This window comes from Alitabrizicola rongguiensis (assembly GCF_021491355.1).
GTDB classification, from domain to species: Bacteria; Pseudomonadota; Alphaproteobacteria; order Rhodobacterales; family Rhodobacteraceae; genus Aliitabrizicola; species Aliitabrizicola rongguiensis.
The window spans coordinates 1-57671 of the sequence record NZ_JAKENF010000004.1; the positions used below are offsets into that span (position 1 = coordinate 1).

The window sequence follows — 57671 nt, forward strand, 5'->3', positions numbered from 1 at the left end:
GTTCAACGACACGCTAACCGGCAACTCCGGTGCAAACCGGCTGAGCGGCGGCTTGGGCCACGATATGCTTGATGGCGGTGCCGGGAACGACACGATGACTGGGGATGCAGGGAACGACCTGCTCAAGGGCGGCACGGGCAACGACAGCCTGTCGGGCGGAACCGGCAACGATACTCTTGTGGGTGGCACAGGGCAGGACAGCTTTGTCTTCGACACAGCTTCGTTCGGCAATGACACCATCACCGACTTCGTCGCAGATGAGGGTTCCGGGCACGAGATCATCGATCTCAGGGGGCTGGGTCTGTCGTTAGCAGATCTCGAGGTCACTTCGGAGGTCGGCGGGACACTGCTCGCAATCGGCGATCATGGCTCGATCCACCTCGCCGGCGTCGCGGCCAGCGCCGTCACGGCAGATGACTTCCTCTTCGTCTGAAGGCCTCGACACGGTGGAGCACGGAGTGGCCGGTCGGTCAGCCTGAGACCCGTGCGACCCTCCCCAGCACGTCCTTCACGTTCGACACTTGCCACTTGCCTCCGCGCCTTGTCCTGATCCCCCGCGTCGCGAGTTCCGCTGCAATCGCCCTGAGAGATTGATGCCCCTGCGTGCGAATATCGGCGATCACCGGCGCCAGGTCCTCGGCGAAGGCCTCCGCGTTGGCGCTGACGGCCGCCCTCAGAGCCGCACCGCCCTTGCCAGCCCGCCGGAGCGCCGCCGCTCCATTGGGGTTCCCCAGCCTGACTCCGCGCGCCTTGGCCGCCGCCAGCGCCTCCTTGGTCCGCCGGGAGATCGCCTCCCGCTCGACCTGGGCGACGAGCGCCATTATCCCGACGGTCAGATCATTGGCCTCGGGCAGATCGCAGGCGATAAGGATGCCCGCTCTTCCGCATCCTCGAAAATACGTCGAAAGCCGAAAAACCTTGTAGGTTGCCGGACGCATTACGATAGACACTTTCGATCGCGACGTCAGGCCGGCTGTCCGCGAGCCAGCGACGCAGCGCGAGGGGATCGGTGCTCTCGATCGGAACGGCATTCTCCCAACGACCGTCTGACGCGAGTTGGATGCTTGAGCGGACCAGGCTTTCGTGATCGAGCCATTTCATTCGTTGACGCTGGCCGGTGGTCAGGCCCCCGTCAAGCATTATGGTGACTTCAGGCCGCAGCAAACGGACCACCTTCCAAGGGTCCGTTCTGTCCGCAGAGCGGACCTTCGTGGCCGTCACAGCAAACGACGGCTCTCCGCCTTTTGCTGACATTTGAGACCTAGATGGAGGGCCACCCCATCGTGGCAAAAGTTCGATTTCTGTTCCGTCGGTTGACATGCCCCTGACCTCGAAGTGTTCGGATACACCGAAGAAAAAGTCCTTCGTTTCATTGGTTTGCAAGCCAAGCACCGAATTTGGGCAGTCATGAGTTCTGGAGAATATTAGCCCCGAGAGACCGCTTTCTGGCCTCCCGGCCCAGGGGTGGTGTTCAGCCCCTCCCGCATAACCCTTGAAAACAACGAAAAAATCCGGCCGGAGCCGGATCGGAAGAACGCCTTTGCGAGGGCGAGTGGCGGTGGTGTCAGACCAATGCGAACTCGTCTCCACAAGGGCAGTGACGCTGTCTTTTAGGCGGCGTAGAGATTACGCCACTCGGCGAGAGCGGCGGCGCGGGCGGCCTTGTAGTTCTCGCGGGTTGAGAGCGCTCGCTCCTGGTTGAAATGGTTGCAAACCGAGGCGTGGACGGAGGCGAACATCTGCAGACTTCGCATCCGCCGGAACCGCTGCATTTCTCGTTCGCGTCGGCGGAACGGCAGGTGGGAGTTCTCCGCGCGATTGTTGGCCCATCTCCCCGTGTCCCGGTTGTCGCCGCGGCCGAGGTCCTTCAGGGCCGCCCCGTGGGCGCGAAGCCGGTCCGTCACAAAGGTCTCGGGCCTACCATGCCGCTTCAGCGATTTCCTGAGGAATTTCAGGGCCGCATTGCGGTCTCGCGTCTTGGTCACGAGGCTCTCCAGCACTTCGCCTTCATGATCGACCGCCCGCCAGAGATAGTGCATCTCGCCGTTGATCTTCACGTACATCTCGTCCAGGTGCCAGCGCCAGTGGCGGCATCCCCGCATCCCGTCGACGCGCTTGCGCCGGGTCTCTGCCGCGAACATCGGCCCGAACCTCAGCCCCCAGAAGCGGACATAGAGCATCACGGCCAGGCGGATGATCTCCGGCCCGGTCTTGAAATACCTGAAGGGGGGAGGGCCCGAGCATCGCGGCAGGCTTTCGGCCCGGCCGGCCGCCTTCAACCGAAGTTCTTCTGACACCGCCAGCAGACGCTCAGCAACGTGGCTTTTGTTGAATTCCTCGCTTCGGGGCGAGGCCTTGTGATTGCCAATATGAACGCAGAGCCGAGGTTGTCTGAAGGCACCGCCGATCCATACGCCCCTCAGGCCCGAGGCGGTATCAGAACGAAATTGCCGACATGCGATTTCTTCAAGAATTCCTGCTGCGCGGCTGCAATCTCATCAAGCGGGAATGTTCTGGCCAGAAGCGGGCGGATCTCGCCACGCTCGATGTAGGTGATCAGGTTGGGAAACACCGGCTCGTCCCAGCCGGTGCAGCCGATCAGTGTCAAGTCCTTCAAGTAGAACACCCGCATGTCGAGCTCAACGACCGGCCCGCCTATCGCACCGGATGAGACATATTTTCCGCCGCGCCGAAGGACATCCAGCATAGCGCCGAATCCGGTCCCGGCGACGTTGTCCACCACAACATCCACCGAATCCTTGCCCAACGCCTCGACCGGATTTGCGCCCCGATCGATCACCTCGTCCGCCCCGGCCGCGCGCACATCCGCCATCTTTGCAGGTGTGGTGATGCCAATGACATGCGCGCCGCGTCGTTTGGATAGTTGGACGGCGGCAGAGCCGACCCCGCCCGAGGCCCCGGCCACCAAGACGCGCGTGCCGGGGCCAACCCCCGTCCGGTGCATCATGTTTTCCGCAGTGCCATAGGCGCAGGGAAGGGTTGCGAGTTCGGCATCGCTCCAGTCGCAGATTACCGGGAAGGCTTCGGTTTCTGGAACCTTTACGAACTGGGCAAAGGCGCCGTCGAAATCCGACGCCATCCAGATGTTCTCGGGCGAGGCAAAGCCGTCAGGGCGCATGCAGGCGCGGACAAGGACGCGCTGGCCCAGAAGGCGGGGGTCGGCGGCCGAACCAACCTCGACCACGATCCCGCAGCAATCGGTGCCTTGGATGAAGGGAAACGGCGTCGCCGCATTCCAGCCGCCGTCGGCCCTTTGTGTCGGGGCGGCCTGCGCGGTGTCTGCCGTGCTCTCGCGGACCGATGCGGAATACCACCCCAGCCGGGTGTTGATCTCGGTATTGTTCATGCCGGCGGCGCGCACTTCGATCAGCACGTCGGCAGGCCCCGGGACAGGGCGTGCGACATCGCAATAGACCAGTTGGTCGTAGCCGCCGTTGCCCATCGTCACCACAGCCTTCATGGTCGGCTGGCCGGGACGGGGCGCAAGCCGGCCTAGGGCTGTATCGGTCATCTCGTTCTCCTCGACGGGCGGGTCACGCCCTTTGCCGTCCATTCATCGGATCCCAGGCGGGGGCATCAAGTAGCGTCAAGGCGTGGCGTTCGCCAAGGATGACCACCTCAAGGTCCGTGTCGGCGCCGGGGGTGACATAGGCGAAAGTCAGGCTTTTGCCCGTTGCATGGCCGAACCCGCCCGAGGTGCAGACTCCGACCACGCGATCCCCCTGCATCACCGCCTCGCCGCCCCAGATGTCGCAATCGGTGGCGGCAACTTCGCCGTAAACCAGCGTTGTGGTGACGGCTGCCGCCTCGGTCGCGTCGCGGCCTCGGAAATCGCCCTTGTCGGGGGCGTAAAAGCGGGTGCAGTCGGCTTCGATCAGGGTGATCTCGTTGGTCAGTTCTGAACCGTACCCGCGATAGCCTTTCTCCATCCGTAGCGAATTCACCGCCTGAACGCCGAAATCGACGATTCCGTGCGGCTGACCGGCTGTCCATATGGTGGCGTAAAGCCGGGCAAGGTCTGCCATGGGGGCGTGGATTTCCCAACCCAGTTCGCCCACATAGGTGACTCGCAGGGCGCGGACGGGAATACCGGCCAACGTGATTTCCTGTGCCGAAAGCCAGCGGAAGGCGTCGTTTGACAGATCGGCATTGGTCAGCCCGGCAAGCACCTCGCGTGATTTCGGACCGGCCACAACCAGGATACCGAAATCATCGGTGACGTTGTCGATCGTGACATCCGGCCCGGCAGAGAAGGCGAGATCGTCGCGCGCCTGCTCCTCGGCGCCCGCGCCGGTAAGGACGTAGAAGCGATCCGGCCCAAGGCGCGTGATCGTCCATTCGCCCAATATACGGCCATTGTCCGACAGCACCTGCGTCAACCCGATGCCCCCCTGCTTTTTTGGCAGGCGGTTGGCGGTGAGCCGGTCCAGAAGCGCCTCGGCGCCCGGGCCGGTCACGTCGAACTTAGCAAAGCTCGACAGGTCCATGATGCCCACCCGTTCGCGCACGGCGCTGCATTCGGAGGCGACCAGGTCGAATGTGTTGGTGCGGCGGAACTGCAGCTTCTCGGCGAACCCCGCGGGGGCGAAATACTTCGGACGCTCCCAGCCGTGCACTTCGGTCATCACCGCGCCCTTAGCCTTCAGCACCTCATAAAGCGGCGTCACCCGGGCCGGGCGCCCAGCCTGAACCTCCCGTCCCGGCAGCGGCGTCTCGAACATGTGTTCGTAGTCGTCAAAGCTCTTGGCGCGGGTGTAGGCCTGATCGGCATAGGCGCCAAAGCGGCGGGGATCGACGCTGCCCATGTTGATCTCGGCGTCACCGTGGATCATCCACTGCGCCAGATACTTGCCGCACCCCGCACCCTGTGCGATGCCAATGGAGGAGCCGCAGCACTGCCATGCGTTTGGCACCCCCGGCATCGGCCCAACCAGAGGATTGCCGTCGGGTGTGTGCGGTATGGCACCGTTGATTATGCGCTTGATCCCGGCATTTGCAAAGATTGGCATCCGCTCCAGCGCCTTTTCCAGCCAGGGGGCGATCCGGTCGAGATCGCCTTCGAAGAGCTCATTCTCGCTCGACCATTCCGGCCAGCCGCCCCGGCCCACCCAGGCTTCGCGTGCGCCGTTGTGTTCATAGATGCCTACCAGGCCCGCCTTCTGTTCCTGCCGGTAATAACCCGCCGTCGCTGGGTCGCGCATGACGGGCAACTCCGCCGGGCTGTCCTTGAACTCAGCCAGAGGTTCGGTCACCAGATACTGGTGTTCCATGTTGGTGATCGGCACCTCTACGCCCAGCCACTTGCCCACCTCGCGCGCATAGCAGCCGGCAGCATTGACCACATGTTCGCATTTGACCACGCCCTGTTCCGTTTCCACCCGGAATTCGCCCGAGGACAGGCGGGTAACCCCGGTCACGCGGTTCCGTCGTACGATGGTCGCCCCCATCGCCCGCGCGCCCGCCGCCATGGAATTGCAGGCGCTGGCCGGGTCCACATGGCCATCCAGCGTCGTATGCGCACCCGCAAGGATGCCATCGGTCTTCAGCCAAGGGTTCAATTGTCGGATGCGGTCGGGGCCGATGATCTCCATCTCGAAGCCCACATTTGCGGCGAATCCGGCTACGTAACGGAACCAGTCCACCTCCTCTGGCGTGGTGGCGATGCGGATCCCGCCGCAGCCGTGCCAGCCGGTCGGATGACCGGTCAGCGCCTCCAGCCTGGGGTACAGCGTGTTGCCGTAGTGGTGAATCTTGGCCATGTTGTAGTTGCCGATGAAGGACGGGCACTGCCCTGCGGCATGCCAGGTTGAACCGCTGGTCAACTCGGCCTTCTCGATCAGCAGGACGTCCGTCCAGCCAGCCTCGGCAAGATGGTAGGCCAGACCCACCCCCATCATGCCGCCGCCGATGATCACCACCCTTGCCTGCGATTGCATGACGGTCCCCCTTACCAGATGCCGTTTCCGGCCCGCATCCGTTCGCGCGGCAGAATGATGTTGTATCCGGCGCGGATCGCCGTATCGACATCCTCGCCAATGTGGCGCGGGTAATGGTCAGCGAGGATCTTGCGCACCCGGTCGCGCGCCGCATCCCGCGCGTCGCGCGCGCCGGCGTCCTGCCATTCGCTGATGCTGCGGCGGTCGGCGATTTCGGGATAGACGTAGTCGGTCTTCATCCGGGCAAAGGTCTGGGCATGGCCAAGGTAGTGGCCGACGCCCATCACCGTGTCGCGGATCACCTCGAAGTTGACCGTATCGGCGCTGACCTCGATCCCCTTCACCGTGCGCAGGATCGCGCCCAGCAGGTCATTGTCGATGACATAGCCCTCGAACGTGGTGCCCATCAGCGAGCCCTGCATCCCCGCGCATTCGTGGATCATCGTGGCGCCCGCCTGTGCGGCAAGCGACACGGTATAGCCCTTCTCGCCCCCGCTTTGCGCATCGGGCAGCTTGCTGTCGGTCATGCCAGCGGGGACCGAGTTCGGCAGATCGTAGAAGTTCGCCATCTGTGCGCAGGCGGCTGACAGAAGCGCCTGCTCGCCCGATCCGCCCGACATCGCCCCCGTGCGCAGGTCGGACACGAAGGGCCAAGCGGCAAAGATGCCGCGACAGTCCGGATCGATGATGTTGCAAAGGATCAGCCCCGCCAACACCTCGGCGCAGGCCTGCGCCACCGCCCCGGCCAGCGCGGCGGGCGCCGTCGCTCCGGCCTGGCCAGCCGACACCAAGAGGATCGGCATTCCGGCCAAAACGGCGGCTTCCAGGGCGTCGCAGCTTTCGGTCGCAAATCGCATCGGTGGCACGACGTGGCAGCAGACGGCGGTGCAGAACGGGCGTTCGCGGTGCTTCCCCTCGCCCCCGGCGACAGCATCGAGCATGGGCTGCACCGCGCGCACCGAGGCACCGTCGGTATAGCTGACGGCGATGGATTTCGTGGTGCCCGACAGGCAGGCGTAGGTGGTGTTCATGTCCAGATCGAGGATGGTTTTGGCATCGCGCGCCACGATCGAGCGGTGATACCAGTGGATGTTGTCCAGTCGATCCACCAGCCGCGCGATGTCGTAGAGATCTGCCACCGTACTTTCGCGGTAGCGGCCGGTCTCGAAATCCATGATCGTGGGTGCGGCCCCCCCAGTGCCGGTATGGACCCGCCGACCTCCGATCTCGATATCATGCAAGGGGTCGATGCCGTGCAGAGTGAACTTGCGGCGGGTGCGGGCGATTACATCCTCGACCAGCGCACGGGGAAAGCGCAGGCGGCCATGTTCATCCACCCGGCAACCCGCAGCCACGGCCCGCGCCTCAAGGCCGGAGGTGATCTGCGACAGGCCAAGGTCCGCCAGAAGCTGCAAGACCAGCTCGTGGATCTGTAGGATTTCGGCATCGGTCAGGGGCGTGTAGCGACCGCCGACCATACCGGCCGGTACCGTCGAGGGCGGCGGGGCGCCTTCGACGCGGATGCGCCGGCCTGTGCGGCGTGGGGAAAGTTGGGTCAAGGCGGGGCCCCGGAGTTGAACTGGCTCCAGCTAGCACCCGGTTCCGGTGTCGCTCAAACTATCATTTCGCATGGGTCGCATTCCCGGAAATCATGCAAGAACCGTCGTGACCAGCGGCCTCTGCCTTGATCCAATCAAGAAAAGACCTGATCCCCGGCGCGCCACCAGCCTCGTCGGATGTGCATAGGTAATAGCCATCCCGGGTTTCCAGCACCCGATCCACCGGACAGACCAGCCGGCCCGCGGCCAGGATCGGATCAGTGACATAGCTCCAGCCAAGCGCCACGCCTTGTCCGCCCTCAGCCGCCTGCAACACCAGCGGATAGGCGTTGAAACGCAGTCCCCGCCGCACTGGCTGGCCATTGACCCCCTGCCGCAGCAACCATGACCGCCAATCGACGCCGCCGAAGGAGGACTTGCCATATTCCAGATGCAACAGCGTCTGGTCCAGCAGATCCTCGGGCCGCAGCAGCGCCGGATGGTCGCGCAGATAGGCTGGGCTGCAAACCGGATAGACCCGCTCGCCAAAAAGCAGGCTGGCCTCCAGCCCCTCCCACTGGCCCGCACCGAACAGGATCGCCACGTCGACCTCGCCCGATCCCGGCGTGATCGGCTGATCGGTCGCCAGCACGCGAAGGTCGATCTCGGGTTGCAGGGCGCCGAAGTGTTCCAGGCGGGGCATCAGCCAGAACCAGGCAAAGGCGACAGAAGCCGAGACAGTGATCTGCGGCGCGCGCGCCGCTGCACCCAGCGCCGTCAGGCAGGTGCCGATTTCGTCCATCCCGCGTGTTACCGCCTCGAACAGTCTCTGCCCTGAAGGGGTCAGTTCGATGGCGCGATGCAGCCGGTGGAACAGCCGCAGGCCCAACGACTCCTCCAGCGTCCGAATTTGCCGGCTGACCGCGCTTTGCGTCAGGCACAATTCCCCTGCCGCCAGCGTAAAGCTGCGATGGCGTGCCACCGCCTCAAAACTGTGGAACAGGTCGAGGGAAGGTAGCTGGTATTTCTTCACGATCATCCTCCCTTTGCCCGCGCCGATACCGACCCTGCAGGCGGAGGCAGGCGAAGAAAAGAGGCTTTGCTTCCATCGAGCGGCTATTTAGGGGTGAAGTTGCGACAACCCGTTTCTACGCTGCCGTGATCGAATGTCTGTATCCCCTTAAGTCGTCACCACCCGTGCAGCACTGCGTCTGTCCGCTTTCCGCCCTTTGCCGACAGCGCCACGCTCTCGGACCGGACGTCACAGTTCAGTTCGCTCACGGTCCCGTTCGCGCAGATGCCACTGAAATCGAGGGCAATTTCTGGCCCTGAGCTTAACGCACCAAATTCAATAACTTACGACCCATTCACCATATCGGCTCGGTCGTCAGGTCCAGAGAAGACCAGCTCTTAGAGACCGCTTCGGGGTCTCGTGATGCAAGGGTCAGTGCTGAGCTGCTCCCGCATAACCCCCGAGTGCAACGGATAATCCGGCCGCAGCCGGATCGGGAGAACGCTTTCGCGAGGGCAGGTGGCGGAGGGGGCGGGTCTATCGTCGAACCTTCTCCATCGGATAAATAATTGAAATCATTATGATTGTCGTGATTCTATGCTGTAAGCAATGCAGGGGCTACTTTAATCCAATCGGCGAGGTATGCGCTGGTGCGAGCTTGCTTCGCAGCCGGGAGGATCGGCCCGAGCCTATTCGACAAGTAGCGCAAGGTGTCGTGGCGGATCTCGATTCCACGCTCATCCAGAAGATCCTTGATGTTGGGGAGCGACCGAGGGAACCGAATGTACAACATTACCGCCAAGCAGATGATCCCGGGCTTATCTTGACTAGCAGAACGGGGATCACTGGGACATGCCAGCAGGCTATGGGACGGCTTGGCTTGTCTCAAGTGACGTTCGTCCGACACTGCTCCGACAGCGGCGGCCCGCTGCTGCTGTAGCGGGCCGCAGTCTGGTTCAACTGAGGTGATAGACTTGCTGCAACCCGTAGACCTGCGTTGGAATTCCTTCCATCCGGGCCTTGATCTGGAGGGCGAGGAACTGCGAGTAGTGGCGCGACTGGTGCAGGTTGCCGCCATGCATCCACAGCGCCTCGACTTGCGTGGGTTTCCACATGTTGCGCTGTTCGCCTTCCCACGGACCGGGATCCTTCGTGGTATCCGAGCCAAGCCCCCAGCATTTTCCCAGCTTGTCGGCCGTTTCCTGCCCCATGAGATCAGCGACCCAGCCGTTCATTGAGTTGTAGCCGGTCGCATAGACCACCAGATCGGCGTCAAGATGCGTGCCATCGTCAAGATTGACACCCGTCTCGTCCAGGCTCGCCACCTGGCCACGCTTGAGCTTGATCTGACCGTCGATAATGAGTTGGCTGGCGCCCACGTCGATGTAGTAGCCCGAGCCGCGCCGCAGATACTTCATGAACAGCCCCGACCCGTCATCGCCCCAGTCGAGCCAGAAGCCGGCCTTCTCGAGCCCATCGTAGAACGCGGCGTCGCGCTTCTTCATCTCGGCATAGGCCGGGATCTGGAACTGGTGCAGGATGCGATACGGCAGCGACGCGAAGATCAGGTCCGCCTTCTCGGTCGTGACGCCGTTGCGCACGGCTTCTTCCGAATAAAGCGCGCCCAACCCCACCTCCATCAGCGTGTCCGATTTTACGATATGGGTGGAGGACCGCTGCACCATGGTAACGTCGGCATCGTGCTCCCACAGCGCGGCGCAAATGTCGTGCGCCGAGTTGTTCGATCCGATGACAACAACCTTCTTGCCCGCCCACTTGTCCGGGCCGTCATGTTCCGAGGAATGCTGCTGCACGCCCTTGAACTTGTTCATGCCCGGGAAGTTCGGCATCCGCTTCTTTCCCGACATGCCCGTCGCCATGACCAGCTGACGGGGCTTCAGCACCACCTCCTCACCGTCGCGGTCCACGACGACGGTCCATTCCTTGGTCTTCTCGTCATAAGTCGCGGACTTGGCGGTGGTTTTCGCCCAGTAGTTCAGCTCCATTACCTTGGTATACATCTCGAGCCAGTCGCCGATCTTGTCCTTGGGCGCAAAGACCGGCCAGTTCTCGGGAAACTTGATGTAGGGCAGATGGTCGTACCAGACCGGGTCGTGCAGGCAGAGCGACTTGTAGCGTTTGCGCCAGCTGTCGCCGGGGCGGTCGTTTTTCTCGATGATGATGGTCGGCACGCCAAGCTGGCGCAGCCGTGCGCCAAGCGCGATGCCGCCTTGCCCGCCGCCGATGATGACGCAGTAGGGCTGTACCTTGTAGCCAAGCTCCGCCGCCTCGGTTTCGCGTTCCTCCTTCCAGGTCGGTCGGTTCTTGCCGGCGCCATGCTTCGCGCCAAGCGGCCGGGCGAAGCCTTTCTTTTCCTCATGGCCCTTCAGCTCGGCCATCGTTGTCAGGAGGGTCCAGATCTTGCCCTCCTTCAGGCGGATCAGCCCGTAGCCCCGTGCCACGTCGGTCTCGAAGCTGATCCAGGTGGTCGCGACGCCACCATCTTCGGTCGGCACCTCACCTTCCGCGATCCGCCAGTTGCGTGGCTTCGTGGTGGCAAGCTGGTGCTCCAGCATGTCCCCGACGCCCCCCGGCCCCTCCACCGTCTTGATGTTCCAGGTGAAGGTAACGAGGTCGCGCCAGTAGCTGTCGTCAAGGAACATTGCCTTGGCCGCGGCGATGTCGCCGCGTTCAAGTGCTGCGCCAAACTCGTCGAGAATGGCCTGTGTCTGATCGGATATCGTTGAATCGAGCATCGTCTTCCTCCCTGGATCCCGTTCACGACGAGGCTGTCAGAGAGGGGATCACGGAGATACGCCCTTGAGATAGAGGCCGGTCGAAAATCGCAGCGGCCGCAGCGCTACGTTGCGCACGCAACCGTTACGCAACGCAGGATTCACCGCGGCGGCAACAATCCCGCCTTTCGGACCCGCCGCAGTATGGTCGAGCGGTTGAGGCCAAGCCGGCGCGCCGCCTGGGCCATGTTCCAGCCCGCTGCTGCCAGAACCGCCTCTAGCTGCTCATCTGGGTTATTCTGCGTTTTGGCTTGGATGCCTGGCGGCGGGAGATCCACAAGGTCAATCACCGAGGTCTCGGCCAAGGCTGTCGCCACGTCGAGCGTGCGCTCGAGTTCACGGATGTTGCCGGGCCACGCGCGCGCCTGGAGTTCGGCGCGGGCGGCGGGCGTCAATGTATGTTCGGGGTGCGGCCGCATCAGGCGATCCAGCAGCCATCCGAAGTCGGCCCTGAACCGCAGGGGCGGAAGCTCGACTGTCGTTCCCACGAGGCGATAAAGCAGGTCATCACGGATCACTGCGGAAAGCGCCGAGAGTGTTCGGCGGCTGGACGAAATCACGCGCAAGTCGGAGCGCCTGTCGAGAAGGTCGAGAAGGGCGGCCTGGACGTCAGGTCCAAGATCCTCAATGCCACGCAGGAACAGTGTGCCAGACGAAATCGTCGTCAGGATGTCCATCGATGTCATCGTCGCGCAGCGCATGGCATGGAAAGGTCGCCCTTGCGGACCGCAAACATGGATGGCGCGCGCTAGACGCAGTTTCCCCGTGCCGGTTTCCCCGATCAGAATCATCGGCACGGAGGTCGTGGCCAAACGGGCAACTTGCGCGAGGAGGAGGTGAAGCACCGGATCCGGCCCCGCGAGACCTGCGAGCGGGGCGGGCAGATCATTGATCCCCGCCCGCGACAACACAGGTCGGGTCTGCGGGGCAATCGCATGGCCAAACAGCTTTCTTCCATCCCTGAGATGAACCACTCGATCTTCAGTGGGTTGCCCCCGCATGAGATTGGGAAGATCGTCCATCGACAGGTCGAGCACTTCGTCAAGGCGTCGCCCGACCAGTTGGCCTTGGCCATTGGGCAGAAGCGCCCGAACTGCGGCGCGCGTCGTTCCGATGATGTTGCCCGTCGCGTCGAGGGCCACGGCTGCTTCGGGATCAACCTCCAGAAATTCGGGGGATGATGACATCCTCAACACCCAGTCGCGTCGTGTCATCGCCATCAGGTTTGCCATTTCGACTCGCCTTGCAGAGGCGGTGACGAGACTCATTGCCAGGTTCTGCGAGGCCTTGGGCGAAGGTGAACGCAAGAGAGAGATATCGAGCACTGCAGTGAGTTGCCCTTGCGTGTCGTAGATCGGCGCCGAGGTACAGGACAGGGGTGTATGGGCAAGCCCGAAATGGTCGGACTGGTGAATGGTGATTGCCTCGCCGGTCACGATGCAGGACCCAACGCCACAGGTCCCCGCTAGATTTTCCGTCCAGTCCGACCCCAGATAAAGGCCGGCCTGCCGCAATTCATCCTCGAAACGCGGATCGCCGAAAAAGTCGACACAGACACCCTGCGCATCGGCGAGCAGGAGCACATAGTTCTGCCCAGCGACTTGCCGGAACAGGGCCTGCAAACCAGACCGGGCCGTTGCGATCAGGCGTTCAGCCTGCTCCCGATGCTCCCGAAGTTTGGCCTCGGTCACGATATGCGCCGGATCTGGGCGTGACGGGTCCATGCCATATGCCTCGACGCAGCGCCGCCAACTGTCGGTGACGATCGCATCCCGCCCAGTGATCTGGCCGCGCAACGCACGCTCGATTTCAGTAACGTGTTCTCGGTCGCCCATACCGTCCTCCCACGGCATCGCCACAATGACGCTACAACGGCTAGGTCGATGTGGCGAGGGCGACGATGGGCGCTATCAGACAAATGCGAACTCGTCTCAATAGCGCGGAGTGAGCCTGATATCAGGGAGCAATGAGATTGCGCCACACAACTAGAGCGGCGGTGCGGGCTGCCTTGTAGTTTTCCTAAGGCAGCTGGGCGTGCTCCCGTTCCTGACCCGCAGTTCCAATCTCAGACTGAGTCCAGACAGATCTCAGTGTGAACCGTGCGAATTGAACTATCTCGCTTCTACTTCTCAACTCCCGTTTCGCCTGTAGAAGGGTGCTCAGTCTCTGCCGGTTTCATGACGTCTGGCTTGTCTGGATCGATCAGACTCCAATCATCCCAGTCGTCCAGACGGCGCGGCGAGGCCGGTCGAATTCCGATCGTGATGTTTCCCGATGGGGGTTTCTGAGTAGGCTGTTTTGCGCGAGCTGTGTAAACCTTTGAGGCACGTGCGTAGGCAGTTGCAAGGATTGCGTCAAGTCTTGGTCCCAAGACCGCGAGCAAGGCTGAATCGGTTGCGCGGAGCGCGTTGCCCCGCGCGACAAGTGCAGTGATCGCTTCGGAGAGGTGAAATACCTGTTGAGCATTGCCTTCTAATTTCGTCAGGCCGTATTCGACCGAAGAGATGTCGGTGGCCACCTTTCTTGCAATGATCGCAACCTCAGCATTGGGGTCACGACGATCGACACCCGCTTCGTCCATCGCCTTGTCCCATTCACTTTTCATGTCTGGGACGGTCATCAAGTCCTTGGAACTGGTCACGCGCGCAAGCGCCCAAAGAGATTGACTAAAATTGCGCGCTTCCGGAACTGCCGACTCGACTTCCAGGTTATGCACAACCGAAAGGCGGATCGCGTCCAGCAGTTGTCGCAAATCTTCCCAGTCGGAGGTCTTGACATTATTGGACCCGATTTGTGCCACGCCATCCTTCAGAGCCTTGAGCAGCAACTGCGCAGCTTTTTCCTTAATGTCCTGCGTTTTCGCTGAAGCCAGCATATCGGAGCTGTTGAGGGCGCCGGCGAAAGCGGCATCCACCCAATCCGCCGATCTTCCAGGCGCCGACAGGCGCTGCTTGAGTTGACTCAATGCATAATCAAGTCGTGACTTCATTGTTTGAGTTGTTAGACCGGACAACGGCAAGCCGTCGAGTGAGCCAAGCGCGGGATATGCTGAAAACAGGTACTTTGCCTGGTTCGACACGAAGGGGAAACTATTCAGACTGCCCAAGAGCCGTACCTCCAGGATTTGTTTGCATGGTGAGCAAGCGCGCTCCAAGCCTGCGACCAAGCCAACTGTCTCAGTCGACCGAGCCGAAATCTATATCCGCATCCACGATGGCGGGTACACTCTGGAACTGCTTCTCGACGTGGAAATCAACGAACCGGTAGGTCTTTTCTACCCAGCAGCATTGAAGCTCCATGGTGACGAACAGGCGCCGTTTCCCGGCGAAGCCGGTTCGCGTCTCGAACAGGACCTGAGACGCCAGATCCATGCTGCTGATCGCGCGATCCGGCAACTTGAAGAGCGCGCCGGGCGCCTTGCCGTCGAAGACACCACTGAACGCACCACTTGCTGACCGATCCACAAGATCCTCGGGCTCCTCATATGGCCCACCCTTCGAAGCGTGGAGCTTGTAGACATGCTTAACTTTGTTGTTAGCAGTGAGATTTCTGACCGCGAAATCTTCTAGGCTCACAGTCCAGCTGTTACTGATGCTGCCCCCGACAGATGCGTTTGTCGTGGGTGTGCCGCCGAAAGTGCCCGCACCGATATTGAAGTCAATTGAAGATGTGACGGAAGAAGCGCCCTGCTGCGCCGTCGTGTCAGGGCCCGTCGCTTTGATCCAGACCTCATCCTCGGTTGCCTTCTCCCACTCCATCTCGATGATGACACCGTGGTTGTACCATCCTCGCCGGTCGTCCCTGTTCCACATTAGCCCGCCACTCGCTAAAGGATTGGCCGTTGAGCCCTGCAGCGACACAAGAAGAAACTTCTTGGCGGGATCCCCGAGCTTTTGACGCCAGGAATAGAGCTGGAACTCGACCTCTAATCTGACTTCTGCCTGCTGCCCGCCATCGCCAAGAATCTCGCGTCGTACTTGCTGCCTGGTCCAATCAAGTACTGGTGATACGACTTCTTGAGAGTCCTGAGGTGACTGCATGGTTGGAACGTCCTCGCCTAGGCCAAAGATGAAGTCAGGGTAATTGCTGGGCGCGTTTTGCTGCAAACGAAAATGCTTTGATGCAGACTTACGTAACGCGGCCGATGAAGGCAGTCCCGACCGTGGAAACCCGATACCGCCGGGACCATCGCCCGCAACGACGTCCTGCGCACATCAAAGCGCGTCGGGCGGACCATCTGGCGACGATGGAGCGGCTATCACCGCCGAACCCGTGCTGAGATCAATATGCACTGTGTCAAACAGCTGGGCCAACGCCTGAGCGCACGGGATTTCGACCGTCAGGTCGCAGAGTTCCAGGTCCGTGTCGCCGTGCTCAACCGCTTCACCACGCTCGGCATCCCCGTCACGGAAGCCGTGGGATGAGTCTGTCTCGGGAAAGGGGAGCTCAGACCCTCAGCCGATTTGTGCAGCAGGGTCCGTTTCATGGCTCAATCCGCCCAATCAGGCATTTGGGGTCTGAACGCCCTCAGACATCATCCTAAAACGTTCTTCGCGCAGGTCGTAGAGCACCCGGCCGAAGACTCCGGCCATAACGATCGCCCCGCCGATCAGGGTCGTTGCGGCCGGAACTTCGCCGACCCCGATCCAAGCCCAAAGCGCTCCCATCGGCGCCTCCATGGTTCCGATCAATGCCGAGAGCGTCGCCGGGATCAAGGCAGAACCAATGACGTAGAGCATCATGCCGAGTGTCATCGGAACCAGCCCAAACCCGGCTGCCACCAGATACTCGCGGGCGGACAGGTCAAACAAATGACCCGCGAGCGGCAATGCGATGATCGGGTGGTGTCAGACGAATGCGAACCAGTCTCTATTTGCCCTACCCAGCGCGGGTATCAGGCCACGAGAAGGCCGCGCCACTCGGCAAGCGCGGCGGCACGATTGGCCTTGAAACTGTCCCGGCTGGTGAGGGCGCGCTCTCCGTTGAAGTGGTTGTGGATTGAGGAATGGACCGCGACGAACTTCTGGAGCGATCGCATCCGGCGAAAGCGGAGCATGGCACGTTCCCGTCGTCGAAAAGGCTGATGTGAATTTTCCGCGCGATTATTGAGCCAGCGACCGGTCTCGCGATCGTCTGGCAGTCCCAGGTCCTTCAGCGCCGCGCCGTAGGACCTGAGCTTGTCAGTGACGAAAACATTCGGGCGACCATGCCGCCTTATGGTTTTCCTGAGGAATTTCAGTGCGGCCTTGCGATCTCGCCTCTTGGATACGAATCCTTCCAGGACTTCGCCTTCGTGATCGACTGCCCGCCAGAGGTAATGGGTGACGCCGTTGATCTTCACGAAAACCTCGTCCAAGTGCCACCGCCAATGAGGAAGGGACCGCATTCGATCCGCCCGCTTACGGCGAATCTCGGCGGCGAACATCGGACCAAATCTGTTCCACCAGAACCGCACGGTCTCATGGCTGATCTCGATACCGCGCTCATGCAGGAGATCCTCGACGTTGCGCAGCGAGAGCGGGTAGCGGACATAGAGCATCACCGTCAGGCGGATCACTTCGGGGCTCGTCTTGAAGTACCGGAAGGGGGAGCGCTGGATCATCACACGAGGCTAGGCGACGGCCCCACCCTGCTCAAGGAATTTGCTCTGACATTGCCGTGGGGTCTCCTCAAGATCGAACCCAGAGGACAGGAGAATGTCGTTCAGCGTCCCGATCCTGGCCTGCTCCTCCTGATAGCTTGGAAACCGCTTCAGGGTCGAGTTCGGTATCCTCCTTGGGCGAAGCCGCTTCCCGGCAGTGTCGTACCTCTCATCGCGGACAGTGACGGGTGGAGTCTTGCCATATTCGCGACGGAAGTTCCTTTTTATCGTCTCAGGCACAATGCCATAGCTGGCCGCTAACTTGATCAGATCGGTGGTGGGACGAAACCTTCGCGCTTTTGCGTAGAAGCTGATGTCTAAGGTCTCTCCTTCAAACGTCTCTTTGACCTGAATCGAGCCCGTGACCTCAATCAGCCCCATAGCTCGCCACCAGGGCACGAGCTTATCGAAGGAAACAGAGCTCACCAGAGTGTCACCCAACGCAGTTCGCTCGCTGGGACGGTAGCAGAAGCCCTGTGATTGCATATTCAGGGAATGGTGCAGAAGGTCCGCAGCAAAGGCGGCTAGGGAGGTCGCTACCCCGTCTCAAGGCCAATTGCTCTGACAGGACCGGCCGGACACATGACCGCACCCCCGCAAGATCAACAGACGCTCAAATCAATCCTTGCACCAACGGAGCCGTCCACACATGACAGTACCGGCTCAGTCACTTCCAAGACCAGAGGTTCGCACGGGAACCGAATTTGCAAAGCTGCCGGCGATGTATTCTTCGAGCCTCTGCAGTGCTTCGGAATTGCTTCCCGGTGCCCGGTGCAACCGTAGTTCCAGTTCGCCCAAATTGGGCAAGCCGTCCCGTTCGGAGAAGATCTTGCTGTCGGGTGGGATCGCGCTGCCCGCCATGACGGTTATGCCGATACCGGCCCGTACAGCCGCGGAAATGCCGTTATAGCTGGAGCTAAGATAGACGATCCGGCATGCCCGTTGAGCCTGGTTAAGGCTTTGCAGGATGCGGTTTCGATAGATGCAGGGCGGGGGGGCCAGGACTAGCGGCAGGGGCGTCTGCAGATGGCTTGCATGATCCATGCTTCCCACCCAGACGAGCGGCTCTGTGTAGACGAGGCGACCGCCAGCAGAAACCGAATCCTCGTGAAGTGCGATGACCAGATCAAACTCGCCAGCCTGCTGGCGGCGCAGCAGATTCTTGCTGAGGTCACTTGTCACCTCAAGCATGACGTTCGGATGTGCCTGTGCGAACTTGCCCAGGAACTCCGGCAGGAGCGAGGCCGTGTATTCGTGCGGTGCCCCCAAACGCACCCGGCCCGTGACCGAAGGCTGTCGCAGGTTGGACAGAAGTTCGTCGTTGAGGGCAAGAATGCGCCGAGCAAACTGAGCAACGGTCCTGCCGTCTGCAGTCAGTTGCAACTTGTGGGCATCCCTTTGAAAAAGCGTCGCATCTGCGATTTCTTCTAGCCGCTTAATTTGAAGACTGATGGCCGAGGGGGTGCGGCCGACAAGCTCGCCGGCGCGAGTGAAGCTGCCGCTGTCGATGGCCTTGATAAAGGTGCGCAGCAGCTCCATCGGGACGTTTTGCATGGCAGACCTAGTGTTAGCCAAACTCAATCTACGATTAGAAAGATGAAATTCTCAAAAGTCAATAAAGGTCTATAGAGCGTGTGTCCGCCCCAATCTTGCGACTCAGGCTCTCATTCGACCGATGGTTCCGGCCCCATGACGCCGAACTGCACGTCCCATGACAACCACCGCAAGCGGCAAGCGGATCGTCGAGGAGGACGGCCACAAACCCAACATACACCTTGGTGCGAGCCCTGTGTGGTTCGGCAAGCATTTGCATGTCGGGGACAGGGGAAATTTGGATTGAAGAGGAGAAGGTCTGAAGATGACGACAACAAGTAAGACGCGGAATCCCGCCCCGCCCACTGCAGATAGCACCCATCTTGAGCGCAATCTGACCAACCGTCACATCCAGCTGATATCGATCGGCGGTGCCATCGGAACCGGTTTGTTCATGGGGTCGGGCAAGACCATTTCGCTTGCCGGTCCGTCGGTGATCTTTGTCTATGCCATCATCGGGTTCTTCCTGTATTTCATGATGCGCGCGATGGGCGAGATCCTTCTTTCGAACCTGCACTACAAGTCCTTTGCTGATTTCGCAGCCGACCTTATCGGACCCTGGGCCGGATTCATGGTTGGCTGGACCTATTGGTTGTGCTGGATCGTGACCGGGGTCGCCGACATCGTGGCGATCACGGGATACATCTCGTTCTGGTGGCCCGCCCTTGCCCTGTGGATCCCGGCATTGCTGACCATCGGGCTTTTGCTCGTGTTGAACTTGCCTTCCGTGAAGTCCTTCGGCGAACTGGAGTTCTGGTTCGCGATCATCAAGATCATCGCCATCGCGGCACTCATCGTGACCGGCCTGGTGATGGTAGTGCGCGGCTTCGTGGCGCCGAACGGTTCGGTCGCGGCCGTGTCGAACCTCTGGAATGATGGCGGCATGTTCCCGACGGGCTTCATGGGCTTCGTTGCCGGCTTCCAGATCGCGGTGTTCGCCTTTGTCGGCATCGAACTTGTGGGCACCACCGCCGCCGAGGCGCGCGATCCCGAGACGACGCTGCCCCGTGCCATCCGCGCCATTCCGATCCGCGTAATGCTGTTCTACGTCGGTGCCCTGATCGCCATCATGATGGTGACGCCCTGGCGCGAAATGGTCGCTGGACAAAGCCCCTTTGTCGCAATGTTCTCGCTGGCGGGGCTGGGGGTTGCGGCTTCGGTCGTGAACTTCGTCGTGCTCACGTCGGCCACGTCTTCGGCAAACTCCGGCATCTACTCCACCTCGCGCATGGTCTTCGGTCTGGCGCAGGAAGGCGATGCCCCGGCGGCCTTTGCCAAGCTGAGCAAGCGGCATGTGCCGGTGAACGCGCTTCTGTTTTCCTGCATGTTCCTGCTGTCGTCGCTGGTCCTGCTCTTCTCCGGCGAATCCGTTCTAGCGGCCTTTACTCTGGTGACGACGATCTCGGCGCTGCTCTTCATGTTCGTCTGGGCGATGATCCTGTTCAGCTACATGGCCTATCGCAAGAACCGGCCTGAACTGCATGCGGCATCGAAATTCAAGATGCCAGGTGGTGTGCCGATGTGCTGGGCCGTGCTCGCCTTCTTCGGTTTCCTACTTTGGGCGCTGACCCAGCGGCCTGACACCCTGGAAGCCCTGATGGTCACGCCCGTATGGTTCGTGGCGCTTGGGATTGCATGGATGACCATCCGCAAGCAACCGCGACACATCAAGCAGTACAATGCCTTCCAGAGCGAACTCGCCGAAGATGCGACCGTCATCGCGGCAAGAACTGGCGGCTGACCAATAGCAAGCCCTGTGGGACGCGGGCTTCGCGACCCACGTTTGATGCTGATTGCTTTTTGAACAGGACCCCCCCATGCGCGACGCACAAGACGATATTGCCACGTTCGACCCCACCCTCTGGGCTGCTCTTGAAGCCGAGCGGGCGCGGCAGGAAACCCAGATCGAGCTGATCGCCTCGGAAAACCACGCCAGCCTGCGCGTGATGCAGGCGCAGGGCTCTGTCCTGACCAACAAATATGCCGAAGGCTATCCCGGCAAACGCTATTACGGCGGCTGCGTGCATGTCGATGTGGTCGAACAACTGGCCATCGACCGGCTCAAGGCGCTGTTCGGCGCGGAATACGCCAACGTGCAGCCCCATTCCGGCGCACAAGCGAACGGCGCGGTCAAGCTGGCGCTTCTGAGCCCCGGTGACACCATTCTGGGCATGTCGCTGGACGCTGGCGGCCACCTGACCCATGGCGCCAAGCCTGCGATGTCGGGCAAGTGGTTCCGCGCGGTGGCCTACGGCCTCGGCGCCGACGGCAGGATCGACTATGACCGGGTCGAGGAACTTGCCCTGGCCGAGAAACCCAAGCTGATCATCGCCGGTGCGTCGGCCTATTCGCGGGTCATCGATTTTGCCCGCTTCCGCGCGATTGCGGACAAGGTGGGTGCCTGGCTTCTGGTGGACATGGCCCATATCGCCGGGCTGGTGGCAACCGGTCACCACCCCAGCCCGATGCCGCATGCACATATCGTCACCTCGACCACGCACAAGACGCTGCGCGGTCCACGAGGCGGCATCATCCTGACCAATGACGAAGCTTTGGCGAAGAAGATCAACTCGGCCGTCTTCCCCGGATTGCAGGGCGGTCCGCTGATGCATGTCATCGCGGCCAAGGCCGTTGCCTTCCAGGAAGCGTTGCAACCGTCGTTCAAGGACTACATCGGCAATGTCGTCGCATCTTCTGCGACGCTGGCCGAGGTGCTGGTCAAGCGCGGCGCGGCCATCGTCTCGGGCGGCACCGACAACCACCTGATGCTGGTCGACCTGCGCCCCTTGGGCGTGAAGGGCAATGCCGCTGCCGAAGCGCTGGAGCGGGCCAATATCACCTGCAACAAGAACGGTGTTCCAAACGATCCGGAAAAGCCGACCGTCACCTCCGGCATCCGGCTGGGAACGGCGGCGGGTTGCAGCCGGGGCTTCAGTGTGGCCGAGTTCCGCGAAATCGGCGGGCTGATCGGAGATGTGCTGGACGCGCTGCGCCACAACCCCGAGGGCGACGCGGCTGTCGAGGCCGCGGTCCGCGCCAAGGTGCAGGACCTGTGCCGTCGCTTCCCGATCTATGGGGCCGACCATGCGTGAGTTCGATCTTGTCGTGATCGGCGCGGGCCCCGGCGGCTATGTCGCCGCCATCCGCGCCGCACAACTGGGCCTGACGGTGGCCTGCGTCGAGGAACGTGACACGCTGGGCGGCACTTGCCTGAACGTCGGTTGCATCCCGTCGAAGGCGCTTCTGTCCTCCTCCGAACATTGGGCCGAGCTGAAGCACCTGTCGGCGCACGGGATCACGTCTGGGGAAGCCTCGTTTGACCTGTCAGCTATGATGGCGCGCAAGGACAAGGTGGTGGGCGACCTGACCAAGGGCATCGCGCATCTGTTCAAAAAGAACGACGTTGAATGGCTGAACGGGCGCGGCAGCATTCCGGCCCTGGGCCGGGTGCTGGTAGGCGAGGAAACCGTCGCCGCCAAGGCCATCCTGATCGCCACCGGGTCGGACCCGGCCGGGTTGCCGAGGGTGACGGTGGATGAAAGCGTGGTGCTGTCCTCGACCGGCGCGCTGGCGCTGCCGAAGGTGCCCGAGCATCTGGTGGTGATCGGCGCCGGCGTGATCGGGCTGGAGCTGGGCCAGGTCTGGGCGCGGCTGGGGGCCAAGGTGACGGTGGTGGAATACCTTGACCGCATCCTGCCCGGGGCGGACGGCGAGATTGCCAAGACCGCACAACGCCTGCTGCAGCGTCAGGGGCTGGCGTTCCAGCTGGGCCGCAAGGTGATGTCTGTCACCCAAGCCAATGGCAAGGCCAGCATCACGCTGGAACGCCGCGACAAGGGCACTGAAGAAACGCTCGAGGCAGATGCCGTACTGGTCGCCATCGGCCGCCGCCCGCGCACTGCCGGGCTTGGGCTTGAGGCGTTGGGTATCACGCTGGATGCGCGCGGCTTCATCCCGGTGGACGGGCAGTTCCGCACCGCCGTGCCGGGCATTCTGGCCATCGGCGATGTGGTTCCTGGCCCGATGCTGGCCCACAAGGCTGAGGAAGACGGCATTGCGGCGGTCGAGGCGCTGGCAGGGCACGCGCATGGCGCCGCGGACTATTCCCTGGTCCCCGGCGTTGTCTACACTGCGCCCGAGATCGCCAGCCTTGGCGCCACCGAAGAAGCGCTGCAGCAGGCCGGTCGCGCCCATGTTGTCGGCAAGTTCCAGTTCATCGCCAACGGCCGAGCCCGCGCGATGGGGGCGACCGATGGCCTCGTCAAGGTGCTGGGCTGTGCAGACACGGGTCGCATCCTTGGCGCGCATATCCTGGGCCGCAACGCGGGCGAACTGATCCAGGAACTGGTGCTGGCCATGTCCACCGGGGCCACACTGGCGCAGATCGCCGCCACGTCGCACGCCCATCCGGGTATGGGTGAGGCGGTCAAGGAAGCCTGTCTTGCCGCGCTTGGCAAACCGCTGCACGCCTGAGGGGGGATGCGATGAAGGACTTTGTCGAAAAGCCGCGCCACCCGGAAAAGACCCGCCGTGCGGTGTCCGAAACCCCGCGTAAGCCCGACTGGATCCGGGTGTCGCGGGCGGAAAGCCCGGAATACGGCCAGACTCGTCGCATCCTGAAGGATAACGCGCTGTCCACCGTCTGCGAGGAAGCCGCCTGCCCGAACCGCGGCGAATGCTGGTCGCAGCGCCATGCCACAATGATGATCATGGGCGAAACCTGCACGCGCGGCTGTTCGTTCTGCAACGTTGCCACCGGCCGCCCCGATGCACTGGACGCCTTCGAGCCGGGCCGGGTGGCTCAGGCCGTCGCCAAGCTGGGCCTGCGCCATGTAGTCATCACCAGCGTGGACCGCGATGATCTGGAGGATGGTGGTGCCGCACATTTCGCCCAGACCATCCGCGCCGTTCGCCATCAGAACCCCGACACCACCATCGAAGTGCTGGTGCCCGATTTCCTGCACAAGGGCCCGGCTTGGAAGATCGTGGTCGATGCGGCACCCGACGTGTTCAACCACAATCTGGAATGCGTGCCGCGGCTTTACCCCTCGGTCCGGCCCGGCGCGCGCTATTACCAGTCGCTGCGGCTTCTGGACGACGCCAAGCGCAGCAACCCCGCGATCTTCACCAAATCCGGCCTGATGGTCGGGCTTGGCGAAACCTTCGAGGAACTGCGCCAGGTGATGGACGACATGCGCGCTGCGGGTGTCGATTTCATCACCGTGGGCCAGTACCTGCAGCCCACCGCACGGCACCACAAACTGGATCGCTTCGTGCCCCCGGACGAGTTTCGCCGGATCGAGAACATGGCCCGGTCCAAGGGCTTCCTTGCCGTCTCTGCCACTCCGATGACCCGGTCGTCTTTCCATGCCGGGGATGACTTCGCGCTCCTGAAAGCCGCCCGCAACGCCATGACCTCCGCCAAGGAAACACAGAATGGATGATACCCTGACCTTGAAGAAAACCCCGCTGACGGCCCTGAACATCGAACTCGGCGGCAAGATGGTGGGCTTTGCCGGCTATGAGATGCCGGTGCAATTCCCCGAAGGCGTGATGAAGGAACACCTGCATACCCGCGCCAAGGCCGGGCTGTTCGATGTGTCCCACATGGGGCAGGTGATCCTGCGCCCGAAGTCCGGCAAGGTTGAAGAAGCAGCACTGGCGCTGGAGCGGCTGGTGCCGGTGGATATTCTGGGCCTGAAGCCCGGCCGCCAGCGCTATGCGCTATTCACCGACGCGCAGGGCGGCATCCTGGATGACCTGATGGTGGCCAATCGCGGCGATCATCTGTTCGTGGTGGTCAACGCCGCCTGCAAGGAACAGGACGTGGCCCATATGCGCGCCAACCTGTCCGACCTCTGTGACGTGATTGAACTGACCGACCGCGCGCTGGTCGCGCTGCAAGGTCCGGCGGCGGAAAGCGCGTTGGTGGCGCTGGCCCCCGAAGTGGCGGCGATGGCCTTCATGGATGTGCGCAGCGTCTCAATCTTGGGCGTGGACTGCATCGTCTCGCGCTCGGGCTATTCGGGCGAGGATGGCTATGAGGTCTCGGTCCCCGAGGCCGAGGCGGTGGAGTTTGTCCGTAGCCTTCTGGCCAACCCCGATGTGCACCCGATCGGCTTGGGCGCGCGCGACAGCCTGCGGCTGGAAGCGGGCCTCTGCCTTTACGGCAATGACATCGACACCGGCACCACTCCGGTTGCCGCTGCGCTGGAATGGGCGGTGCAGAAGGTTCGCCGCACTGGCGGCGCCCGTGCCGGCGGCTTCCCCGGGGCAGAGGTGATCCTGCACGAATTCGAAAAGGGCGCCTCGCGGCGCCGCGTCGGCATCGCGCCGCAAGGCCGCGCCCCGATCCGTGGCGGCGATCTCTATCTGGATCAGACCTCCACGGCACCTGTGGGCCGTATCACCTCGGGCGGCTTCGGCCCAACGGTGAACGCCCCCGTTGCGATGGGCTATGTCGCCGCCAGCCTTTCTGAAACCGGTACGCGCCTGTTCGTCGACCTGCGCGGCAAACGTGTGCCCGTCACCGTCTCTACCCTTCCCTTCATCACCCCAGGTTACAAGCGCTGAGGAGCTGCATCATGTTGAAATTCACCGAAGATCACGAATGGCTGAACATCGCCGATGGCATCGCCACGGTCGGCATCACCAATCACGCCGTCGAACAGCTGGGCGACCTGGTGTTCGTCGACCTGCCCGAAACCGGGGCCACTTTAGCCAAGAACGATGCTGCGGCAACGGTCGAGTCGGTCAAGGCCGCATCGGACGTCTATTGCCCGTTGGATGGCGAGGTGGTCGAGGTCAACGAGGCGATCCGCAACGACCCGTCGATTGTGAATGCCGATCCGCAGGGCGCCGGCTGGTTCTTCAAACTGAAGCTGGCCCGTGTCGCCGATGCCGAAGGGCTGATGGACGAAGCGGCCTATCTGGCGCTTGTGGGCTAAGGGGGAAACCATGACCTACAAGGAATCCAACTACGCCCCATACGACTTTGCCAACCGGCGTCACATCGGGCCGTCTCCGGCCGAGATGGCAGAGATGCTGAAGGCCGTCGGCGCGCCCAGCCTTGACGCGCTGATTGATGAAATCGTCCCCGATGACATTCGCCTGAAAACCCCGCTGGCCTGGGGCAAGGCGCTGTCGGAACAGGCCGTTCTGGTCAAGCTGCGTAGCGTGGCCGACATGAACCGGGTGATGACCTCGTTCATCGGGCAGGGCTACCACGGCACGGTCACCCCGCCACCGATCCAGCGCAACATCTTTGAAAACCCGGCCTGGTATACCGCCTATACTCCCTACCAACCGGAAATCAGCCAGGGCCGCCTTGAGGCGCTCTTGAACTATCAGACCATGATCGCTGATCTGACCGCGCTCGACGTGGCCAACGCCTCGCTTCTGGACGAAGGCACCGCCGCCGCCGAGGCCGTGGCGCTGTGCCAGCGTTCGGCTAAGTCGAAGGCCACCGCCTTCTTCGTCGATCAGGATTGCCACCCCCAGACCATCGCCGTGGTGAAAACCCGGGCCGAGGCTTTGGGCTGGACGGTGATCGTCGGCAATCCTTTTGCCGATCTGGTCCCTACCAAGGTCTTCGGCGCGCTGTTCCAGTACCCCGGCACCTATGGCCATGTGCATGACTTCACTTCCGTCATCGCATCGCTGCACGCCGCTGGCGCGCTGGCTTGCGTGGCCGCCGATCCGCTGGCGCTGACCGTTTTGAAGGCTCCGGGCGAAATGGGCGCCGATATCGCCATCGGCTCGACCCAGCGCTTTGGCGTACCGATGGGCTATGGTGGCCCGCACGCCGCCTATATGGCCGTCAAGGATGGGCTGAAGCGCAACATGCCGGGGCGCATTGTCGGCGTCTCGATCGACGCGCGCGGCAACCGCGCCTACCGGCTGTCGTTGCAGACCCGCGAACAGCACATCCGCCGAGAAAAGGCCACCTCGAACGTCTGTACGGCCCAGGCTTTGCTGGCGGTCATGGCGTCGATGTATGCCGTATTCCACGGCCCCGAAGGCCTGAAGGCCATCGCCGAACGCATCCACCGCAAGACGGTGCGTCTGGCCAAGGGGCTTGAGGCGGCAGGGTTCACCGTGGAACCGGCGGCTTTCTTCGACACCATCACGGTCGAGGTCGGCGCTGTGCAGGGCGCGATCCTGAAATCGGCCGAAGCGGCGGGCATCAACCTGCGCCGTGTCGGCACGACCAAGATCGGCATCTCGTTCGACGAACGCGCCACCCGCGCCCATACCGAAGCGATCTGGTCCGCGTTTGGCATCGAGCGTCGCGACGACGACCTGACGCATGAGTATCGGCTGCCGTCGGCACTGGTGCGGACCTCGGACTACCTGACCCATCCGGTCTTCCACATGAACCGCGCCGAAGCCGAGATGACCCGCTACATGCGGCGTCTGGCCGACCGCGATCTGGCGCTGGACCGGGCGATGATCCCGCTGGGCTCTTGCACCATGAAGCTGAACGCCACCGCCGAGATGATGGCGCTCAGCTGGCCAGAGTTTGCCGATGTTCACCCGTTCGCGCCGAACAACCAGACCGCGGGCTATGCCGAAATGCTGCGCGATCTGGATGCCAAGCTGTGCCAGGTGACGGGTTATGACGCCTTCTCCATGCAGCCCAACTCGGGCGCGCAGGGGGAATATGCGGGTCTTCTGACCATTCAGGCCTATCACCGGACCAATGGTCAGGGCCATCGCGACATCTGCCTGATCCCGACCTCGGCGCACGGCACCAACCCGGCTTCGGCGCAGATGGTGGGGATGAAGGTGGTGGTCGTGGGTGTGGCCCCGAACGGCGACATTGACATGGACGACTTCCGCGCCAAGGCAGAACAGCACTCGGCCAACCTTGCCGCTTGCATGATCACCTATCCCTCGACCCACGGCGTCTTCGAGACGACCGCGCGCGAGATCTGCGAGATCACGCATAAGCACGGCGGGCAGGTCTATCTGGACGGCGCCAACATGAACGCGATGGTAGGGCTGTCACGGCCCGGCGACATCGGGTCGGACGTCAGCCACTTGAACCTGCACAAGACCTTCGCCATCCCGCATGGCGGCGGCGGCCCGGGCATGGGGCCGATTGGCGTCAAGGCGCATCTTGCGCCCCACCTGCCGGGCAATCCCTTGCTGGCCGACGGTGGCGCGGTTTCCTCGGCCCCCTACGGCTCCGCCTCGGTTCTGCTGATCAGCTGGGCCTATTGCCTGCTGATGGGCGGCGAAGGGCTGACCCAGGCGACCAAGGTGGCGATCCTGAATGCCAACTACATCGCCAACCGGCTGAAGTCGGCCTACCCGATCCTCTATTCGGCGGGCGGACGTGTGGCGCACGAATGTATCCTCGATACCCGGGTGATGAAAGAGCGCGCCGGAGTGACGGTGGATGACGTGGCCAAACGTCTGGTCGACTGCGGCTTTCACGCGCCCACCATGAGCTGGCCCGTGGCGGGCACGCTGATGGTGGAGCCGACCGAAAGCGAGCCGAAGGCCGAGCTTGACCGTTTCATCACCGCCATGCTGGGCATTGCGGCCGAGGCCGAAGCGATCGTCGAAGGTAAGCTTGACGCCGAAGACAACCCGCTGAAGCACGCGCCGCACACGGTCGAGGATCTGGTGGGTGAGTGGAACCGGTCCTACAGCCGCGAATCCGCCTGCTTCCCGCCCGGGGCCTTCCGCGTGGACAAGTACTGGTCGCCGGTCAACCGCGTCGACAACGTCTATGGCGACCGGCACCTGATCTGCTCGTGCCCGCCCCTGGAAAGCTACATGGACGCGGCCGAGTGATCCTCAGCTTAAGACAAGACGGGGCGGCGCTTCGGTGCCGCCCCATTGCAGACAGGAAAGCGCAGGATGTTCCTTTCAACCTTCGATATCTTCAAGATCGGCATTGGCCCGTCCTCTTCGCACACGATGGGACCGATGGTGGCCGCCGCGCGGTTTCTGGACGAGCTTCGCAGCGCCGCTCCGCCGGAAGGCACCCGGCTGCGCGCTAGCCTGCATGGCAGCCTCGCCTTCACCGGCAAGGGCCATGCCACCGACAGGGCGGTCATCCTGGGCCTGCTGGGTTTTCTGCCCGACACTATCGATCCCGACCGCGCCGAGGCACAGGAGGCCGCACTGCGCGCCGCCGGTACCATCGCGCTGCCCGGCCTGCCAGTGCTCGCGTTCCGCCCCGACGATGATCTGATCTTCGACTACGGTCCGCCCCTGCCGGGCCATGCCAACGGGCTGGTTCTGACCGCCCTGCGACCGGACGGCGAACCGCTGCTGTCGCGTACCTATTATTCCATCGGCGGCGGCTTTGTCCGCACCGCCGAAGAGCTTGCCGCCGACCGGGCGCAAGACGGCACGGCACTGGCGGCGGGTCCGGCGACACCGGGCTATCCCTTCCCCTTCACATCGGCGGCCGAGATGCTGGCGATGGGCGCCGCCTCGGGCGAAAGCATCGCCGCGATGAAGCGGGCGAATGAAACCGTGGCGCATGGCGCAAGCCTCGATGACCGGCTGGATGCCGTCTGGGCCGCGATGGACGGCTGCGTCGAACGCGGCTTGCGGCAGGAAGGCATCCTGCCCGGCGGCCTGTCAGTGCGCCGCCGCGCCCGCGAGATTCATCGCCAGCTTCTGTCTGAAACCGGCGCGAACCGCAGCCAGCCGCATGTCGTGAACGACTGGATCGCCACGTATGCGATGGCCGTGAACGAAGAAAACGCAGCCGGTGGTCGGGTGGTGACATCGCCCACCAACGGGGCCGCCGGTGTTGTGCCTGCCGTGGTCCGCTACTACCGCGATCACTGCCACGGCGCGACGCATGAGGGGATCCGCGACTTCCTGCTGGTTGCCGCTGCCATCGGCGGGTTGATCAAGCACAACGCCTCAATCTCGGGGGCCGAAGTGGGGTGCCAGGGCGAGGTCGGATCGGCGTCGGCCATGGCGGCGGCGGGGCTTTGCGCAGCACTTGGTGGCACCAACGACCAGATCGAGAACGCAGCCGAAATCGCCCTGGAGCACCATCTTGGCATGACCTGCGACCCGGCCAAGGGGCTGGTTCAGGTGCCCTGCATCGAACGTAACGGCCTGGGCGCAATCAAGGCGGTGTCGGCGGCCAGCCTTGCGCTGCGCGGCGACGGCCAGCATTTCATGCCGCTCGACAACTGCATCGAGACGATGCGGCAGACCGGCATCGACATGAACCTGAAGTACAAGGAAACCTCCACCGGCGGTTTGGCCGTCAACCTTCCAGAATGCTGAGCATGCCACGTTCCGCCGCTCATCGGGCTTGACACATGCCAGAGCCGCTTGCCCACACTGTGGAAATCTTCGCCGCCTGCGTCTTCGCCATCGCGATCCTGCACACCTTCTCGGCGAAGTTCTTCGAACACCTTGCCCATACCCGCCCGAACCATGCGGGGGTCTTCCATCTTCTGGGAGAGGTCGAAGTCGTTTTCGGCTTCTGGGCCATGGTGCTGATCGTGGAGATCGTGGCCCTGAGTGGAGAGCACACGGCCATCGCCTATATCGAGTCGCGCAACTTTACCGAACCGATGTTCGTGTTCGCGATCATGGTCGTCGCCGGGTCGCAGCCGATCTTGCGGTTTGCCGAACTTCTGGTGCGGGCGGCGACCCGGCTTCTGCCAGTGCGCCGGGGCATGGGCATGTATTTCCTGACCCTCAGCGCTGTGCCGCTGCTGGGGTCGCTGATCACCGAACCAGGCGCGATGACCCTTGCAGCCCTGATGCTGCGCGACGGCGTCTTTTCGCAGGAGGTGCCCCGGACCCTGAAATACGGCACGCTGGGGGTGCTGTTCGTCAATATCTCGATCGGAGGGGTGCTGACCCCCTTTGCCGCGCCACCGGTGTTGATGGTGGTCGGAACCTGGGGTTGGGATTTATCGTTCATGCTGACCACCTTCGGCTGGCGGGCGGCAATTGCCGTGCTCGTCAACGCTGCGGCAATCACCTACCTGTTCCGCGCGCAACTGGAACGGGTTCCCACAGTCGCCGGCGGCACCGGCCCCGCGATGCCGGCAGCGGTGACAATCGTGCACCTGCTGTTTCTGGCCGGGATCGTGCTGATGGCGCACCGTCCCGTCGTGTTCATTGGCATGCTTTTGTTCTTTCTTGGCTTCGCCACCGCCTATGAGAAATACCAAAGCCGGCTGATCCTGCGCGAGGCCCTCTTGGTAGCGTTCTTTCTCGCCGGGCTTGTCGTCTTGGGGGGGCCGCAGCATTGGTGGCTGGAACCCCTCCTGATGCGGCTGGACGAGAATCAGGTCTATTTCGGTGCAACCGCCCTGACCGCAATCACCGACAACGCGGCGCTGACCTATCTTGGCTCGCTTGCCCAGGGGCTGACTCCGGATTTCAAGACAGCGCTTGTGGCGGGGGCAGTGACTGGCGGCGGGCTGACGATCATCGCGAACGCCCCCAACCCGGCCGGTGCGGCTATTCTGCGCGACAAGTTCTCTGACGGCGCCATCAGCCCGCTAGGATTGCTGATTGCCGCTGCCTTGCCAACCTTGACTGCGGTCTGCGCGTTCCGGATCATCTGAGAGATTGACTTGAGCCTGTCCGATCGAAGCGGGCTTCCGTTCTGTCGAAAGACTGGTGACCATTGTCATGGGGCGGGCCGTGGGGCAGCCTTGTTTTGGGCGGCGCCTATTCTGCGATAAACCGTTCCAACTAAGGGCAGGCCACTATGCCTGCTCCTGCAGGTCGATTTCGATAGAATCGAAGTGTATGACGGCCGCCGATTGTGCTTGAGAGAGCCTCCTGATGGCGCGGGAGGCGTTTCGACGGACACCTCCCTCGTGTCACAAATCCAGAGATAATCAGAACAAATTTCTATGGGCCATTGACGGGCGGTAGGCTGTCGATCGGATCGCGGCACTACTGAAAGGACTTAGAAAATGACCGACGACATGCTGCACGTCATGGAATGGCACAACGGGGACAAGGACTATTCCCCCTTCTCGGACGCCGAGATGAAGCGCCGCCAAGACGACGTGCGCCGCTGGATGGCCGACAACAACGTCGATGCGGCGCTGTTCACCAGCTACCATTGCATCAACTACTATTCCGGCTGGCTTTACTGCTACTTCGGCCGCAAGTACGGCATGGTCATCACCCAAGAAGCTTCCACCACGATCTCGGCCGGGATCGACGGCGGCCAGCCTTGGCGGCGCAGCTTTGGCGGCAACATTACCTACACCGACTGGCGGCGGGACAACTTCTACCGTGCGGTGCGCCAGCTGACCCCGGGCGTCAAGCGGCTGGGGATCGAGTTCGACCACGTGAACCTTGACTATCGCAAGGCGCTGGAAGCGGCCCTGCCGGGTGTGGAATTCGTCGATATCGCCCAGCCCTCAATGTGGATGCGGTCGATCAAGTCGGCGGAAGAGCATGCCTTGATCCGCACCGGCGCGCGCATTTGCGACGTAGGGGGCTGGGCCGTGGCGGGTGCCATCAAGGCAGGCGTGCCCGAGCATGAGGTCGCCATCGCCGGTACCAACGCCATGATCCGCGAGATCGCGAACTCCTTCCCCTTCGTTGAACTCATGGACACCTGGACATGGTTCCAGTCAGGCATAAACACCGACGGAGCGCACAACCCGGTGACGAACAAGAAGGTTCAGTCGGGCGAGATCCTGTCGTTGAACACCTTCCCGATGATCTTCGGCTATTACACCGCGCTCGAACGGACGCTGTTCTGCGACCATGTCGATGATGCGAGCCTCGACATCTGGGAAAAGAACGTCGCTGTCCATCGTCGCGGGCTGGAACTGATCAAGCCTGGTGCGAAATGCAACGAGATCGCGCTGGAATTGAACGGCATGTACCGCCAGTGGGACCTGCTAAAATACCGGTCCTTCGGCTATGGGCACTCCTTTGGCGTGCTGTCGCACTACTACGGCCGCGAGGCGGGCGTCGAACTGCGCGAAGACATCGAGACGGAACTGAAGCCGGGCATGGTCGTGTCGATGGAGCCGATGGTCATGTTGCCCGAAGGTGCCCCAGGTGCAGGCGGCTATCGTGAGCATGACATCCTGATCGTGACCGAGACGGGCGCCGAGAATATTACCGGCTTCCCCTTTGGACCGGAGCACAACATAATCAGGAACTGATCCAGACAAGATCAGGGCAAAAGGGGCCGGATCGATCCGGCCCCTTTCCTTTTTGAAGGCCCGCAGTTCGCGACAACGAAAAGGGGGCCGAAGCCCCCCTAGTTGCACCGGGAAGAAGACCCTTCAGTCGAACTCGGACCGCAGGGCCCCCACGATACCGGCAGTGCAGACCTCCAGCAGGATTTGCCCCTTCTCGACAGATGCCTCTTTTGGCGAGGACAATGTGCCCGAGGGTGGCGTCCATTCCGGTTTGACCGGGTAGACGTCGTAGGGCGGGAAGGTGGCGGGCGCATGGTCCACGGCGCGGTCGAGGTGGACGTGTTCAGGGTGCAGCGCCAGCATCAGCGAGGTTTCCAGGACCCCGCCATGTTCCACGTCCCAGCCGGGAAAGCCGCCGGGGTAAAGCCGTGCGATGGCCTCCTTGTGGACGAAATCCCAATAGGACAGCACGACAACCTTCAGATCGGTGATCCCGTCCCAGCGCAGTTCTCGCAACGCCAGATCGATGCCTTCGACGATGAACCACGAGTTTTCAAAATGTCCGTTCACAAGGCAGATCTTGCGCACGCCGTGACGAGCGAATTCCTTGACGACGTCCTTAAGCGCCGACACCAGAGTGGCGCCGTCCAGGCTGGTCGTGCCCGGCAGATGGTTCCCGCCGCCCGACTTCTGGTGGGACTTGTAACCATAGGTGAAGGGCGGAGCTACCAGAGCGCCAATCTCCAGCGCTACACGGCGGGCGAATTCGGTGGGCAAAAGGACATCGACATGCAGCGGCATGTGGTGGCCGTGCTGCTCCATCGAGCCAATGGGGATCAGGATTGGTGTCTGCCCACCGCTCACAGCAGCAGCGTAGTCGGGCCAAGTGAGTTCCGAGGCGAAGGCGGTGGTGTGTTTCATGAGGCCAACCCTGCAAGAGTGATGGCGAAAACTACGTTGCAGGGGGTGCATAAGGAAAATAGATTGTCCCAATCCTTCCATTGACAGAGCAAATCCATGGCGCTGCTCACTAACCTGCCAACCGATCTGTTGCGCACGTTCATCGCGGTGGTGGAACTGGGCGGTCATTCCAAGGCCGGCGCGGTTCTCGGCCGCAGCCAACCCGCGATTTCCCTGCAGATCCGACGCCTTGAGGAACTTGTCCGTGCGCCCTTGTTGTCACAGGAGGGCCGCGCGATCCTCCCCACCCCGGCGGGCGAGGCGCTGCTGTCCTACGCGCGCGAGATGGTACGGATCAATGATGAGGCGGTGCGCTACTTCCACCGCTCGGACATGACGGGAGTCCTGCGCATCGGCCTGCCGACCGATTACGCCGTCGCCTTCTTGCAGAACACGCTGACCTCTTTTCTGCACCTCCATCCAGACGTGGATCTCGAAATCCATTGCGACCTTAGCCGCGAACTGCACCATTTTCTGCGCTCGGACGACCTCGACATCATTGTCGCAACGATGCCCACAGCGCGCATGCCATATCTCTCGCGCGCATGGATCGAACAGCCGATCTGGGCGGCAGCCGAGAACCTGCGCCTGCTCGAGGGCCGCCCGGTGCCGCTTGGAGCGCATCTTGAAGGCTGTGACTACCGCGCCCGAATGATCGACGCGCTCGACGGTGCGGGCCGCCGGTGGCGGATCGTGTATTCCGGTCCCGGAATCTCGGGCTTGCAGAACGCTGTCGTGAACGGGCTGTGCGTCACTGCCCTGACCCAGGCCACGATGTTGCCGGGCATGCGCGAACTGACTGAGACCGACGGATTCCCAAAGCTGGAACCCTTGCGGATCGGTCTGTTCTACAAGCACCCCCGACTGTCGGTGGCGGGATTGCAGCTGGTCAGTGACCTTGTCGCCAGCCTAGAAAGCGTGGGCTCAGGCGTGAACACGTTGCCGAACTGATGAAGTGGCAAGCAGGATAACGGCTGCTTATCAGTGGATTTCAAGAACCGATTTTGTACGGTCACCCTGATCTCTTAACGTGACGGTCAAGAGAACGCCCTTGCGGCCGAATACGGGGAGAAACGAAATGACCAACACAAACGGGACCGCAAGCGGCCTGACGCGCCGATCGCTGCTTGCATCTGGGGCGGCCATGCTGGCCACGCCGATGCTGTCGCGGCGCGCCTTCGCACAGGCGACGGAACTGACGATGCTCGCCTGGTACGGCCATGCAGAGCCGGATATCGTTGCAGAGTTCGAGGCCGAGAACAACGTCAAGTTCGTTCCGAAATACTATACCGGCGGCGACAACATGCTGGGCCTGATCTCGCAGTCGCCCCCCGGCACTTTTGACGTGATCCTGTCGGATGCCGAATATGTAACGGCGCTGAATGAGGCCGGCTATGTTGAAGAGCTGGACCCGAACGACTACGCCATCGCGGACTATTTCCCGGAGTTTCAGAACTTCCCAGGCAACTGGAAGGACGGAAAACTGTTTTCCCTTATCACCCGTTTCGGTTTCCTTGGTGTCGCCTACAACACCGATGCGCTGACCGAAGCCCAGGCATCCAGCTATAACGTCTTCTGGGATCCGAAGCTGACCGGCAAGGTTGGCCATTTCGACTGGCACCTGCCGAACCTTGGCCAGATCAGTCTGCTGAACGGCAACGCCACCCCTTACGACATTGACGAGGCTGCCTGGCAGGCCGTAAAGGAAAAGACCATGTCGCTGCGTCCGCAGGTGGGCGGCTTCTTCGACTACGGCGGGACGTTCTCGTCGCTGAACGACGGGCAGATGCTGGCCTTCTGTGGCATCGGCGACTGGATCACCGGCGTTCTTCAGAAGAACGGTGCCAAGGTCAGCACCGCGATCCCCGAGGAGGGCGGGCTGCAATGGTCCGAGTGCTTCTCGATCGGCAAGGGCTCGGCCAAGGCAGACCTGGCGAAGAAATGGATCCAGTACATCACGTCAGCCAAAGGTCAGGCGAAATCGGCTCAAATGGCGGCCTATCCGGCGCTGATCCCGAACCAGAAGGGTTGGGAAGTCCTGAATGCCAGCAATCCGGATGAAGCCAAACGCCAGGGCATGCTGATTGGTGAGCCCAATGTGATGGACCTGATCCGGTCCGGCCGAATCCACTACCGCCAATGGCCGATCCAGCAGGATCTAGAGACCTGGAACGACTTCTGGTCGGAATACAAAGGCGCCTGACCGGGAAGGGCCCTGAAACATAGGGTCGGCAACTCCTTCAGTGCCGGCCCATGCCCCATCAGATGGAGTTCGCCCTCCGATGCGACGCCCGATTTCACTTTATGGTCTGACGTTCTCGCTGCCGCTTCTGATCTGGCAGGTTCTGTTCTTCGTCTTCCCGCTGGTCTTCCTGGTCGCGCTGTCCTTCTGGACGGTGAAGAACTTCGTCATGCGGCCCGACTTCGACACGGTGAACTGGACCACCATGTATGGACGGACGGTCTTCTGGCAGGCCTATGGCACAACGCTTGCACTCGCCGCCGCTGCTTCCGTCCTGACAAGCGTTCTGGCCTTTCCGGCGGCCTATGCCGTCGCCTTCAAGTTGAGCGACACTTCCCGACGCTGGGCGGTCTTCCTGATGGTGATCCCTTTCTTCACCAGCTACTTGGTGCGTGTCTATTCTTGGCAGACCTTCCTATCCGACAACGGCATCATCAACGTGATCCTGAGCTGGATCGGGCTTGGTCCTTTTGTCATGCTGAACACCGTCGGCGCTACGATGATCGGCTACCTGACGCTGAGCTTCCCGCTGGTCGTGCTGTTGCAGCTTTTCAGCCTCGTCTTTATCGACCGCACCCTGATCGAGGCCGCGCACAACATGCGCTGTGGGCGGCTGCGCACCGTGTTCGAGGTGGTCATTCCCTCGGCTCGCACCGGCCTCGTGATCGCCGCCCTTTTCTGCTTCATCTTGTCCTTCGGCGACTTTGTCAGCCCCGTCTATCTGGGCGGGGGAGAGCCTACGACGCTGTCGATCCTGATCACCGACACCACCAAGTCTGGCCAGCAGTGGCCCCGCGCCGCCGTGATCGCACTGACCATGATCGGCACGCTGATGGTCGTGGCCTTCGTGGCAGTGAAATTTGCCTACAAGGGGAAGTCGAAATGAGCGGCGCTGCCGACATGAACCGCAACCGGGCGCTGGACTGGGCTTTGGTGGCCTACATCGTGCTGGCCTACGCCTTTGTCTTCGCGCCTATCGCGGCCAGTTTCGTCTTTAGCTTCAACTCGGACCGCTTTCCTTCGATCCCGCTCGGTGAATTCTCGCTGGACTGGTACCGAGCGATCGCCACCGATCCGCTCGTCTGGGAGGGCGCGCGCAACACGCTGATGGTTGGTGTGATCGTCGGGGTCGTCTCAACCCTCTTGGGCTTTGGCGCTGCCTATACCGACTATCGCTACAAGTTCGCGGGCAAGCAGGTCTACCTTGCGCTGGCGCTCCTGCCACCCACAATTCCGGTAATCATCCTGGGCCTTGCCATGCTGGCCTACCTGTCGCGCGTCAACCTGTCGGGCAATGCGCTATCGGTCATCATCAGTCACGTCGTCGTCTGCGCGCCCTTTGCAATGGCGATTATCCGGTTGCGTCTGTCGCAGATGGATCCGGCGCTGGAACCTGCCGCCTGGAACCTTGGCGCTTCGGAATGGATGGCAATGCGGCATGTCATCGTGCCGTTCTGCGCCCCCGCGATCCTTGGCGCGCTCTTCATCACGATGGCTGTCTCCTTCGACGAATTCGCCGTGGCCTGGTTTGTCTCTGGCCTGAACGAGACGCTGCCCGTCAAGGTGCTAGGCTTCCTGCAGGGTCAGGTCAGCCCACGGATCAACGCCATCGGCACTTTCGTCTTCATCCTCTCCATGACGCTTGTGATCCTGGCGCAGCTGCTGCTGTCCGGCCGCGGCGCCAAGTCCGCCGAAAGGGAATAACACGATGAGCCGCGATACCCTGGTTTCCTTTGAAGGCGTGGTCAAAAGCTTTGGCAACTTCGTTGCCGTGCAGAGGTTGGACTTCGAGATAAAGAAGGGCGAGTTCCTGGCGATCATGGGATCGTCGGGGTGTGGCAAGACCACGACGCTGCGTATGCTGGCCGGGCTTGAGGCGCCGACCGAAGGCGTGATCAGGCTGTCGGGCAAGCCAATCAACGACCTGCCGACCTGGAGCCGGGACACGCCGATGGTGTGGCAAAGCCTGGCGCTCTTCCCGTTCCTGAACGTCCGCGAAAACGTCGAATTCGCGCTGAAGATGCGCGGCGTGGGCAAGGCCGAGCGTCGCCGCCGGGCTGAACAATGGCTGGATCGGATGCAGATCACCGAGTTCGCCGAACGCAACATCTCGCAGCTTTCCGGTGGACAGCGGCAGCGCGTGGCGCTGGCTCGGTCGCTTGTGGTGGAGCCTGAGATTCTGCTGCTCGACGAACCGCTGTCAGCGCTGGATGCCGCACTGAAGGTGCGGATGCAGTCAGTCCTGAAGAACCTCCAGCGCGAGACGGGCATTACCTTCGTGTATGTCACGCACAGCCAGTCCGAGGCCTTCTCGATGGCAGACCGGGTTGTAATCATGAGCCGAGGCAATATCGAACAGATAGGTACTCCGCAGGAAATCTATCGAACACCGAAGACAAGGTTCGTCGCTGATTTCCTCGGATCGTCGAATGTTTTCACCGGAACATTGCAGCGCGGGTCGGCGGGAAGCGGGATCGAGATTTCCACTAGCGTTGGACGTTTCGATCTTGATCTCCCGAACAACAGTAATCCGCTTGGACAATCTGCGACTTTGACAGTCTTGGATACGAAAACACAGCTCAGCCACACACGGCCTGCAGGTGCCAATGCAGTTCCCGTTCGTATGATCGGTGAGGAATTTGTCGGCGCAACAGCGACGATTTATCTTGAAACCTCAGACGGCCAGGAAATGAGGGTCCAGAAGGGCCATCAAGAGCTTGCCGAGTTGGACCTTGAAATAGGGCAGTCCCTTTTCGCTTGGTGGAGGAAAGAAGATGGTCACCTCATCGCGTCATCCTAATTCTTCGACCGGATCGGCATTGGTTGCAGGTCGTCTGACTCCTATGGCGATGGACAATGCGACAGATAAAATCGATAGCCTTGTGCTGTCTGTTGCGACAACGGGAATGAGTAAATCGCAGATTGCGGCAGTTTCATTCCCCACTGCCGACCTTATTCATCGGATAGCCAAGATACTGGGAAGAAACCCATTCAGGCGGCAGCGCGGCCAGTAGAACTGGTTGTCTCCTGAACCAAACAGATGGTTTCTCCAGATCTGAACAGGAGTCCCCAGCATGACGAGTCACATCTTCAGGACAGCTCTGGCAGAGGCTGCGCCGGTTATCGCAACTGGCGTCGCGCATTTGCGCTATTCCGGTGAAGTCCGAACTCGGGATTTTGCTTTCCTGACACTGCCAAATTTTACGCTGCTTGCCTTCAGCGCCCTGATTGATCCGTTGAGGATTGCAAATCAGTTGACGCAACAACCCCTCTATAGTTGGCGCGTGGTCAGCATCGACGGGAAGCCCGCCCAGAGTTCGGCCGGAGTTCGGATAGATGCCGATCAGGGGTTGGAGCGTCTGGGCCGGGAAACAACGGTAGTGGTCTGCGCTGGCACCGACTCTTCAGGTGCAGCTGATCGTAATGTGCTTCAATGGCTGCGGGAACATTCCAGACATGGAGGCAGGCTTGGGGCTGTGTGCACAGGAGCCTATACACTTGCGCGCGCTGGCCTGATAGGTGACGATTCCACCACCGTTCACTGGGAGAACTTGGCAGCATTTCGCGAGCTGTTCGGAATCGAACCTCTCGAACAGCTCTATGTGATCGGTCGCAGGCATTTCTCCAGCGCGGGAGGTGAGGCCGTGATCGACATGATGCTGGCCCTGATTGAACGCGATTACGGTCGTCATCTCGCTAAATCAGTGGCCGACATGTGCCTGCATTCCACGATCCGCAGCGCGACTGATCGGCAGACACAGCTTTTCCCTTCCGCGACCGAGCGCCGAAATCCGGATCTCCTTCGAGTTGTCAATGCGATGAAAATGAACATCGCGGTTCCGCTGGAGATCTGCGAACTTGCCGACATTTTTGGCACCAGCCAGCGCCAGCTCGAGCGGTCCTTCAAGAGATGCATGCGTGAGACGCCGAAGAGCTATTATCTTGGCCTTCGGCTTCAAGAGGCGCGCGACCTGCTCCGCAGCACCACCATGTCGGTGCTGGAGGTTGCGATCGAAACCGGATTCAGCAGCCGAGGTAGCTTTTCAAAGGCATTCAAACAGCGCTTCGGCTTTTCACCTTTGGAACATCGGGGATAGCAAGTCACGGACCTGCCTGCGCTTTTCAGACTGAGTACGAAGGTCAACTCCCGTAACCAGTGGGTCGCCAGTGCCCTGTGCGAACCTTCCGAGGACTGAGCTAATCCCCGATTGTTGGACAGATTTCGGGGTGATTTAAGCTACGGCCTGCACCTGCTGGTCGGTTTCGATGGTGTTGAAGTAGACCACGGCGGGCACACCGAGATTGGTGATGATGCGGTCGACCACGCTCTTGCCGGTCAGGGGCAGCGTGCACTGGTGCAGCACCTGCGCTCGCCGTGTTTCGAGGTGTGGTCCATCACGACCACGACACGCCCCACGCCCGCGACAAGGGCCATCGCCCCGCCCATACCCTTGAAGAGCTTGCCGGGGATCATCCAGTTCGCGAGGTCGCCATTCTCGGCCACTTCCATCGCGCCAAGGATCGCCATGACGATCTTGCCGCCACGGATCATGGCGAAGGAGGTCGCGCTGTCGAAGAACGCGGTCTGCGGCAGTTCGGTAATCGTCTGCTTGCTGGCATTGATGAGGTCGGGGTCTTCTTCGCCCTCATAGGGGAATGTGCACGGCAAATGGCCGCATTCCTCCCTAACCAGCCGCCAGACCAGAGCTCCGTATAAGGTGGATTGAGCGGGCCGTGCACGGCAAATGAAGCGCAAATCCTGCCCCCGCAACCAACACGCTCCTTCGCTCTCCCATTCCGATGACGGCCTTCGTTTTGACAGCACAGGGTACCTTGCCGTCCCACTACAATTCCCCTCTTTCGGCCTTGTTGAGGAAGTGGACGATCTTCTCGGTCTGGGCGAGGTCGGTTTTGAGGAAGTCGCGCATGCCCGGGTCGGTTTCGTCTTCGAGCAGGCGCTTGAGTTCGCGGATCTCCTCTTCGAACTCGGGTTTATGCTCCATCCAGTCGTCCCACTGGGCTTTCTCCTCCTTGGTGGAGGGACCGACAATCCGGATCGTCCCGGCGTTCGGATCGAGCTTGATATGGTCGGGATGGGGCAGGGGATCGGGGAGATGGGTGATACCGAGCGACCGACGTCGCGTCAACTCTCGCTCCCACTGGATCTTGTACTCCATCGCGGTGTCAAGCCATTTGTCATGGAGCGCCTTGTTGCTGGTCTCGACGGCAGCGAGAAGTTCGGCGAAGAGCCGCTGCGAGCGGTGCTGGCCCTTGACGGCATTGACGGCAAGTGACCGCAGGACGGCTTGGGCGATCGGCACGCTGACGCTGCGCTCACCATCGCGGACCTTTATGCTGCGATAGGCCTCCTCGAGGATGATGGTCTTCATCCGTTCCTCGTGCAGCGCCGGAAGCTTGTTCTTCGCGCCCTTTGGCCGGCCGCGGGGATTGCCAGACTGTCCCTTGCGGAACCGGGTGCTCTCGGGCGGCTTGGCATAGCCGACCTCATAGCCTGGTCGCACCGCCAGCGCGCCCGGCTTGCCGTCCGGGAAGCCGGGTGTTTCAAGGTCCGTTCCCGGCATTGACTTGTTCTTGCCCTTGCCCGCACTCATTCTGCGGCCTCCATTGGGGCAAGGACCGAAGCCGCGGCGACCCTGGGCCAGCCGCAGACAAGATGCTCAGCCACGTCGCCAGCGAAGGTCTCCCATCGGGCCAGGATGCGGTCGCAATAGATCGGATCGAGTTCGACGAGCCGCGCCCGCCGGCCGGTCTTTGCCGCCGCGATCAGGGTGGAGCCGGAGCCGCCGAAGGCATCGAGCACGATCTCGCCCCGCGCCGAGACATCGCGGATCGCGTCGGCAATCATCTGCACCGGCTTCACGGTCGGATGCAGCGCCAGTTCCTCCATTCGGCCCTTCCGCATGGTGTTCACGCCGCGGTAATTCCAGACATTGGTGCGGTAGCGGCCGTGCTGCCCGAGCTCGAAGCTGTTCACATGCGGGGCGGTGCCCTTCTTGAACACGAAGATGAGCTCGTGGCGCGAGCGGTAGAAGCTGCCCATGCCACCATTGTCCTTGGCCCAGACGATGAGGTTCTTTAGCTCGTCATAGACCGCATGGCCGGCCGCCAGCATCTCGCGCAGGTGGCGCCAGTCCATGCAGAGGAAGTGGATCGAGCCATCGCAGCTGTGGTCCGCCATGTTGCGGAACGCCCGGGTCAGGAAGGCGGTGAACTCCTCCGCGCACATCTCGCCCGAGGCCATGGCGAACTCGCGATGCCTCGTCTTGCCTGCACCGCCGACATGGCCGTCGATCTTCACGTTGTAGGGCGGATCGCTGAACACCATGCGGGCCACATCGCCCGCCATCAGCTGGTCCAGCACCCGGACATCGAGTGCATCGCCGCAGGCAAGCCGGTGGACGCCCAATTGCCAGATATCGCCCGGACAGACCCGGCGCGGCGCGATCTCGGGCAGGATGTCATCCGCGGGATTGCCCGGCTCTTCAGGCGCCAGCCCCTCGATCAGGCTGTCGATCTCGGCCACCTCGAAGCCGATCACACCGAGATCGAAGCCGAGCTCCTCGCTGGCCAGCAGGCCCTTCAGCTCCTCCGCCAGCACCTCCTCGTCCCAACCGGCGTTCAGCGCCAGCTTGTTGTCGGCGATGACATAGGCGCGCTTCTCCGCCGGCGTCATGTGCTCGATCCTGAGGCAGGGTACGGTTGCGAGCTCGAGCGCCTTGGCGGCCTCGACCCGACCGTGTCCGGCCAGGATCACGTTCGCCTGGTCGATGAGGATCGGATTGGTAAAGCCGAAGGTCTCGATCGAGCGCGCGATCTGCTTCAGCTGCCTGGCCGAATGGGTCCGGGCATTTCGCTCCCAGGGACGAAGGTTGCCCGGCGGGATCTGTTCGATATGGCTGCTCGTCACGTCTTCACCTCATGTCGTGTCTGCCTGACTGTTCTTGTTCGGCTTATCAGCCCGCTGGAAACGGGGGAGACTAAACCATGAACATTGTGGGACCCTCGGGCCATTTTGTAAAATGAAGGACCCGTCCGGATGACGATGATTTGAACTGGACTTCGCCTCGGCTTGGAGCGCTACTTTCCCCCGAGCCCGGCCGAGCCCCGGGCTTGTCCCGGTACGGACCGGCGCGACTGCGCGTCGGCCATGATCCGGGGAGAGACCAATGCCAGCAGCGATTGACAGGACCCGCGCGCCCAAAGGCCGGACGCCCGGCGATCCGTGTCCTGTCCCCGCCGCCGATCGCGGGCACTCCGCCGCGCCTGCCACGTCCGCGATCGACCCGGAGGGGCTTGCCGCTCTGGACCGTGCGGGGCTGGCCTGGCTTTGGTCGCACCTCATGGGCGGACCGGTTCCCCGCCATATGAGCCAGCCGATCCAGCGCCGATTCCTCGCCCATGCGCTGCAGGCGCGGGCCGCGGGCGACCTTGCCCCGGCGCTTGTCGCGCGTCTCGACCGGGTCGCCCGTGACGGAACAGCCGCGGCCCCGCCCGGTCTCAAGCCCGGTGCGCGCCTCCTGCGCCAGTGGAATGGCGTCACCCATGTGGTCGATGTCGAGCCGGAGGGCTTTCGCTGGAACGGCATCCGGCACCGCTCGCTCTCGGCCATCGCCCGGACCATTACCGGCGCCCGCTGGTCCGGCCCGCGGTTTTTCGGCCTGACGGAGAAGGGTGATGCCCCCGCGCGGTCCGGGACACGCTGCCGTCGCGCCCGCAGCACGGAATTGTCAAGTGACCCGAAGAGGGCCGAGGCGGCGACGCTGCCCGGTCTGGCGCCGACCTCGGCCCTGGGGGCCGCATGACCGCGCCCGCCAGGATCCGCTGCGCCATCTACACCCGCAAGTCGAGCGAGGAGGGGCTGGAGCAGGAGTTCAATTCCCTCGATGCGCAATACGAGGCCTGCAAGGCCTATGTTGCGAGCCAGCGACAGGAAGGCTGGAGCCTTGTCCCGGAGCGCTTCGATGATGGTGGCCTGTCGGGCGGCACGCTTGACCGTCCGGCGCTGCACCGGCTCCTGGCCGAGATCGAGGCCGGGCGGATCGGCATGGTGGTTGTCTACAAGATCGACCGGCTGACCCGCTCGCTCGCCGACTTCGTCCGCCTGGTGGAGCGGCTCCAGGCGAGGGCCTGCTCGTTCGTCTCCGTCACCCAGGCCTTCAATACTTCGAGCTCGATGGGACGACTGACGCTGAACGTGCTCCTGTCCTTCGCCCAGTTCGAGCGTGAAGTCACGGCCGAGCGCATCCGCGACAAGATCGCCGCCTCGAAGCAGAAGGGTCTCTGGATGGGCGGCCGTGTTCCGCTCGGTTATGCCCGCCATCCCGATCCGCAGCGCCGGGAACTCATGGTGGAGCCGGCCGAAGCCACGACCGTGCAGAAGCTCTTCGAGCTCTACGGCGCGCTTGGCAGCCTCTGCGACCTCGAGATCGAGGCGGCACGGCGCGGACTGCGACCACGGGCACCGGTCCATCCCGAGACCGGGACCTTCCGGCCCCGCCCGTTCAGCCGCGGCCAGCTGCATTACCTGCTGACCAACCCGGTCTATCTCGGTCGCATCCGCCACAAGGACCGGACCTATCCCGGTCAGCATCCGGCCTTGGTCCCGGAGGATCTCTGGCAGCGGGTGCAGGACCGGATGATGGCGGCCCGCGCCCGACCGCGTGGCCGGAGCCAGGCTGGCGCCGAGCCGCGTCTCCTTCTTGGCAAGATCCGGGACGAGACCGGCGATCTCCTGACCCCCACCCACACGCAGCGCCATGGGAGGCGCTTCTCTTATTACGTCTCCCGCCGGCTCGTTACCGGTGGCGCCGACCCGACCGGCTGGCGGATACCGGCCCGCGCCCTCGAGGCGGCTCTGGCCGGCATGGTCCTCGGCCATCTGCGCGAGATGGCGCAGTCGCACCGGCTCCTCGATGAACCGGACATCCTGGTCGCGGACCGGATGGTCGCCGAAGTCGCGACCCTCGCACAGGCTTGTGCCGCCGAACCGGCACGGCTCGGCCGTCTCGTCGCCCGCGTAACCCTTGGCCCCGGGTCGGTCCGGATTCGGCTTGAGGCGGCGGCCATCGGCGAAGCCTTTGGTCTTGCTCCCGAACGCATCGCCGCCCCTGTTCTCGACCTCGCTGGCCCGTTCCGGATCCGCCGGCGCGGCAACGAGGCGCGCATCGTCGCGGGCGAGCGGCTGCCGAGCCCGGATCCGGTCCTGCTCCGTATCCTTTCCGAGGCCCGCACCTGGGCCCGCGACCTCAGGGCCGGAATTCCACTGGCAACGATCGCCGCCCGCACCGGCCATTCGGAAGCCTATCTCCGCACCCGACTGCCAATCGCCTTTCTCTCGCCGCGCCTGCAGCAGGCAATCCTGGAAGGGCGCCAATCCCCCGACCTGACCGTCGCCCGCCTGGTGCGCGAGAGGATTCCGCTTGACTGGGCTGCCCAGGAGCGCCGGTTCGGCGCCGCTTGAGCCCCCTCATCTTCGGTACTCGCCGGAATCGGCACTTCCCTGTTCCGCGGATTTCCTTCCCTGATCGGTGGAGTTTATTCCCTGTTCGACCCGAATGAATTCCCTGTCGTTTGCGAGCAGGGAATTTGGCCGTAACCGACGGAAATCGCCGCAAAATCTTGGGGGTAATCACCCAAATCCTGCCGAAAAATCGCCGATACCCTGTTAATTCCCTGTTTCCATCGCGCGAGGGCAAACCGAACCACGTCCCGGGCCCCGCGGAGACGCAGCGCCGGAAAGCGTGGATGTCGCAGGTACAGGCCCCTCTCCGAGCGAAGCGCGACCCGCTAACCCGCGGAAACACGCAGGAAAATCGGGTGGAGACAGTTATGTAACGAAATCAAGCGGGTGGCTGGCGGAGGGAAAGGGACTGGGGTCGAACCTTCTCTGGCCTCGGCTGTGTGCCAAGATTCCGCCGTCGCCGGGTGTCAGGTGTATTCTCGCTCTCTCTCGCCCGTTAGGGCGTCGTTAAAGCCCCACTTCCGCGCAACGACGTTGTCAGGCGTCAAAGACCTGTATTGATCGGAACAAGCCGCGCACCGGCGCTGTCCGGTCGTGCCGGCATCGCTGGCGCCCGACACCGGGGGCTATCCCCGAAGGCGGGGTGCAGGGCTGCCCTTGCCCAGAAGAAAGCCCACCAATGCCTCCGCGGCACGGGTCGGACTGCGGTCACCCAGATGCAGGTCGTACACCCAGTTGGACGGTATGTCGCCGGGAAACGGGGCGACCAGAAGGCCGCGGCTCAGATGGACTTCAGCCAGAGATGCGACCGTGATCGCGCAGCCCAGACCGGCAACGGCCATCTCCAGCGCGACGTTGGAACTGTCAGTCTTCGGGCCGCGCTCAAGAGGCAGGTCGGTCAGCCCGTGATGGCAGGCGAAGGCTTCCCAATGGTCGGGGCGGCCGAGAACGTGGATCATTCCCTTGCGCGCCACGTCGGCGGGCGTGGTCAAAGCATCGGGGCCGGAGAGGAACTCGGACGCGCAGACCATGACCAGCCGCTCCTGCTGCAGGCTCGTCCCCAGAATCTGCTCTCCGCGTTGGCGCGGGGTGATGCGCAGGTCGGCGATCTGCTCGCCCGGTTCGGCCCAGATCGTGGCGTGAACAGTCACATCGACGCCCGGGTGCAGATCGCGGAAGGCGCGCAGGCGGGCAGGCAGCCAGTTGGTGGCAAGGCTGGCGGGGCATGAAATCGTCACCTCCTGCCGGTGCGACCGGTTGAGGATCTGGCCCGTCGCCGCCTCTATCTGCGCCAACGCCTGGCGCAGGCCGGGCAACCAAGCCGCTCCTATCTCGGTCAGCACGAGGTTGCGCGGAGAACGGTGAAAAAGGGGGCGTCCGATGAAATCTTCCAGCGCCCTGACATGACCAGATACTGCCGCCTGCGTCAGAGCCAGTTCGGCAGCGGCACGTGTAAAGCTCTGGTGCCGCGCCGCGGCCTCGAAAGACCGGATAAAGTTAAGGGGCGGAAGAGATGTCATTTCTGTTCTCCTGCATGGATATTAGCCGATGCAACTCCTTCGCGCCAATGCGGTACCCACAAGGAAAACGGGGTCCAGCCCGTTGTTTCCTTTTCGTGAACGCTTTTGCATCCGCCGCTAGTCTGGTTCCGCAGGCGGGGGGAAGATCATGCGCGAGACGCGGCGGGGACGCAGACAGAAGGCGGGGACAACCATCCCGCAACTGCCATGGGAAGTTGTGCGCAACCCATATCGCCCGCTTGATATCCTGACACCCGAGCAGATGGAGGACCTGCACGGCACCTCGATCCGCATCCTCAAGGAACTCGGCGTCAAGGTGATGGGGGCGAACGCGCGGGCCCTGTTCGCCGCTGCCGGGGCAAGGATCGACGACGACGGGCTGGTGCGGATCGATGAGAGCATCGTCGAGGCCGCCCTCGCTACGGTGCCGAAAGCCTTCACCCTGACCCCGCGCAACCCGGGCCGGCGTGTGCATCTGGGCGGTGATCATCTGGTCTTCGGACTGGTGGCCGGCCCGCCGAACGTGCACGATGCCCTGCGCGGCCGCCGGTCAGGCAACTTGTCGGATTACCGGGATTTCATCCGCCTTGCGCATTACTTCAACGCCGTTCACCTGATCGGCAACCAGGTGACGGCCCCGCAGGAATTGCCTGCGAACAACCGCCATCTCGATACCTATCTCGCCAACCTGACCCTTTCGGAGCTGTCGTTCCATTGCACCGCGATCGGGCGTGGCCGAGCCATGGACGGGATTCGCATGATGGCGATTGCGCGCGGCATCTCGCTGGAGGAGATCGCCCGCGATCCGGGTGTCATCACCATCATCTCGGTCAACTCGCCGCGGCTTCTGGACGATGCGATGGGCGACGGGCTGATCGCCATGGCCGAACACGGCCAGCCCGTGACCATCACCCCATTCACCCTGATGGGTGCGATGACGCCCGTCAGCCTGCCCGCCGCCATGGCGCAGCAGAATGCCGAGGCGCTGTTCGGCGTGGTGCTGACTCAGCTTGTCAAACCCGGTGCGCCAGTCATGTATGGCGCCTTCACCTCGAACGTGGACATGCGGTCGGGCGCCCCCGCCTTCGGCACGCCCGAGAACACCAAGGCCAATGTCATCGCAGGCCAGCTTGCCCGGCGCTATGGCCTGCCCTATCGCACCTCGAACGCCAATGCTTCGAATGCGGTCGATCTGCAGGCGGCCTACGAGACCGCGATGGCCACCTGGGGCGCGGTGATGGGGGGCGCGAACCTGATCTATCATGCGGCGGGCTGGCTGGAAGGCGGGCTCACGGCGAGTTTCGAGAAGCTGATCCTCGACGTGGAGATCCTGCAAAACATGATCGAATTCCTGCGCCCCGTGAAATGGGATGCCGAGGAACTGGGTTTCGACGCGATCCGGGACGTGCCCGCCGGCGGTCATTTCTTCGGCGCCGCCCACACGATGGAACGCTACGAACGCGCCTTCTACCAGCCGATGCTGTCGGACTGGCGCGGATATGAAAACTGGCAGCTTGCCGGCGCAAAGGACGCGTCCGCGCGGGCGACCGACCTCTGGCAGCAGGCGCTGCAGGACTATGAAGAGCCGCCGATGGACCCGGCGATCCGCGAGGAATTGGAAGCTTATGTCGCACGGCGCAAGGAAGAGATCGGCCATGACGAACCCTGAGACCGCGAAACCAAAATCCCACGCCCAGGCGGTCGTCATCGGCGGCGGGCTGATCGGCTGTTCGATCCTTTACCACCTGACCAAGCTGGGCTGGACCGACGTGGTGCTGCTGGAACGCGCGGAACTCACCTCCGGGTCCACCTGGCATGCGGCGGCCAATATCCACGGGCTGCACGACAGCACCAACATCAGCCGCATCCAGCATTACACGATGGGCCTTTACAAGGAGCTCGAGGTCGAGACGGGCCAGGGCTGCGGCATCTTCCAGCCCGGCAGCCTCTATCTGGCGCAGACCGAGGCGCGCGAACACCAGTTGCGCCTGCAGGCTGCCAAGGCGCGCTACTACGGCATGGAGTTCTTCGAGGTCAGCCGGGACGAGGCCGAACGCCTGCACCCGCTGGTCAACTTCGATGGCATCCGCTGCATCATGTACGAACCCCAGGGCGGCAATGTGGACCCCTCGGGCGTCACCATGGCCTATGCCGCAGGCGCGCGCGCACGCGGCGCACAGATCGTCCGCAATTGCCCCGTCTCGGCGACGCGGCCGCAGGCCAACGGGTCGTGGATCGTCGAGACGCCGCTGGGCGATGTGCATACGCAGTGGGTGGTGAACGCGGCTGGCCTCTGGGCGCGCGAGGTGGCCGCGCTGGCGGGGATCACCCTTCCGCTGATGCCGACCGAGCATCAGTATTTCGTCACCGAGACCATCCCCGAGATCGCGGCGATGGACCGCCGCCTGCCATCGGTCGCCGACCGCGACGGCGAATATTACCTGCGGCAGGAAGGCAAGGGCCTGCTGGTCGGCGCCTATGAGCGCGACATGAAGTTCTGGGCCGAGGATGGCACGCCCCAAGGCTTCGGCCACGAACTGTTCGCCGACGACCTGGAGCGGATCGAGCCCAACATTCTGCGCGCCATCGACCGCGTGCCGGCGGTGGGCGGCGCAGGCATCAGGCGGGTCATCAACGGGCCGATGATCTGGTCGCCCGACAGCGCGGCCCTGTTCGGCCCGGTGCCGGAACTGCGCAACTATTTCTGCTGCAATGGCATCATCCCCGGCTTTTCGCAATCGGGCGGGCTGGGGCTGCTGTCGGCGGAATGGATCGTGGAGGGCGAGCCGAAGCTTGACATGTTCGGTTGGGATCTGGCGCGCTTCGGCGCCTGGGCTGGGCGCGACTTCACGCGCGAAAGGGTGCGCGACCAGTATGCCAACCGCTTCAAGATCCATTTCCCGAACGAGGAACGCGCCGCGGGCCGTCCGGTTCGCATACGGCCCGTCTATGCGGTACAGAAGGCCATGGGCGCAGTTTTCGGTCTGAACTACGGCTGGGAACATCCCTTGTGGTTCGCCGCTGACGGTGAGCCGTGCGAAGAAACCATCGGGTTCGAGCGGCAGAACTGGTGGGCCCCCGTGGGGCGCGAGGCGCATATGCTGCGCGACCGGGCGGGGATCATCGACATCTCGAACTTCGCGCGATACCGCATCTCCGGCCCCGCCGCGAAGGACTGGCTGGAGGCTCTGCTTGCCAACCGGATCCCGGCCAATCCGGGCCGGTCCTGCCTTGCCCCGCTGATCGGCAAGCGCGGCGGGATCGCGGGGGATTTCACCGTCACCTGCCTTGCCCCGGACGACTATTTCATGGTCGGCTCGGGCATGGCGGAACGCTATCACAAGCGCTTCTTCGATGCCGTGCCCCAGCCGGCAGGCACCGCGTGGCGCAGCGTGACCGACGCCATGGCGGGGTTCAACATCGCCGGTCCTTTGGCCCGCGACATCCTGCAACGGCTGACCAATGCTGATCTGTCGAACGCCGCTTTCCCCTTCATGCGCTCGGCGCAGATCGAGGTGGCGGGCGTGCCCTGCATCGCACTGCGCGTCAGCTTCACCGGCGATCTGGGCTGGGAGCTGCACTGCGCCGAGGCCGATCAGGCGCGGCTATATGCTGCGCTGCTGGAAGCAGGCAAGGCGGCGGGCGCGGGCCCCGTGGGCAGCCGTGCACTGATGAGTATGCGTGTCGAAAAGGGCTACGGCAGCTGGGGGCGCGACTATTCGCCGGAGTACTGGCCGCACGAGACGGGGCTGGCCGGCCTCGTCAAGCTCGACAAGCCCTTCCTGAACCGCGATGCCTGCGCCGAGGTCATGGCTCGCCCGGCGCGCGAGGTGCTGCGCTATCTGGAGATCGCCGCAACCACGGCGGACGCCACCGGCAACGAACCGATCTTCGACCTGTCGGGCGCGCCTGCGGGCAAGGTCTCGTCCGGGGCCTACGGCTATCACCTCGAAAAGTCGCTGGCGCTGGCCTATCTGCGCCCCGACATCGCGGCGGGGGCCGAGCTTGAGGTGATGATCCTCGGCCGTTCGCACCGCGCCCGGGTGCTGGCCGCGCCGCCCTTCGACCCCGAAGGACGGAGGTTGCGCGGCTGAGGCATCACGCCTCGGCCGCAAGCGCCTCGATCTCGACCACGAACTCGGGCCGGGTGAAGCCCGACACGATCATCAGGGTCGAGGCCGGCACGGGGGTCAACCCCGCCGCCCAGGCATCGCGCGCCGACATGTAGCCCGCCATGTGCGCTCGGTCGGTCACATAGGCATTTAGCCGCAGCACATGGCCCCGGCCCATGCCAACCTCGGCCAGGATACGGTCGATATTGGCCAGACACAGCGCCGCCTGCGCCTCGGCCCCATCGGGCACGGTATCATCCGGGGCCACTCCCAATTGCCCCGAAACCACCAGCAGCCGAGACACCGGTCCGGTCAGCACGGCGTGGGAATAGCGGGCGAAGGGCGGGCGCAGGGCGGGTGGGTTCACGGCCTGCATCGCCATCACCATTCCAGCGCCGCGATGGCCTCTGGCGTCATGTCTTGCACCTTCGGCCAGCTGCGGGTCTTGGCGCTGTTGAGAAGGCCGTAGGGGTCCATCCGCTTTTTTAGCGCCAGTTGCGCCATGTTGGCCTTCTTCATCCCGCCGTCCTCCAGCACGCTCTTGTGCGGGTCCGAGACCGGGCAGCCGTGCGCCTCGTAGATCCCCATGATCTCGTATAGCCGTTCGTCGGTGGTGTATTGCACCAGGGGCAGGTCGAAGGAAACCAGCTTGCCGTCCAGCCGGGCGAATTCGTGGTGCATCCAGACATCGTCGCCCAAGACGGCGAGCAGCTCCTCCACCTTCTCCACCGATACCGGGTCGGGGAAAAGCACCTGAAGATAGGTCACCTTGCGGTCGGTCTTGAGCGCCTGCAAGGTCGTGTGATTATAGGAAAAATCGAACACATGCGGCAACTTGCGGGCCTGACGCTCCTCCTCGTCCATCGCGAGGTCGAGGCTGCCGCCATGTTCGGCCACCAGCGAACGGAAGGCAGGCATCCGGCCGCTGGGGATCAGCGTCACCAGCATCGCGCGGCCCTCGGGGACAATGCCGCGCAGCCGGTCGAAATAGCGCCCGATGCGGGCGTCGAGCGTGGAGCAGAGCTTGCGCCCGATCGACGAGGACGCCAGGGCGATCGCGGCACGGTGACAATCGGGGTAGCTGGCGAAACTGGCGATGCAGCCCACCCAGTCCTCGGCCGGCACGGTGCGCAGGGTCAGTTCGGTAATGACACCGTTGATACCCCAGGCATGGTGGATCAGGTTGATGTCCGCGCCCGTGAAAACATGTTCCACCGGGGTTTCCTCGGCGCTGAGCGCACGGATTTCCAGAATGTTGCCCGGATCGCGCAGCATCCCGTGCGTCACCGTGCCGATGCCCGCCGAGCCGCCCGAGATGAAACCGCCTATGGTTGCCATATCCTGCGTCGAAGGAAAGATCGGGAGTTCCCGCCCCTGTTCCCTCAGCGCCTCGTTCAGCCTCAGGATGTTGCAGCCGGCCTCGACCCGTACCCGGTCCGGGCCGATGTCGAGGATATTCCCCATGGCGGTAGTATCGATGATGAGCCCGCCATCGACCGGAACCGCCTGCCCGTAGTTCCCCGTTCCGCCGCCGCGCAACACCACCGGCGTACGGTGGCGGGCGGCGACCGACAGACAATGCGCCATCTCGGCCGGGGTTGCGGGCCGGGCGACCAGATCGCCGAAGCAGGATTTCAGCTGGCGGTCCAGGATCGGCGAATACCAGAAGAAATCGCGACTGCGCTTTTTCACCAGCACCGACTCGGCGATAACCTCGACGGGCGCAAGTTCGGCAGCGATGGCGGACCAGTCCAGATCGGATTTGCCAGAGATCGAGGTGGGATGAGGCATGGAGGGGTCTTTCAGCCTGGGGTAAGGGAGGAAAGCCGGCTACGGCCGGGGGTGGCCAGCAGATCGGCCATGTTGGAGGCTTCGGTCAGGATGAGGTCGGCCACGCCGGCACGGTCGATCTCAACGGGCGCGGCCCCCATGGCGCGGGCGGCGTTGGTGGTGACGAGCGGCAGCCAGCGCTCGAACGGCGGGTCGAGATGAAGCGCCGGCACGGCAAGGCCCAGAATGGCCAGCAGGTCATGCGTGCCGAGCGGAAAGAAGGCGTCGCGTACGTTGTCGCAGCCCAGCGCCACATTGACTCCGGCATCCGCCAGTTCGTGCAGCCGGGTGATCCCGCGCCGGTCGGGCGTGGCGCCTGTCACCCGATGTTGCAGATACAGGTTGGTCGTCGGCAGGCTGACCACCGAAATCCCGGCACGCGCGACCTTGTCCAGCGTCGCAGCGAGGTCCGCCCCGGCAAGATTGGCCAGGCTCGACGCATGTCCGCAGAGCACCGGCCCCAGATGCCTGTGCTGCAGCATCGCTTCCGCGATGAGCGACAGGCCGTTCATCCCGGGCTCCAGCCCTTCATCCACATGGAAATCGAGCGGCAGGCCGAAGCTGTCCGCCAGATCGACAGCGGCGGCTATGGCGGTGGCACGATCCGGTTGCAGCGACACGAACAGCCCCAGCACCCCACCGTCCCGTGCGATGCGAGCAGCGATGCCACGTGCGGTGTCGGGGTCGGCCAGGACGGGGGTGTCGATCAGCGCCGAGAGTTGCAGGTCGATCCGGTCCGACCAATCGCGTGCCAGATCCACCATGACCGGCCAGGCCAGCGGCACGGCGGCGGGATCTGTTCCGGTGCCCCAATCGACGTGACTGCGCACACGGGTCACGCCGGCGGCGCAAAGCTCTTCGAGGCCCCGCTCGGCGCGGGCGCGGATGTCGGTCTCGGTCCACCGCGCCTTGTCGCGGCCCTGCGCGGCGATGGCCGCCACCAGATCACCGCCGATTCCCGGCAGGCGGTGGGCGGTGTGGCATTTGTCCAGATGCACATGCGGGTCGGACAACGCGGGCAACAGGATGCGGCCTCGCCCCTCGATGCGCGGCAGGTCGGGCCAGTGACCCAGTCCGGCCACGCGCCCCTGCCGGATCAGGAGATCGCCGCGGCGAAAGCCGCCCTCCGGCTTGCCTCCGAAGCGGTCGGGATCGACCAGCAGGCAGGTGGGCACCTGGACGTCCGTCAGCACGAAGTCCGGCCGGGTCATTCGCGCGCCCCGTGTGCGAAGCGGTCGAATTCGGCCAGCGCCTCGGCCAGACCGCGCGCAGCACCATCAAGCAGCGCCTCGCCCTTCCCGGCTGTGGCGGCGGCGGCATTACCCACGGCGCCCGCGCGTGTCAGGTCGCCGATCAGCCAGCCCGGAACAACCGGCCGCCCGAGCCCGAGCCGCCCGTTGCCCGCGGTCCAGCCTTCGTGTGCCGATGCAAAGTCCCGGGCATGCTCCATCCGTACCCGGCCCGGAAAGGCGGCCAGCATGGCGCTCGTCTCCACGTCGCCACCGTGCAGGCCGCGCGCGGCCTCGGGCGCGCCGACGATGGCGGCGGCATCCACCAGTTCGTCCCACATGCAATGGGCGGTCACTAATCCGTGGCGCGCGCGCAGGTCGCGGCAGGCGATCTCGAGCACCGCGCGATTGCCGCCATGGCCGTTGAGGATCATTAGCTTGCCGATCCCCGCCCGCGCCAGCGAAGCGCCGATATCGTCCAGGACGGCCAAGAGGGTAGCCGCCGACAGCGACAGCGTGCCCGCCACCGCTTCGTGTTCGGTGCTCTTGCCATAGGGCAGGACGGGCAGCGCCAGCACTGTCAGATTGGGGTCGATCAGGGCAATGGCGCGGGCGACCACCGCCCCGGCCAGATCGGCATCGGTGCCGGTGCCGAGGTGGGGCCCATGCTGTTCCACCGCCCCGATGGGCAGAAGGGCGATGGCGCGGGCGCGGTCCAGCGCGGCGATCTCGGGCGCGGTCAGTGCGCCCCATTCTGCGATGCGGCCCATGTGCCCCCCTAGACCGGGATGCGGGCGATCCGCGCCCGCACCTTTTCGATGTAGCGCCGACGTTGCGCGTCGGTCGTGGTGTCCATCTCGTGCAGGCCCAGCCAGAAGGTCCGGGTGCGCGCCGCCGTGCAGAACCGCAAGCCGCGCAAGAGGATCTTGCGCCCCGGCGCGCCCATGAGAAAGGTCCAGAACCACCGCGGCGAACCCAGCGTGGTGACGACCCCGATCAGGCGCACATTCGTCAGGGCCGGGCGCATCGGCTGGTCTGGCGTCGGCACGGTGAAAGTGACACCGGGCCGCCAGACCCGATCCATCCAGCCCTTGAGCATCGCAGGCTGCGAATACCACCAGGTCGGATAGACGAAGATCAGGCCTTCGGCCCACCTGAGATGCGCGATATGGGCGGCGACCACCGGGGCGGGCGGGCCATCGTCATGATAGCTTCGCCGCTCATCGGCGGACATCACCGGGTCGAAACCCTCGGCGTAGAGGTCGAGCAGTCGCACGTCGTGGCCCGCCTGTCGCGCGGTGTCCACCACGGTGCGGCACAGCTCGCTGTTGAAACTCTCGGGCACCGGATGGGCGTGGATCACCAGAAGGCGCATCAGGCAGCCTCCGCCTCGGGGCTGCGCAGGGCCCACAGCGCATGGCCCAGCACCGCCGCCACGATCATCGCCCCGCCGACCAAGCTGGCCCGGCCGGGATCTTCACCGATCACGGCCCAGACCAGAAGCGGACCGAGGATGATTTCCAGCAGCGTCATCATCGACACCTCCGGCGCGGTCAGATAGCGCGGGCCAAGCGACAAGAGGCCGACGGCCAGTGGCAAGATCACCGCCCCGCTCACGATAAGCCAGAGGATCTGCCGCCCCTCCATCGGCGAGAAATCCGCCAGCGGCACCGCCAGCGCCGCGCCCAGAAAGTAACCCGCGATCAGGGCCGGGAACATGTCTTGCCGTCCTGCCTTGCGCAGGGCGACGTAAAAACAGGCCAGCGCTAACGCATTCGCCAGGGCCATCAGGTCGCCCCAGAGCCGCCCGCCGCCCAGGCCGCCGGCGGCAACGACCAGCACGCCGGCAAAGGCAAGGGCGATGGCCACCAGAGTCGTGCGCCCGATCCGCTCGCCCAGCAAGGCCCAGGACAGCACCGCCGCAATGAAGGGGGCGGTCGCCGTCATCAGCAGGGCATTGGCGGCACTTGTGCCCTGAACGGCGGCACAGAAGGCCACCAGCCCGAACCCTTGCATCAGCACGACGATGGCCCCGGGCAGGGTTGCCAGCACCGCGAAGGACGGAAACCGCCCCCCGATCAGCCAAAGCGCCGCGAGCGACACCGTCCCGGCCAGCAGGCCACGAAACACCGCGACCGCGATCAGATCGCCCCCCACCAGCCGCAGGACCAGCACATCCGGCACAAAGACCAGCACACCCAGACCTGTGATCAGCAGGCCATAGGCCTGAGGGTTGCGCGCGGCCAGTGCTCTCATGTCCGTTCCTGCGGCTGCCCGGTGCCGAAAAGCCGGCGCAGAAAGGCATAGAACCAGTCTGCCTGTGCCGCGTCATGCTGCATCATCAGCCGGTCCTGCTCCTCACGCGTCTGGGCGCCGGGCTGGCCGTAGGCGGCCCAGGGTCGCCCCTGCCAGCGTCGGAACCCCTCGATCGTCACCTCGGGGTGGAACTGCAGGCCGTAAACCCTGTCGCCGACGCGGAAGGCCTGATTGGGATAGAGCGGGCTTGCGGCCAGATGCACCGCGCCTTCGGGAATGTCGAAGGTGTGAAAATGCGCCTGCACCATGTGCAGCGTATCCGGCAGGAAATCGCGGCCCTGATCGGTGGCCGAGATCGGGTAGTAGCCGAATTCGTGCAAGCCTTCCGGTACCGGCCCGACCTTCGCCCCCAAAAGGCGCGCGATCTGCTGCGCGCCCTGACAGATGCCGAGGATCGGAAGACCGCGGTCCATGCAGGCGCGGATCCAGCGCGCTTCGTCCTGCAGGAACGGGTGCAGATGCTCGTCGAAGACGTTGAACGGCCCGCCATAGATCACCGTTCCGGCCAGCTCAGGCCAGGGTTCACCCAGGACATCGCCCTTGAACGGCTTGCGGATAAGTGGGTTGAACCCGTTTTCGACGGCGAAGGTCACGACCCGGTCATCAGGCGGATCGTCGCCGTGCCGCACCAGCACAAGATCACGTTTCATCATCTCCCTTTCCAGGATCGATGTTGCGTGGCCCTGAGGATGTCCTGTGCCAGAGGTTTCAGGAAAAGATGCACGGCGTCTGCCACGGGTCAAGGGGGTTTGCCGAAAATGGGCCGATTGCCCGGTTTCCGGGCAGGCAGCACCGATCGCAACCGGATGGTAGACAGGATGCTTGACAGGATGGCGTCCCATCACGCAGCATCCGGCCTACCCACTGGCGATAGGGTTAAGATGGCCGTCACCTTGTTTGCAAGGATCCGGCATCATGTGCACCGATCGCATCTTGCTCCCTCTCATTGGCCTCAAGGGTCGTGACCAGTGCGGATCGGCAATCTCTGCGGCGCAGGCTTATTGCGGTGCAGGTTGCGTGTCGGATTCCTTCCTTGTCTTGCCCCAATGAAGGATCTTCCGATGGCACCCATCTCCCCGAAATCCGACCGCTCTCTTCACGCCCGGTTCCGCCGCCTCATGGGCGGCGCTGCCGTGGACCGGCGCGAATTTCTTGCCCTTGCCACCACGTTCGGCGCCACGACCGTTGTGGCCTATGGAATGCTGGGATTGCCAGCACCCGCCCATGCGCAAGCCACCCCGAAACGTGGCGGCACTCTGCGCATGGCGATGACGGTCAAGGAACTGAAGGACCCGATGCTGATGGACTGGACCGAGATGGGCAAC

47 protein-coding genes and 3 pseudogenes (1 of these 50 running past the window's edge) are annotated in these 57671 nt (G+C 63.3%); 23 read left to right on the top strand and 27 right to left on the bottom strand.

Annotation, left to right across the window (positions count from 1 at the left end; genetic code table 11):
* Positions 1–433, top strand: a 433-nt coding sequence (locus tag L0V05_RS16055) for a calcium-binding protein (RefSeq protein WP_406565981.1), incomplete at its 5' end; no start/stop codon positions are given.
* A 37-nt stretch (positions 434–470) separates the two neighbouring features.
* Here the strand turns inward: L0V05_RS16055 and L0V05_RS16060 are convergent.
* From L0V05_RS16060 to L0V05_RS16110, 11 genes and pseudogenes are all read right to left on the bottom strand, one after another.
* Complete coding sequence (locus tag L0V05_RS16060; RefSeq protein ID WP_234872258.1) at positions 471–938, bottom strand: recombinase family protein; 468 nt, start codon at positions 936–938, stop codon at positions 471–473.
* A 672-nt stretch (positions 939–1610) separates the two neighbouring features.
* Positions 1611–2198 carry an IS6 family transposase gene (locus L0V05_RS16065; RefSeq protein WP_406565987.1) on the bottom strand — a complete coding sequence of 196 codons (588 nt, stop codon included), beginning with the start codon at positions 2196–2198 and terminating at the stop codon, positions 1611–1613.
* 221 nt (positions 2199–2419) lie between these two features.
* Positions 2420–3532, bottom strand: a complete 1113-nt coding sequence (locus L0V05_RS16070; protein WP_234872261.1) for a zinc-binding dehydrogenase — start codon at positions 3530–3532, stop codon at positions 2420–2422.
* 22 nt (positions 3533–3554) lie between these two features.
* A complete protein-coding gene (locus L0V05_RS16075; RefSeq protein WP_234872263.1) occupies positions 3555–5957 on the bottom strand; it encodes an FAD-dependent oxidoreductase in 2403 nt (800 codons plus the stop codon).
* A gap of 11 nt (positions 5958–5968) precedes the next feature.
* Entirely contained in the window at positions 5969–7516 is a 1548-nt protein-coding gene (locus L0V05_RS16080; RefSeq protein ID WP_234872265.1) for a trimethylamine methyltransferase family protein, read from the bottom strand.
* 61 nt (positions 7517–7577) lie between these two features.
* The gene (locus tag L0V05_RS16085; protein ID WP_234872266.1) at positions 7578–8528 is read right to left on the bottom strand and encodes a LysR substrate-binding domain-containing protein; all 951 of its coding nucleotides are present in this window, start codon (positions 8526–8528) and stop codon (positions 7578–7580) included.
* A 646-nt stretch (positions 8529–9174) separates the two neighbouring features.
* A pseudogene (locus L0V05_RS16090) lies at positions 9175–9366 on the bottom strand (IS6 family transposase); the annotation flags it as partial.
* A gap of 97 nt (positions 9367–9463) precedes the next feature.
* Entirely contained in the window at positions 9464–11263 is a 1800-nt protein-coding gene (locus L0V05_RS16095) for an NAD(P)/FAD-dependent oxidoreductase (protein WP_234872268.1), read from the bottom strand.
* A gap of 140 nt (positions 11264–11403) precedes the next feature.
* Positions 11404–13137 (bottom strand): sigma-54-dependent Fis family transcriptional regulator, encoded by a 1734-nt coding sequence (locus tag L0V05_RS16100; protein WP_234872270.1) that lies wholly within the window; start codon positions 13135–13137, stop codon positions 11404–11406.
* A gap of 287 nt (positions 13138–13424) precedes the next feature.
* Complete coding sequence (locus L0V05_RS16105) at positions 13425–14381, bottom strand: hypothetical protein (RefSeq protein ID WP_234872272.1); 957 nt, start codon at positions 14379–14381, stop codon at positions 13425–13427.
* Positions 14382–14478: 97 nt separating this feature from the next.
* Entirely contained in the window at positions 14479–15342 is an 864-nt protein-coding gene (locus L0V05_RS16110; RefSeq protein WP_234872274.1) for a hypothetical protein, read from the bottom strand.
* Between the two features lie 108 nt (positions 15343–15450).
* Here L0V05_RS16110 and L0V05_RS16115 point away from each other — a divergent pair.
* A pseudogene (locus L0V05_RS16115) lies at positions 15451–15726 on the top strand (IS5/IS1182 family transposase); the annotation flags it as partial.
* A 78-nt stretch (positions 15727–15804) separates the two neighbouring features.
* Here the strand turns inward: L0V05_RS16115 and L0V05_RS16120 are convergent.
* The 4 genes from L0V05_RS16120 to L0V05_RS16135 all read right to left on the bottom strand — a co-directional run bounded on the left by L0V05_RS16120 (position 15805) and on the right by L0V05_RS16135 (position 18482).
* A complete protein-coding gene (locus L0V05_RS16120) occupies positions 15805–16113 on the bottom strand; it encodes a DMT family transporter (protein ID WP_234872276.1) in 309 nt (102 codons plus the stop codon).
* Between the two features lie 83 nt (positions 16114–16196).
* The gene (locus L0V05_RS16125) at positions 16197–16904 is read right to left on the bottom strand and encodes an IS6 family transposase (protein ID WP_234872278.1); all 708 of its coding nucleotides are present in this window, start codon (positions 16902–16904) and stop codon (positions 16197–16199) included.
* Between the two features lie 9 nt (positions 16905–16913).
* Positions 16914–17369, bottom strand: coding sequence for a hypothetical protein (locus L0V05_RS16130; RefSeq protein ID WP_234872280.1), 456 nt, complete (start codon positions 17367–17369; stop codon positions 16914–16916).
* Between the two features lie 237 nt (positions 17370–17606).
* Complete coding sequence (locus tag L0V05_RS16135; protein ID WP_234872282.1) at positions 17607–18482, bottom strand: LysR family transcriptional regulator; 876 nt, start codon at positions 18480–18482, stop codon at positions 17607–17609.
* A 319-nt stretch (positions 18483–18801) separates the two neighbouring features.
* On the opposite strand from L0V05_RS16135, the gene cycA reads away from it, so the two are divergent.
* The 10 genes from cycA to L0V05_RS16185 all read left to right on the top strand — a co-directional run bounded on the left by cycA (position 18802) and on the right by L0V05_RS16185 (position 32677).
* The gene (gene cycA / locus L0V05_RS16140) at positions 18802–20277 is read left to right on the top strand and encodes a D-serine/D-alanine/glycine transporter (protein ID WP_234872284.1); all 1476 of its coding nucleotides are present in this window, start codon (positions 18802–18804) and stop codon (positions 20275–20277) included.
* A 76-nt stretch (positions 20278–20353) separates the two neighbouring features.
* Positions 20354–21628 carry a serine hydroxymethyltransferase gene (gene glyA / locus L0V05_RS16145; protein ID WP_234872286.1) on the top strand — a complete coding sequence of 425 codons (1275 nt, stop codon included), beginning with the start codon at positions 20354–20356 and terminating at the stop codon, positions 21626–21628.
* On the top strand, positions 21621–23009 hold the full coding sequence (lpdA, locus tag L0V05_RS16150) for a dihydrolipoyl dehydrogenase (protein WP_234872288.1): 1389 nt from the start codon (positions 21621–21623) through the stop codon (positions 23007–23009). Before glyA ends, lpdA begins: the two co-directional genes overlap by 8 nt.
* Before the next feature lie 11 nt (positions 23010–23020).
* Entirely contained in the window at positions 23021–23980 is a 960-nt protein-coding gene (gene lipA, locus L0V05_RS16155; RefSeq protein WP_234872290.1) for a lipoyl synthase, read from the top strand.
* On the top strand, positions 23973–25109 hold the full coding sequence (gene gcvT, locus L0V05_RS16160; RefSeq protein WP_234872292.1) for a glycine cleavage system aminomethyltransferase GcvT: 1137 nt from the start codon (positions 23973–23975) through the stop codon (positions 25107–25109). Before lipA ends, gcvT begins: the two co-directional genes overlap by 8 nt.
* An 11-nt stretch (positions 25110–25120) precedes the next feature.
* Positions 25121–25483 carry a glycine cleavage system protein GcvH gene (gene gcvH, locus L0V05_RS16165; RefSeq protein ID WP_234872294.1) on the top strand — a complete coding sequence of 121 codons (363 nt, stop codon included), beginning with the start codon at positions 25121–25123 and terminating at the stop codon, positions 25481–25483.
* A gap of 10 nt (positions 25484–25493) precedes the next feature.
* Positions 25494–28340, top strand: a complete 2847-nt coding sequence (gene gcvP / locus L0V05_RS16170; RefSeq protein ID WP_234872296.1) for an aminomethyl-transferring glycine dehydrogenase — start codon at positions 25494–25496, stop codon at positions 28338–28340.
* Between the two features lie 66 nt (positions 28341–28406).
* Complete coding sequence (locus tag L0V05_RS16175; RefSeq protein WP_234872298.1) at positions 28407–29804, top strand: L-serine ammonia-lyase; 1398 nt, start codon at positions 28407–28409, stop codon at positions 29802–29804.
* Between the two features lie 35 nt (positions 29805–29839).
* Complete coding sequence (locus L0V05_RS16180) at positions 29840–31105, top strand: putative Na+/H+ antiporter (protein ID WP_234872300.1); 1266 nt, start codon at positions 29840–29842, stop codon at positions 31103–31105.
* A gap of 357 nt (positions 31106–31462) precedes the next feature.
* A complete protein-coding gene (locus L0V05_RS16185) occupies positions 31463–32677 on the top strand; it encodes a M24 family metallopeptidase (protein ID WP_234872302.1) in 1215 nt (404 codons plus the stop codon).
* Between the two features lie 123 nt (positions 32678–32800).
* Here L0V05_RS16185 and L0V05_RS16190 read toward each other — a convergent pair whose 3' ends face one another.
* Positions 32801–33577: a creatininase gene (locus L0V05_RS16190; RefSeq protein WP_234872304.1), complete on the bottom strand. Its 777-nt coding sequence runs from the start codon at positions 33575–33577 to the stop codon at positions 32801–32803.
* A 96-nt stretch (positions 33578–33673) separates the two neighbouring features.
* Here L0V05_RS16190 and L0V05_RS16195 point away from each other — a divergent pair, with 96 nt between their 5' ends.
* The 6 genes from L0V05_RS16195 (at position 33674) to L0V05_RS16220 (ending at position 39955) form a co-directional block, all read left to right on the top strand.
* A complete protein-coding gene (locus L0V05_RS16195) occupies positions 33674–34567 on the top strand; it encodes a LysR substrate-binding domain-containing protein (protein WP_234872306.1) in 894 nt (297 codons plus the stop codon).
* A gap of 127 nt (positions 34568–34694) precedes the next feature.
* The gene (locus L0V05_RS16200) at positions 34695–35819 is read left to right on the top strand and encodes a polyamine ABC transporter substrate-binding protein (RefSeq protein ID WP_234872308.1); all 1125 of its coding nucleotides are present in this window, start codon (positions 34695–34697) and stop codon (positions 35817–35819) included.
* A 79-nt stretch (positions 35820–35898) separates the two neighbouring features.
* Positions 35899–36744: an ABC transporter permease gene (locus L0V05_RS16205; RefSeq protein ID WP_234872310.1), complete on the top strand. Its 846-nt coding sequence runs from the start codon at positions 35899–35901 to the stop codon at positions 36742–36744.
* 14 nt (positions 36745–36758) lie between these two features.
* A complete protein-coding gene (locus L0V05_RS16210) occupies positions 36759–37562 on the top strand; it encodes an ABC transporter permease (RefSeq protein WP_406565988.1) in 804 nt (267 codons plus the stop codon).
* Between the two features lie 4 nt (positions 37563–37566).
* A complete protein-coding gene (locus L0V05_RS16215) occupies positions 37567–38658 on the top strand; it encodes an ABC transporter ATP-binding protein (RefSeq protein WP_234872314.1) in 1092 nt (363 codons plus the stop codon).
* Positions 38659–38932: 274 nt separating this feature from the next.
* On the top strand, positions 38933–39955 hold the full coding sequence (locus L0V05_RS16220; RefSeq protein ID WP_234872316.1) for a GlxA family transcriptional regulator: 1023 nt from the start codon (positions 38933–38935) through the stop codon (positions 39953–39955).
* 183 nt (positions 39956–40138) lie between these two features.
* On the opposite strand, the pseudogene L0V05_RS16225 reads toward L0V05_RS16220, so the two are convergent.
* From L0V05_RS16225 to L0V05_RS20675, 3 genes and pseudogenes are all read right to left on the bottom strand, one after another.
* Positions 40139–40515: pseudogene (locus L0V05_RS16225) on the bottom strand (CoA-transferase); the annotation flags it as partial.
* 187 nt (positions 40516–40702) lie between these two features.
* Entirely contained in the window at positions 40703–41470 is a 768-nt protein-coding gene (locus L0V05_RS16230; RefSeq protein WP_234872318.1) for a DUF5681 domain-containing protein, read from the bottom strand.
* Positions 41467–42786, bottom strand: a complete 1320-nt coding sequence (locus L0V05_RS20675; RefSeq protein ID WP_234872319.1) for a site-specific DNA-methyltransferase — start codon at positions 42784–42786, stop codon at positions 41467–41469. Before L0V05_RS20675 ends, L0V05_RS16230 begins: the two co-directional genes overlap by 4 nt.
* A gap of 259 nt (positions 42787–43045) precedes the next feature.
* On the opposite strand from L0V05_RS20675, the gene L0V05_RS16240 reads away from it, so the two are divergent.
* Positions 43046–43681: a DUF2924 domain-containing protein gene (locus L0V05_RS16240; protein ID WP_234872320.1), complete on the top strand. Its 636-nt coding sequence runs from the start codon at positions 43046–43048 to the stop codon at positions 43679–43681.
* A complete protein-coding gene (locus L0V05_RS16245; RefSeq protein WP_234872321.1) occupies positions 43678–45339 on the top strand; it encodes a recombinase family protein in 1662 nt (553 codons plus the stop codon). Before L0V05_RS16240 ends, L0V05_RS16245 begins: the two co-directional genes overlap by 4 nt.
* A gap of 626 nt (positions 45340–45965) precedes the next feature.
* Here the strand turns inward: L0V05_RS16245 and L0V05_RS16250 are convergent.
* Positions 45966–46859 carry a LysR substrate-binding domain-containing protein gene (locus tag L0V05_RS16250; protein ID WP_234872323.1) on the bottom strand — a complete coding sequence of 298 codons (894 nt, stop codon included), beginning with the start codon at positions 46857–46859 and terminating at the stop codon, positions 45966–45968.
* Positions 46860–47007: 148 nt separating this feature from the next.
* Between L0V05_RS16250 and L0V05_RS16255 the strand changes: the two genes are divergently transcribed.
* Entirely contained in the window at positions 47008–48528 is a 1521-nt protein-coding gene (locus L0V05_RS16255) for a trimethylamine methyltransferase family protein (protein WP_234872325.1), read from the top strand.
* Entirely contained in the window at positions 48515–50953 is a 2439-nt protein-coding gene (locus L0V05_RS16260) for a GcvT family protein (protein WP_234872327.1), read from the top strand. The genes L0V05_RS16255 and L0V05_RS16260 overlap by 14 nt, the downstream gene beginning before the upstream one ends.
* Before the next feature lie 4 nt (positions 50954–50957).
* Here L0V05_RS16260 and L0V05_RS16265 read toward each other — a convergent pair whose 3' ends face one another.
* The 7 genes from L0V05_RS16265 to L0V05_RS16295 are packed head-to-tail and all read right to left on the bottom strand — an operon-like array spanning position 50958 to position 56996.
* Positions 50958–51353, bottom strand: coding sequence for a RidA family protein (locus L0V05_RS16265; protein WP_319937924.1), 396 nt, complete (start codon positions 51351–51353; stop codon positions 50958–50960).
* On the bottom strand, positions 51353–52762 hold the full coding sequence (locus L0V05_RS16270) for an FAD-binding oxidoreductase (RefSeq protein WP_234872329.1): 1410 nt from the start codon (positions 52760–52762) through the stop codon (positions 51353–51355). Before L0V05_RS16270 ends, L0V05_RS16265 begins: the two co-directional genes overlap by 1 nt.
* 11 nt (positions 52763–52773) lie before the next feature.
* Positions 52774–54012 (bottom strand): amidohydrolase family protein, encoded by a 1239-nt coding sequence (locus tag L0V05_RS16275; protein ID WP_234872330.1) that lies wholly within the window; start codon positions 54010–54012, stop codon positions 52774–52776.
* Complete coding sequence (locus tag L0V05_RS16280; RefSeq protein WP_234872332.1) at positions 54009–54800, bottom strand: creatininase family protein; 792 nt, start codon at positions 54798–54800, stop codon at positions 54009–54011. The genes L0V05_RS16275 and L0V05_RS16280 overlap by 4 nt, the downstream gene beginning before the upstream one ends.
* Before the next feature lie 8 nt (positions 54801–54808).
* Positions 54809–55405 carry an NAD(P)H-dependent oxidoreductase gene (locus tag L0V05_RS16285; RefSeq protein WP_234872334.1) on the bottom strand — a complete coding sequence of 199 codons (597 nt, stop codon included), beginning with the start codon at positions 55403–55405 and terminating at the stop codon, positions 54809–54811.
* Positions 55405–56286 (bottom strand): DMT family transporter, encoded by an 882-nt coding sequence (locus L0V05_RS16290; protein ID WP_234872335.1) that lies wholly within the window; start codon positions 56284–56286, stop codon positions 55405–55407. The genes L0V05_RS16285 and L0V05_RS16290 overlap by 1 nt, the downstream gene beginning before the upstream one ends.
* Positions 56283–56996: a glutamine amidotransferase-related protein gene (locus L0V05_RS16295; RefSeq protein WP_234872337.1), complete on the bottom strand. Its 714-nt coding sequence runs from the start codon at positions 56994–56996 to the stop codon at positions 56283–56285. Before L0V05_RS16295 ends, L0V05_RS16290 begins: the two co-directional genes overlap by 4 nt.
* Before the next feature lie 411 nt (positions 56997–57407).
* Here L0V05_RS16295 and L0V05_RS16300 point away from each other — a divergent pair, with 411 nt between their 5' ends.
* Positions 57408–57671, top strand: partial view of an ABC transporter substrate-binding protein gene (locus L0V05_RS16300; RefSeq protein ID WP_234872339.1) — the 5' portion only. 1380 nt of this gene lie beyond the right edge of the window; only the first 264 of its 1644 coding nucleotides appear in the window; the start codon lies at positions 57408–57410; the stop codon falls past the right edge of the window.

Bases quoted from the DNA above. Each gene is read 5' to 3' on its own strand.
- L0V05_RS16135 (WP_234872282.1), bottom strand. From the start codon at position 18,482: ATGGAGCTGCTGCGCACCTTTATCAAGGCCATCGACAGCGGCAGCTTC.
- gcvP (WP_234872296.1), top strand. From the start codon at position 25,494: ATGACCTACAAGGAATCCAACTACGCCCCATACGACTTTGCCAACCGG.
- L0V05_RS16210 (WP_406565988.1), top strand. From the start codon at position 36,759: ATGAACCGCAACCGGGCGCTGGACTGGGCTTTGGTGGCCTACATCGTG.
- L0V05_RS16060 (WP_234872258.1), bottom strand. From the start codon at position 938: ATGCGTCCGGCAACCTACAAGGTTTTTCGGCTTTCGACGTATTTTCGA.
- L0V05_RS16255 (WP_234872325.1), top strand. From the start codon at position 47,008: ATGCGCGAGACGCGGCGGGGACGCAGACAGAAGGCGGGGACAACCATC.
- L0V05_RS16095 (WP_234872268.1), bottom strand. From the start codon at position 11,263: ATGCTCGATTCAACGATATCCGATCAGACACAGGCCATTCTCGACGAG.
- L0V05_RS16205 (WP_234872310.1), top strand. From the start codon at position 35,899: ATGCGACGCCCGATTTCACTTTATGGTCTGACGTTCTCGCTGCCGCTT.
- L0V05_RS16250 (WP_234872323.1), bottom strand. From the start codon at position 46,859: ATGACATCTCTTCCGCCCCTTAACTTTATCCGGTCTTTCGAGGCCGCG.
- L0V05_RS16200 (WP_234872308.1), top strand. From the start codon at position 34,695: ATGACCAACACAAACGGGACCGCAAGCGGCCTGACGCGCCGATCGCTG.
- gcvT (WP_234872292.1), top strand. From the start codon at position 23,973: ATGGATGATACCCTGACCTTGAAGAAAACCCCGCTGACGGCCCTGAAC.
- lpdA (WP_234872288.1), top strand. From the start codon at position 21,621: ATGCGTGAGTTCGATCTTGTCGTGATCGGCGCGGGCCCCGGCGGCTAT.
- L0V05_RS16110 (WP_234872274.1), bottom strand. From the start codon at position 15,342: ATGCAGTCACCTCAGGACTCTCAAGAAGTCGTATCACCAGTACTTGAT.
- L0V05_RS16270 (WP_234872329.1), bottom strand. From the start codon at position 52,762: ATGCCTCATCCCACCTCGATCTCTGGCAAATCCGATCTGGACTGGTCC.
- L0V05_RS16240 (WP_234872320.1), top strand. From the start codon at position 43,046: ATGCCAGCAGCGATTGACAGGACCCGCGCGCCCAAAGGCCGGACGCCC.
- L0V05_RS16230 (WP_234872318.1), bottom strand. From the start codon at position 41,470: ATGAGTGCGGGCAAGGGCAAGAACAAGTCAATGCCGGGAACGGACCTT.
- L0V05_RS16070 (WP_234872261.1), bottom strand. From the start codon at position 3,532: ATGACCGATACAGCCCTAGGCCGGCTTGCGCCCCGTCCCGGCCAGCCG.
- L0V05_RS16215 (WP_234872314.1), top strand. From the start codon at position 37,567: ATGAGCCGCGATACCCTGGTTTCCTTTGAAGGCGTGGTCAAAAGCTTT.
- L0V05_RS16290 (WP_234872335.1), bottom strand. From the start codon at position 56,286: ATGAGAGCACTGGCCGCGCGCAACCCTCAGGCCTATGGCCTGCTGATC.
- lipA (WP_234872290.1), top strand. From the start codon at position 23,021: ATGAAGGACTTTGTCGAAAAGCCGCGCCACCCGGAAAAGACCCGCCGT.
- L0V05_RS16295 (WP_234872337.1), bottom strand. From the start codon at position 56,996: ATGAAACGTGATCTTGTGCTGGTGCGGCACGGCGACGATCCGCCTGAT.
- L0V05_RS16180 (WP_234872300.1), top strand. From the start codon at position 29,840: ATGCCAGAGCCGCTTGCCCACACTGTGGAAATCTTCGCCGCCTGCGTC.
- L0V05_RS16275 (WP_234872330.1), bottom strand. From the start codon at position 54,012: ATGACCCGGCCGGACTTCGTGCTGACGGACGTCCAGGTGCCCACCTGC.
- L0V05_RS16280 (WP_234872332.1), bottom strand. From the start codon at position 54,800: ATGGGCCGCATCGCAGAATGGGGCGCACTGACCGCGCCCGAGATCGCC.
- L0V05_RS16245 (WP_234872321.1), top strand. From the start codon at position 43,678: ATGACCGCGCCCGCCAGGATCCGCTGCGCCATCTACACCCGCAAGTCG.
- L0V05_RS16125 (WP_234872278.1), bottom strand. From the start codon at position 16,904: ATGATCCAGCGCTCCCCCTTCCGGTACTTCAAGACGAGCCCCGAAGTG.
- L0V05_RS16175 (WP_234872298.1), top strand. From the start codon at position 28,407: ATGTTCCTTTCAACCTTCGATATCTTCAAGATCGGCATTGGCCCGTCC.
- L0V05_RS16265 (WP_319937924.1), bottom strand. From the start codon at position 51,353: ATGGCGATGCAGGCCGTGAACCCACCCGCCCTGCGCCCGCCCTTCGCC.
- L0V05_RS16195 (WP_234872306.1), top strand. From the start codon at position 33,674: ATGGCGCTGCTCACTAACCTGCCAACCGATCTGTTGCGCACGTTCATC.
- glyA (WP_234872286.1), top strand. From the start codon at position 20,354: ATGCGCGACGCACAAGACGATATTGCCACGTTCGACCCCACCCTCTGG.
- L0V05_RS16100 (WP_234872270.1), bottom strand. From the start codon at position 13,137: ATGGGCGACCGAGAACACGTTACTGAAATCGAGCGTGCGTTGCGCGGC.
- L0V05_RS16220 (WP_234872316.1), top strand. From the start codon at position 38,933: ATGACGAGTCACATCTTCAGGACAGCTCTGGCAGAGGCTGCGCCGGTT.
- L0V05_RS16260 (WP_234872327.1), top strand. From the start codon at position 48,515: ATGACGAACCCTGAGACCGCGAAACCAAAATCCCACGCCCAGGCGGTC.
- gcvH (WP_234872294.1), top strand. From the start codon at position 25,121: ATGTTGAAATTCACCGAAGATCACGAATGGCTGAACATCGCCGATGGC.
- L0V05_RS16185 (WP_234872302.1), top strand. From the start codon at position 31,463: ATGACCGACGACATGCTGCACGTCATGGAATGGCACAACGGGGACAAG.
- L0V05_RS16285 (WP_234872334.1), bottom strand. From the start codon at position 55,405: ATGCGCCTTCTGGTGATCCACGCCCATCCGGTGCCCGAGAGTTTCAAC.
- L0V05_RS16075 (WP_234872263.1), bottom strand. From the start codon at position 5,957: ATGCAATCGCAGGCAAGGGTGGTGATCATCGGCGGCGGCATGATGGGG.
- cycA (WP_234872284.1), top strand. From the start codon at position 18,802: ATGACGACAACAAGTAAGACGCGGAATCCCGCCCCGCCCACTGCAGAT.
- L0V05_RS16190 (WP_234872304.1), bottom strand. From the start codon at position 33,577: ATGAAACACACCACCGCCTTCGCCTCGGAACTCACTTGGCCCGACTAC.